The 57,671-nt window shown below is 59.0% G+C and carries 50 protein-coding genes and 6 tRNA genes (2 of these 56 running past the window's edge); 46 read left to right on the forward strand and 10 right to left on the reverse strand.

Features of this window, described 5'->3' with window-relative positions; all coding sequences use genetic code 11:
* From OU26_RS00785 to OU26_RS00850, 14 genes are all read left to right on the forward strand, one after another.
* A protein-coding gene (locus tag OU26_RS00785; RefSeq protein ID WP_026646007.1) for a transporter substrate-binding domain-containing protein crosses the window boundary here: on the forward strand, window positions 1-232 show its 3' end. Its footprint begins 647 nt before the window's first position; the window shows 232 of its 879 coding nt (coding positions 648-879); its start codon lies beyond the left edge, outside the window; it ends in the stop codon at window positions 230-232.
* Window positions 233-304: 72 nt separating this feature from the next.
* Window positions 305-3,277, forward strand: coding sequence for a leucine--tRNA ligase (gene leuS / locus OU26_RS00790; RefSeq protein ID WP_026646008.1), 2,973 nt, complete (start codon window positions 305-307; stop codon window positions 3,275-3,277).
* Between the two features lie 146 nt (window positions 3,278-3,423).
* Window positions 3,424-4,179: a ComEA family DNA-binding protein gene (locus OU26_RS09800; protein WP_193345879.1), complete on the forward strand. Its 756-nt coding sequence runs from the start codon at window positions 3,424-3,426 to the stop codon at window positions 4,177-4,179.
* Entirely contained in the window at window positions 4,176-5,885 is a 1,710-nt protein-coding gene (locus OU26_RS00800; protein ID WP_026646010.1) for a ComEC/Rec2 family competence protein, read from the forward strand. The genes OU26_RS09800 and OU26_RS00800 overlap by 4 nt, the downstream gene beginning before the upstream one ends.
* Before the next feature lie 41 nt (window positions 5,886-5,926).
* Window positions 5,927-6,907 (forward strand): DNA polymerase III subunit delta, encoded by a 981-nt coding sequence (gene holA, locus OU26_RS00805; protein WP_026646011.1) that lies wholly within the window; start codon window positions 5,927-5,929, stop codon window positions 6,905-6,907.
* The gene (tsaE, locus tag OU26_RS00810; RefSeq protein WP_011743225.1) at window positions 6,904-7,476 is read left to right on the forward strand and encodes a tRNA (adenosine(37)-N6)-threonylcarbamoyltransferase complex ATPase subunit type 1 TsaE; all 573 of its coding nucleotides are present in this window, start codon (window positions 6,904-6,906) and stop codon (window positions 7,474-7,476) included. Before holA ends, tsaE begins: the two co-directional genes overlap by 4 nt.
* Before the next feature lie 104 nt (window positions 7,477-7,580).
* Window positions 7,581-8,351, forward strand: a complete 771-nt coding sequence (gene tsaB, locus OU26_RS00815; protein ID WP_026646012.1) for a tRNA (adenosine(37)-N6)-threonylcarbamoyltransferase complex dimerization subunit type 1 TsaB — start codon at window positions 7,581-7,583, stop codon at window positions 8,349-8,351.
* Window positions 8,352-8,361: 10 nt separating this feature from the next.
* The gene (gene rimI, locus OU26_RS00820; protein ID WP_011743223.1) at window positions 8,362-8,904 is read left to right on the forward strand and encodes a ribosomal protein S18-alanine N-acetyltransferase; all 543 of its coding nucleotides are present in this window, start codon (window positions 8,362-8,364) and stop codon (window positions 8,902-8,904) included.
* Window positions 8,901-9,944: a tRNA (adenosine(37)-N6)-threonylcarbamoyltransferase complex transferase subunit TsaD gene (tsaD, locus tag OU26_RS00825; protein ID WP_003807022.1), complete on the forward strand. Its 1,044-nt coding sequence runs from the start codon at window positions 8,901-8,903 to the stop codon at window positions 9,942-9,944. Before rimI ends, tsaD begins: the two co-directional genes overlap by 4 nt.
* 97 nt (window positions 9,945-10,041) lie before the next feature.
* Window positions 10,042-10,117, forward strand: a tRNA-Asn gene (locus OU26_RS00830).
* A 164-nt stretch (window positions 10,118-10,281) separates the two neighbouring features.
* On the forward strand, window positions 10,282-11,232 hold the full coding sequence (gene bsh / locus OU26_RS00835) for a choloylglycine hydrolase (protein ID WP_026646013.1): 951 nt from the start codon (window positions 10,282-10,284) through the stop codon (window positions 11,230-11,232).
* A gap of 211 nt (window positions 11,233-11,443) precedes the next feature.
* Window positions 11,444-11,905 carry a MerR family transcriptional regulator gene (locus OU26_RS00840; RefSeq protein WP_081815611.1) on the forward strand — a complete coding sequence of 154 codons (462 nt, stop codon included), beginning with the start codon at window positions 11,444-11,446 and terminating at the stop codon, window positions 11,903-11,905.
* Window positions 11,906-11,918: 13 nt separating this feature from the next.
* The gene (locus tag OU26_RS00845) at window positions 11,919-12,968 is read left to right on the forward strand and encodes a zinc-dependent alcohol dehydrogenase family protein (RefSeq protein ID WP_021913461.1); all 1,050 of its coding nucleotides are present in this window, start codon (window positions 11,919-11,921) and stop codon (window positions 12,966-12,968) included.
* A gap of 74 nt (window positions 12,969-13,042) precedes the next feature.
* Window positions 13,043-13,801, forward strand: coding sequence for a carboxymuconolactone decarboxylase family protein (locus OU26_RS00850; RefSeq protein WP_026646015.1), 759 nt, complete (start codon window positions 13,043-13,045; stop codon window positions 13,799-13,801).
* 97 nt (window positions 13,802-13,898) lie between these two features.
* Here the strand turns inward: OU26_RS00850 and OU26_RS00855 are convergent, their stop codons facing one another.
* Window positions 13,899-15,020 carry a 5-methyltetrahydropteroyltriglutamate--homocysteine S-methyltransferase gene (locus OU26_RS00855; RefSeq protein ID WP_021913459.1) on the reverse strand — a complete coding sequence of 374 codons (1,122 nt, stop codon included), beginning with the start codon at window positions 15,018-15,020 and terminating at the stop codon, window positions 13,899-13,901.
* Between the two features lie 143 nt (window positions 15,021-15,163).
* On the opposite strand from OU26_RS00855, the gene OU26_RS00860 reads away from it, so the two are divergent.
* Window positions 15,164-16,189, forward strand: coding sequence for a cation diffusion facilitator family transporter (locus OU26_RS00860; RefSeq protein WP_026646016.1), 1,026 nt, complete (start codon window positions 15,164-15,166; stop codon window positions 16,187-16,189).
* A gap of 101 nt (window positions 16,190-16,290) precedes the next feature.
* On the opposite strand, the gene OU26_RS00865 is transcribed toward OU26_RS00860, so the two are convergent.
* Window positions 16,291-17,892: an ABC-F family ATP-binding cassette domain-containing protein gene (locus OU26_RS00865; protein WP_003809155.1), complete on the reverse strand. Its 1,602-nt coding sequence runs from the start codon at window positions 17,890-17,892 to the stop codon at window positions 16,291-16,293.
* A 161-nt stretch (window positions 17,893-18,053) separates the two neighbouring features.
* Here OU26_RS00865 and OU26_RS00870 point away from each other — a divergent pair, with 161 nt between their 5' ends.
* Both OU26_RS00870 and OU26_RS00875 read left to right on the forward strand, forming a co-directional pair.
* Complete coding sequence (locus OU26_RS00870; protein ID WP_026646017.1) at window positions 18,054-18,659, forward strand: isochorismatase family protein; 606 nt, start codon at window positions 18,054-18,056, stop codon at window positions 18,657-18,659.
* 382 nt (window positions 18,660-19,041) lie between these two features.
* Entirely contained in the window at window positions 19,042-20,592 is a 1,551-nt protein-coding gene (locus tag OU26_RS00875) for an ATP-binding cassette domain-containing protein (protein WP_237743775.1), read from the forward strand.
* A 147-nt stretch (window positions 20,593-20,739) separates the two neighbouring features.
* On the opposite strand, the gene OU26_RS00880 is transcribed toward OU26_RS00875, so the two are convergent.
* Complete coding sequence (locus OU26_RS00880) at window positions 20,740-21,192, reverse strand: hypothetical protein (RefSeq protein WP_033498786.1); 453 nt, start codon at window positions 21,190-21,192, stop codon at window positions 20,740-20,742.
* A gap of 354 nt (window positions 21,193-21,546) precedes the next feature.
* Between OU26_RS00880 and OU26_RS00885 the strand changes: the two genes are divergently transcribed.
* The 18 genes from OU26_RS00885 (at window position 21,547) to OU26_RS00965 (ending at window position 44,494) form a co-directional block, all read left to right on the forward strand.
* The gene (locus OU26_RS00885) at window positions 21,547-22,557 is read left to right on the forward strand and encodes a VanZ family protein (protein ID WP_026646020.1); all 1,011 of its coding nucleotides are present in this window, start codon (window positions 21,547-21,549) and stop codon (window positions 22,555-22,557) included.
* 115 nt (window positions 22,558-22,672) lie between these two features.
* Window positions 22,673-22,748 (forward strand) — tRNA-Gly (locus OU26_RS00890).
* Between the two features lie 241 nt (window positions 22,749-22,989).
* A complete protein-coding gene (locus tag OU26_RS10595; protein WP_272944582.1) occupies window positions 22,990-23,115 on the forward strand; it encodes a hypothetical protein in 126 nt (41 codons plus the stop codon).
* A 179-nt stretch (window positions 23,116-23,294) separates the two neighbouring features.
* Complete coding sequence (locus OU26_RS00895; RefSeq protein ID WP_026646021.1) at window positions 23,295-23,690, forward strand: GtrA family protein; 396 nt, start codon at window positions 23,295-23,297, stop codon at window positions 23,688-23,690.
* A gap of 137 nt (window positions 23,691-23,827) precedes the next feature.
* A complete protein-coding gene (locus OU26_RS00900) occupies window positions 23,828-25,324 on the forward strand; it encodes a DUF3375 domain-containing protein (RefSeq protein WP_051592888.1) in 1,497 nt (498 codons plus the stop codon).
* A 44-nt stretch (window positions 25,325-25,368) separates the two neighbouring features.
* Entirely contained in the window at window positions 25,369-26,157 is a 789-nt protein-coding gene (locus tag OU26_RS00905) for a DUF4194 domain-containing protein (protein ID WP_237743778.1), read from the forward strand.
* Complete coding sequence (locus tag OU26_RS00910; RefSeq protein ID WP_026646024.1) at window positions 26,154-29,612, forward strand: ATP-binding protein; 3,459 nt, start codon at window positions 26,154-26,156, stop codon at window positions 29,610-29,612. The genes OU26_RS00905 and OU26_RS00910 overlap by 4 nt, the downstream gene beginning before the upstream one ends.
* 2 nt (window positions 29,613-29,614) lie before the next feature.
* The gene (locus OU26_RS00915) at window positions 29,615-30,832 is read left to right on the forward strand and encodes a DUF3322 and DUF2220 domain-containing protein (protein WP_026646025.1); all 1,218 of its coding nucleotides are present in this window, start codon (window positions 29,615-29,617) and stop codon (window positions 30,830-30,832) included.
* A 76-nt stretch (window positions 30,833-30,908) separates the two neighbouring features.
* Window positions 30,909-33,896 carry an excinuclease ABC subunit UvrA gene (gene uvrA, locus OU26_RS00920; protein WP_026646026.1) on the forward strand — a complete coding sequence of 996 codons (2,988 nt, stop codon included), beginning with the start codon at window positions 30,909-30,911 and terminating at the stop codon, window positions 33,894-33,896.
* Window positions 33,893-36,253 carry an excinuclease ABC subunit UvrC gene (gene uvrC, locus OU26_RS00925; protein WP_033498787.1) on the forward strand — a complete coding sequence of 787 codons (2,361 nt, stop codon included), beginning with the start codon at window positions 33,893-33,895 and terminating at the stop codon, window positions 36,251-36,253. Before uvrA ends, uvrC begins: the two co-directional genes overlap by 4 nt.
* A 44-nt stretch (window positions 36,254-36,297) precedes the next feature.
* Complete coding sequence (locus tag OU26_RS00930; protein ID WP_026646027.1) at window positions 36,298-37,239, forward strand: shikimate dehydrogenase family protein; 942 nt, start codon at window positions 36,298-36,300, stop codon at window positions 37,237-37,239.
* The gene (rapZ, locus tag OU26_RS00935) at window positions 37,239-38,174 is read left to right on the forward strand and encodes an RNase adapter RapZ (RefSeq protein ID WP_026646028.1); all 936 of its coding nucleotides are present in this window, start codon (window positions 37,239-37,241) and stop codon (window positions 38,172-38,174) included. Before OU26_RS00930 ends, rapZ begins: the two co-directional genes overlap by 1 nt.
* A 151-nt stretch (window positions 38,175-38,325) precedes the next feature.
* Entirely contained in the window at window positions 38,326-39,276 is a 951-nt protein-coding gene (whiA, locus tag OU26_RS00940; RefSeq protein WP_026646029.1) for a DNA-binding protein WhiA, read from the forward strand.
* 133 nt (window positions 39,277-39,409) lie between these two features.
* Entirely contained in the window at window positions 39,410-40,615 is a 1,206-nt protein-coding gene (locus tag OU26_RS00945; RefSeq protein WP_026646030.1) for a phosphoglycerate kinase, read from the forward strand.
* Window positions 40,616-40,741: 126 nt separating this feature from the next.
* The gene (gene tpiA, locus OU26_RS00950) at window positions 40,742-41,536 is read left to right on the forward strand and encodes a triose-phosphate isomerase (protein ID WP_026646031.1); all 795 of its coding nucleotides are present in this window, start codon (window positions 40,742-40,744) and stop codon (window positions 41,534-41,536) included.
* 99 nt (window positions 41,537-41,635) lie between these two features.
* Window positions 41,636-41,884 carry a preprotein translocase subunit SecG gene (gene secG / locus OU26_RS00955; protein ID WP_003809205.1) on the forward strand — a complete coding sequence of 83 codons (249 nt, stop codon included), beginning with the start codon at window positions 41,636-41,638 and terminating at the stop codon, window positions 41,882-41,884.
* 86 nt (window positions 41,885-41,970) lie between these two features.
* Window positions 41,971-42,816, forward strand: a complete 846-nt coding sequence (locus OU26_RS00960) for an HAD hydrolase family protein (protein WP_026646032.1) — start codon at window positions 41,971-41,973, stop codon at window positions 42,814-42,816.
* Between the two features lie 142 nt (window positions 42,817-42,958).
* Window positions 42,959-44,494 (forward strand): aminotransferase class I/II-fold pyridoxal phosphate-dependent enzyme, encoded by a 1,536-nt coding sequence (locus tag OU26_RS00965; RefSeq protein ID WP_081815612.1) that lies wholly within the window; start codon window positions 42,959-42,961, stop codon window positions 44,492-44,494.
* Window positions 44,495-44,661: 167 nt separating this feature from the next.
* Here OU26_RS00965 and tal read toward each other — a convergent pair whose 3' ends face one another.
* Both tal and tkt read right to left on the reverse strand, forming a co-directional pair.
* Complete coding sequence (gene tal / locus OU26_RS00970; RefSeq protein WP_026646034.1) at window positions 44,662-45,765, reverse strand: transaldolase; 1,104 nt, start codon at window positions 45,763-45,765, stop codon at window positions 44,662-44,664.
* Between the two features lie 90 nt (window positions 45,766-45,855).
* Entirely contained in the window at window positions 45,856-47,964 is a 2,109-nt protein-coding gene (gene tkt, locus OU26_RS00975; protein ID WP_026646035.1) for a transketolase, read from the reverse strand.
* 392 nt (window positions 47,965-48,356) lie between these two features.
* On the opposite strand from tkt, the gene hrcA reads away from it, so the two are divergent.
* The gene (gene hrcA / locus OU26_RS00980; RefSeq protein ID WP_026646036.1) at window positions 48,357-49,502 is read left to right on the forward strand and encodes a heat-inducible transcriptional repressor HrcA; all 1,146 of its coding nucleotides are present in this window, start codon (window positions 48,357-48,359) and stop codon (window positions 49,500-49,502) included.
* Between the two features lie 52 nt (window positions 49,503-49,554).
* Window positions 49,555-50,706, forward strand: a complete 1,152-nt coding sequence (dnaJ, locus tag OU26_RS00985; RefSeq protein ID WP_026646037.1) for a molecular chaperone DnaJ — start codon at window positions 49,555-49,557, stop codon at window positions 50,704-50,706.
* Window positions 50,707-50,813: 107 nt separating this feature from the next.
* Here dnaJ and OU26_RS00990 read toward each other — a convergent pair whose 3' ends face one another.
* Complete coding sequence (locus OU26_RS00990; RefSeq protein WP_026646038.1) at window positions 50,814-51,605, reverse strand: fructosamine kinase family protein; 792 nt, start codon at window positions 51,603-51,605, stop codon at window positions 50,814-50,816.
* A 163-nt stretch (window positions 51,606-51,768) separates the two neighbouring features.
* On the opposite strand from OU26_RS00990, the gene OU26_RS00995 reads away from it, so the two are divergent.
* Window positions 51,769-52,653, forward strand: coding sequence for an undecaprenyl-diphosphate phosphatase (locus OU26_RS00995; RefSeq protein WP_026646039.1), 885 nt, complete (start codon window positions 51,769-51,771; stop codon window positions 52,651-52,653).
* Between the two features lie 84 nt (window positions 52,654-52,737).
* On the opposite strand, the gene OU26_RS01000 is transcribed toward OU26_RS00995, so the two are convergent.
* Window positions 52,738-53,565: a PAC2 family protein gene (locus OU26_RS01000; RefSeq protein ID WP_026646040.1), complete on the reverse strand. Its 828-nt coding sequence runs from the start codon at window positions 53,563-53,565 to the stop codon at window positions 52,738-52,740.
* Between the two features lie 151 nt (window positions 53,566-53,716).
* On the opposite strand from OU26_RS01000, the gene OU26_RS01005 reads away from it, so the two are divergent.
* From OU26_RS01005 to OU26_RS01035, 8 genes are all read left to right on the forward strand, one after another.
* Window positions 53,717-53,789: transfer RNA gene (locus OU26_RS01005), tRNA-Gly, on the forward strand.
* A gap of 29 nt (window positions 53,790-53,818) precedes the next feature.
* Window positions 53,819-53,889: transfer RNA gene (locus OU26_RS01010), tRNA-Cys, on the forward strand.
* Between the two features lie 41 nt (window positions 53,890-53,930).
* Window positions 53,931-54,002: transfer RNA gene (locus tag OU26_RS01015), tRNA-Val, on the forward strand.
* Window positions 54,003-54,032: 30 nt separating this feature from the next.
* Window positions 54,033-54,105: transfer RNA gene (locus OU26_RS01020), tRNA-Val, on the forward strand.
* 278 nt (window positions 54,106-54,383) lie between these two features.
* Entirely contained in the window at window positions 54,384-54,515 is a 132-nt protein-coding gene (locus OU26_RS10600) for a hypothetical protein (protein ID WP_272944583.1), read from the forward strand.
* A gap of 117 nt (window positions 54,516-54,632) precedes the next feature.
* Window positions 54,633-54,818 carry a hypothetical protein gene (locus OU26_RS10015; RefSeq protein ID WP_026646041.1) on the forward strand — a complete coding sequence of 62 codons (186 nt, stop codon included), beginning with the start codon at window positions 54,633-54,635 and terminating at the stop codon, window positions 54,816-54,818.
* Between the two features lie 87 nt (window positions 54,819-54,905).
* The gene (locus tag OU26_RS01030; protein WP_026646042.1) at window positions 54,906-55,343 is read left to right on the forward strand and encodes an FHA domain-containing protein; all 438 of its coding nucleotides are present in this window, start codon (window positions 54,906-54,908) and stop codon (window positions 55,341-55,343) included.
* 171 nt (window positions 55,344-55,514) lie between these two features.
* The gene (locus OU26_RS01035; RefSeq protein WP_026646043.1) at window positions 55,515-55,883 is read left to right on the forward strand and encodes a hypothetical protein; all 369 of its coding nucleotides are present in this window, start codon (window positions 55,515-55,517) and stop codon (window positions 55,881-55,883) included.
* A gap of 268 nt (window positions 55,884-56,151) precedes the next feature.
* Here OU26_RS01035 and OU26_RS01040 read toward each other — a convergent pair whose 3' ends face one another.
* From OU26_RS01040 to OU26_RS01050, 3 genes are all read right to left on the reverse strand, one after another.
* The gene (locus OU26_RS01040; protein WP_026646044.1) at window positions 56,152-56,865 is read right to left on the reverse strand and encodes an HAD hydrolase-like protein; all 714 of its coding nucleotides are present in this window, start codon (window positions 56,863-56,865) and stop codon (window positions 56,152-56,154) included.
* Window positions 56,866-56,982: 117 nt separating this feature from the next.
* Window positions 56,983-57,330 carry an RNA polymerase-binding protein RbpA gene (locus OU26_RS01045; protein WP_026646045.1) on the reverse strand — a complete coding sequence of 116 codons (348 nt, stop codon included), beginning with the start codon at window positions 57,328-57,330 and terminating at the stop codon, window positions 56,983-56,985.
* Between the two features lie 102 nt (window positions 57,331-57,432).
* Window positions 57,433-57,671, reverse strand: partial view of a DEAD/DEAH box helicase gene (locus tag OU26_RS01050; RefSeq protein ID WP_033498788.1) — the final stretch only. The gene runs 2,365 nt beyond the window's last position; the window shows 239 of its 2,604 coding nt (coding positions 2,366-2,604); the start codon falls outside the window, past its right edge — the gene reads right to left on this strand; it ends in the stop codon at window positions 57,433-57,435.

Consider the following 57,671-nt stretch of genomic DNA (forward strand, 5'->3'; position numbering starts at 1 on the left):
CGACGTCCCTGACGTCGAATGGTTCTACGGCATCGCCGTCAAATCGGGGCAAAGCGAACTGGTGGGGCAAATCGACGCCGCGCTGCGGGCGATGGTGAAGGACGGTTCATGGCAGCGGGCCGCCGATGACATGAACGGAACGATCGGGTACGTTCCCGACGCGAAGACGAATCCTCCTACGGCATCAGCCCAGGATTCCTCCTCCGATTCCTCCGCGTCGTCGGAAAAATAACGGGAACGCATGTGCCTGAATAGTGGTTGATTCGTTGCGAAGTGTCCAGTTGCGCGGCTAATTTCATGCATTATGAGTGACACCGAGAAAAGCGCGCAGGCGCAGTCGAACGAATCCGCCGAACCGGCGTTCCGCTACAATGCGAAGCTGGCGCAGGGCATCGAAGAGAAATGGCAGAAGATCTGGGATGATGAGGGCACCTTCTGGGCCGCCAACGTCAACGGTGATCTGAAGGACGGCAAAGGCCGCAATGCCGAAGGACGCCCGTCCTACTTCGCGATGGACATGTTCCCATACCCGTCCGGCAAGGGTCTGCACGTCGGCCATCCTCTGGGCTACCTGGCCACCGATGTGGTCAGCCGCTACCACCGCATGAAGGGCGAGAACGTGCTGCACGCCATGGGCTATGACGCGTTCGGTCTGCCGGCCGAACAGTACGCCGTCCAGACCGGGCAGCATCCTCGCATCACCACCGAGCAGAACATCGCCAACATGCGCCGCCAGCTGCACCGCATGGGTCTGAGCTTCGACAACCGTCGTTCCTTCGCCACCATCGATCCCGGCTACGTTCGTTGGACCCAGTGGATCTTCTCGCGCATCTATGACGCGTGGTATGACGAGGGCGCCACGAACCCGTCCGGTTCCAAGGGCTGCGCACGCCCGATCAGCACGCTGGTCGAGCAGTTCGAATCCGGCGAACGCGCCATCCCGGGCTTCGAGGGCAAGGCATGGTCCGATCTGACCGAAGCCGAGCAGGCCGACGTGCTCAACGACTTCCGTCTGGCCTACATCTCCAAGTCCCCGGTCAACTGGTGCCCGGGCCTGGGCACCGTGCTCGCCAACGAGGAGGTCACCGCCGAAGGCAAGTCCGAACGCGGCAACTTCCCGGTGTTCCAGCGCGAACTGCGCCAGTGGTCCATGCGCATCACCGCGTACGGCCACCGTCTGATCGAGGATCTCGACACCATCGACTGGCCTGAGAAGGTCAAGCTCATGCAGCGCAACTGGATCGGCGAATCCCACGGCGCTTCCGTGCATTTCGACGTCGAGACCCCGGATGGCGTCAAGGACATGGAGATCTACACCACCCGTCCCGACACGCTGTTCGGCACCACGTTCGCAGTCGTCTCCCCGGAACACCACCTGCTTGAGAACGTTCCGGAAGAATGGCCGGCGGAAACCCCCGAGGATTGGAAGGGCGGCTACGCCACCCCGGTCGAGGCCGTGAAGGCGTACCGTCTGGCCGCCGAAGCCAAGACCGCCAAGGACCGCGTGGACGAGGCGGGCGAGAAGACCGGCCTGTTCACCGGCCTGTACGCCATCAACCCGATCACCGGCGCTAAGCTGCCGCTGTTCACCGCCGACTACGTGCTCATGGACTACGGCACCGGCGCGATCATGGCAGTGCCGGGCGGCGATCAGCGCGATTACGATTTCGCCGTCAAGTTCGGCCTGCCGGTCATCTACACCGTCAAGCCGCTGCCGGAATCCGGCGACGACCTCGCCAACTATGAGGGCAAGGCGCCGTTCGTCTCCCATGACGGCATCGTCATCAACTCCTCCATCGACGCGACCAAGGCCAAGGGCGATTCCCTGAGCCTCGACGGCCTGCGCGTGGACGAGGCCATCGACAAGGTCAACGCCTGGCTCGAATCCGCCGGCGTCGGCAAGGGCACCGTCAGCTACCGTCTGCGCGACTGGCTGTTCAGCCGCCAGCGCTACTGGGGCGAGCCGTTCCCGATCGTCTACGGCGAGGACGGCACCCCGCACCTGCTGCCCGACGACCAGCTGCCGATCAACCTGCCGGACGTGCCCGACTACAGTCCGAAGACGTTCGATCCGGACGACGCCGAATCCAACCCGGAGGCGCCGCTGAGCCGCAACGAGGATTGGGTCAAGGTCGAGCTCGACCTGGGCGACGGCAAGAAGACCTACTACCGCGACACCAACACCATGCCGAACTGGGCCGGCTCCTGCTGGTACTACATGCGTTACCTCGACCCGACCGACACCAAGCACATGGTGGAGAAGGACGAGTTCGACTACTGGATGGGTCCGGACCACAACAAGACCGCCGGCAAGTCCGGCGGCGTGGACCTGTACATCGGCGGCGTCGAACACGCCGTGCTGCACCTGCTGTACTCCCGTTTCTGGCACAAGGTGCTGTTCGACCTCGGCTACGTCGACTCCATGGAACCGTTCCACAAGCTGTTCAACCAGGGCATGATCCAGGCATACGCCTACACCGACGACCGCGGCCAGTACGTGCCGGCCGCCGAAGTGGTGGAGGGGCCGGCCGACGCCAACGGCGAACCGACGTTCACTTGGAACGGCCAGCACGCCAACCGCGAGTTCGGCAAGATGGGCAAGAGCCTGAAGAACATCATCACGCCGGATGACATGTATGAGAACTACGGCGCGGACACCTTCCGCCTGTACGAGATGGGCATGGGCCCGCTGGCCGAGTCCCGTCCGTGGAACACACGCAACGTGGTCGGCTCCATGCGTTTCCTGCAGCGCCTGTGGCGTAACGTCATCGACGAGACCACCGGCGAGGTGCGCGTCACCGACGGCGAGCTTGACACGAAGACGCTGAAGCTGCTTAACAACACGATCGCCGACGTGACCGTCGAGATGGAGGCCATGCGTCCGAACACGGCCATCGCCAAGCTCATCGTGCTCAACAACCATCTGACCAGCCTCGACGCCGTGCCGCGCGCCGCCGTCGAACCGCTGATCCTGATGCTCTCTCCGATCGCCCCGCACATCTGCGAGGAACTGTGGAGCAAGCTCGGCCACACCGAATCCCTGGCGCACGCCGACTGGCCGAAGGCCGATGAACGTTACGTCGGTCAGGATTCCGTCACCGCGGTCGTGCAGATCAAGGGCAAGGTGCGCGCCAAGCTCGAGGTCTCCCCGGACATCGATCCGAAGGAGCTGGAGAAGATGGCGCTCGAAGCCGTCGCCGACCGACTGGGCGGCAAGGAGCCACGCAAGGTCATCGTCAAGGCTCCGAAGATCGTCTCCATCGTCCCGGCGGAGTGACGTTCCGCACGCCGAGCACCTCTTTAGGAAGACATGAGGCCTTCTGCCGTCCGGCGACACGCCGGACATGTGGATAACCCATGTTCTCCGACCACAGGGGTCGTTCCGGCTGGACAATGTGCCCATGCATCCTCCAACTTGGATGCATGGGCACATTTGTTTCTCGTTCCAAGCGTTTCATCCAAGCCTCCCGCGTAGCTGGCGGCGACATGGACGTGCCGCTCGCCACGATACGGTTACGCGGACTCAGCCTGCCTGGAAACGTGCCCCGGCGTGGCGCCCCTGTCGGACCGCGGACGGAGGAACCGGACGAACCGTCCTACTTTATGGAACAAGCTGTTTCCAAGCGGACGGCGCATGGAGCGAAGCCGACATTGGCGGAGCTTTCCGGAGTCAGACCGGCAGATGGCGCGGATGACATGGAACGGCCGAAACGGGACAGGCCACGATTGGCGTTCCGGCCGTTCCACGCGCTTGTCGCCATCCTCGCACTGTCGTGCGCGTTGTGCGCGAGCCTGACCATGCTGGTGCAGCAGGCCATGCATTACGGCGCGATGCAGCGAAGCCAAACCGCGCAATCGCAGGAGCAATCAAAGCAACAACAATCACAGCAGACTGGACAGGAGGCTCCTCAACAGGCTCCGCAGCAAACTCAGACGACACAGGAACCGCAGGAGCAGCCAGCCGAGCCGACACAACCTCAATCGAACCAAATCGACATCAACACGGCAGGTCTGGAAGAACTGCAGACGCTCAAAGGCGTCGGACCCGTCACCGCGCAACGTATCCTCGATTATCGGGCGCGAATCGGCCGATTCGATAGCATCGACCAACTGCTGGAGGTCAAGGGCATCGGCGCGAAGACCTTGGCGAAATTCCGCGAACAGGCGTGCGTGCGATGAACGGCGGCGATTATCTTGACAGGGAGCGTGGAAGCCGTGATTGGCGGTTGCTTCCGGCTGCGTTGTGCGGTTGGGCGGCAAGCCTTGCAGCCCATGCCGGTTTCGACTATTGCATGAACCATGATGGCATATTGGGATTGCTGCCGATTGTCATCATCGGCACGGTGCCGTTCGTCGCCGTCTCGGGACTGGCGTTCCTGCGATTATCCGAGCCTCTTCGACATTGGCTGTCCATCTGGCATGCGAGCGTCACAATGTGCGCGGTCGCGGCGGTCGCATGCGCGTCCTGCGCGCTGGTATACGATCTGCTGCAATGGCGCGATCCCGCCTCCAGAGCAGCGGCTGGAGGGGAAGTCGTCGCCGTCATGGTCATACGCGCCACATCGTCGGCCGTCAGCTCCGACCGACGTTCGAACGATTGCCGTCTCGACGCGCGCACCCTGTCTATCACCATTGACGGCATACAGCAGAACAGCTCGGCGCGCATACGCGTGTATGCGGATCAGCCCGAATGCGGAAAACTCAGACAAGGCGGCACGTATGAGATCTCGGGCACGATTTCCGAGGCGGAATACGGCGCCATGCCATTGTGGCTGACCGACGCCGTAATGGTCGAACGGGTCAGATCGCCAAGCATGCCGATGCGTGTCATCGATACGATGCAGCAGGCGTTCCTCACGCAGACCGCACAGTTATCCGACCAAGGAAAGATACTGGTTCCGGGACTGACCTTGGGCATCCTCGGGCAGGATTACGTCCCGGTCGAAGGAGCTGACGCCGGCATCGACTCCACCTACGCAACACAGGTCGAAGACGCGTTCCGCCGGTCGGGAATCGTGCATCTCATGGCGGTCAGCGGTGGCCATCTGGCCGTGGTCGCCGCATTGGTCCGCGGCGTCTGCTCATTTTTCCTTGCCCCACGCCGGGTTTCCGCGTTGCTGGTAGCCTCTGCGTACGTCATGTTGTCGGCGTGCGTATTCCCGTCGGATTCGGTGTCCCGTGCGCTGATGATGGGCCTGTCCGGCGCGGCATGCCAGTTTCTGGGCAGACGGGGACAAGCGATGGCGTCATTGAGCTGGATCACATTGGCCATGCTGATGGTATGCCCACAGATGTCGCAAAGCTTCGGATTCGCTTTGTCCTGCGCCGCGGTGCTCGGCATCGTGCTGTTCGCCGGAACGCTTAACGCATGGATGATGCCAGTCATGCCACGATTTATCGCCGAAGCCATGTCCATGACCATTTCGGCGCAGGTGTTCACCCTGCCGATCCAAGTGCTCATCGAACCGGAACTGCCGATATTCTCCGTGCCTGCCAACCTGGTGGTGGCCCCATTCGTGGGATTCTCCACGTTGGCCGGTCTGGCAAGCCTGACGATCTCATGGCTCATTCCCTGGCTGGGACTGCAATTAGCCCGCGTGGCATCCTGGGGCACTTCGGTCATGGAGCTGACCGCGCTTCATTTGGGATCCGGAGAGCGGGCGACGATTCCTTGGGCCGGAGGAATCAAAGGAGCGGTACTCGTCTGCGTCGTGGAAGCCATATGCGTCCTGTCAGCCATCGCCACGCGCCGGATCCTCACCGCAATGATCGTCCAGGAACCCGACCTGCCCGGAAAACGACTCATCGTCAATCCCGTGGAACGACTGCGCATGTGGGCCGAACGCACCAGGAAAACATTGCGCGATCTGCAATGGGAACAATAAGCCCATCCACTTTGTCCACCGATACGGCGAGATTGAACAGTATGCCAAAACCATCCGCAGCCACCACGCCCTTCCACCTCGTATGCGGAGGCGACTCGTACCTGAACGACCAGACGGTGCGCGACCTCAAACACGAGGCGCAACGCCGGTATCCCGACGCGGAAACCATCGAACTCGACGCGGCAAACGCCGACCATTACGCCTTCGACGAAGCGGTAAGCCCATCATTGCTTGCGGATCGCGCCATCGTCATCGTCACCAACCTGCAGAACGCGGACGAAAAACTGGGCGACGCCATGGTCTCTTACTGCAGACAGGCGTGCAAGGAGCCGGCGGACGCAAGCATCGTCATCTGCCAGCATGAGGGCGGTGTGAAGGGCAAACGTCTGGTGGAGCAGCTCACCAAGGCCGGAGCGTACAAGGACGCTGTCGCCGACCTGAAGAAGCCCGAGGCCAAACTCAACTTCGTCATGCAATGCTTCGAACGGCGCAAACGCCGCGTCGAGCCGATGGCCGCGCAGCAACTCGTGGCCGTGTTGGGGGATAGGACCGGCGAGCTTGCGGCCATGGTCGGCCAGTTATGCTTCGATTTCGACGACAATCCCATGACGCTCGACCGCGTCAACCAATATCTCACCTCCAATCCGCAGGTGGATGGCTTCCGTGTCGCCGACCTCGCGTTGTCGGGACGTACGGCGGACGCGATCATCGCCATGCGATCGTCCGTGGAACAGGGCACCGCTCCGATCGCGCTTATCGGCGCGCTGGCCATGAAGCTGCGGACGATGGCGAAGGCGTCGGCGGTGCGTGCGGGCACCATTTCCACGGCCGAGGCGAAAACGAACCCCTGGGTGTTGAAGAACGCGACCCGGCAACTATCCGGATGGACGTCAAGCGGCATGAGCGCATGCATCCAGATGCTCGCATGGGCCGACGAGCAAAGCAAAACCAATGGCTCGGACCCGGTCTATGCTTTGGAACGGTCCATCGAACTGATCAGCCGCAAAGGACGTGCCGCATGAGCAACACCATTACCATCACAGCCGCCACCGGCGAGGACATGCAGGCGTTGGGGGAGCGTTTGGCGAAGCTTGCCCGTGGAGGCGACGTGCTGTTGCTGTCCGGTCCGCTTGGCGCCGGCAAGACCACGTTCGCGCAAGGGTTCGGCGCGGGACTTGGCATCGGAGAGCCCATCGTCTCGCCGACCTTCACCATCGCACGCGAGCTTGAGGGACGGTTCGCGGACGGTTCGCCGGCGCATCTGGTGCACGTCGACGCCTACAGGCTCGGCGGCAACGCCTACGCGCCCGGACAGGACACGGTCGGACGGCTATTGGACGAATTGGAATCGCTCGGCTTGGACGAGGAATTGGAGGATCCGGGCGAGCATACCGTCATCCTGATGGAATGGGGCGAGCAGATGGCCGCCGCATTGGCTCCGGAACGGCTTGAAATCCACATCGACCGTCCGCTTGACGCGCCCGCCGTGACCGCGGACGGCGAGCTGACCAGCGCGGGCGCACGCACGGTGACGTTGGTGCCGGTGGGCGCTGCCTGGGATTCGTTCGATTTCACCGCGGGAAAACGCTGACCCTGTCTAAGACGCATCCGACGTGGCCGACCGCACCGCATGCCGTGGCTTCCAGCGCCGGTTGTACAGTGGTTGGCAGTTTGGCACAAGGAGTTTTCAAGCATATGCAGACACTGGTGATTGACACCTCATATGGTTCGACCGTAGGCGTGGTCGGACATGAACCCATCGTCGAAACGGATTCGCGCACCCATGTCGAGAAACTGCAGGTGAACATCGCGCAAGCCGTCGAACAGGCCGGACTGCAGGCGTCGGACATCACCCGCATCGTCGTCGGCGTCGGACCGGCGCCATTCACCGGCCTGCGCGCCGGCATCGTCGCGGCCAAGGCATTGGCCTTCGCCACAGGCGCGCAACTGGTCGGACAGGACGTGCTCGCGCCGCAATGCCTGGCACATACTCAAGCTACGGACGATCGCCGCCATCTGACGCTTGCCGTCAACGACGCGCGTCGCCGGCAACTGTATTTCGCGCTGTATGACGGCGGCACCGTTGCGGACGGCGTCGGACAATCGCCCATAACGTTGATCGACATGGACATCGACTATCCGGATTCCATCACGATGCGCGTCAATGACGTTCTTACGAAGCTCGCCGACACGGGCAAGTCGTACGTCGTCGACGTCATCGGCCATGGTGCGGTCAAATACGCGCAGTCGTGGAATGCGATTGCCTCCCTCGGCGAAGTCGACGACCATGCTCTGCTCGACGAAGGCGCGGAAGGATTGGCGCGATTCGCGGCCTTCACCACCAGCGAACAGGCGTTGGCAGAACCGACCCCCGTCGAACCGTTATATCTGCGTCGTCCGGACGTGTCAGTGCCCAACCCGCTCAAGCATGTGCTCAACCATGCCGGCGCCGAACGAACGGAGTGACGGCACGCCCATGATTGTCGACCATTCCCAGATTCCGGAAGACACCGCCGTCGGACAGATCGCCGCATTGGAAAAGGACCTGTTCGGCCGCGGCGCGTGGAGCGAACAGTCCGTACGGCAGGAATTCCACGCTCCGGCACGCACGTATCTGCTCGACATTGAAGGCGATGCCGTACAGACGGCGGATCCCGTCGTCCGAGGCTACGCAGGCTACTGGTACGACGGCGACGACGCGGAGATCATGACGATCGGCGTCGGCAGACCATACCAACGGCAGGGGATAGCGGCGGCGCTTCTCGAAACACTGATCGTCTCGGCGCGTCGGCAGGGCGCCAAACGTATGCTTCTGGAAGTCCGCGTCGACAACGTGCCGGCATTGGCGTTGTACGAAAGGTTCGGCTTCACGCGGATGGGATTGCGCAAACGCTACTACCAGCCAGAAGGCATCGACGCGTACACCATGAGCCTCGACTTGGAGCCGCGCGTCGTCGGCTTCAGCGCAACAGCGGATACAGAGCACACTTCAGCAACACACACAACGGAGCAGCAATGAGCGAACCAATCGTACTCGGCATCGAATCGACCTGTGACGAAACGGCGGCGGCCGTGGTGCAGGGACGCACCCTCATTTCCAACGTGGTCGCGTCCTCCATGGACGAGCACGCCCGCTACGGCGGCGTGATTCCCGAAATCGCCTCTCGCGCGCACGCCGAAGCGTTCGTGCCATGCGTCTCCAAAGCTCTGGCCGACGCGAACATGACGCTGTCCGACGTCGACGCGATCGCCGTATCCGCGGGACCCGGCCTCGCCGGCTGTCTCGCGGTCGGCGTGTCCGGCGCGAAATCGTTGGCATGGGCCGCGAACAAGCCGATCTACGGCATCAACCACGTTATCGGACATATCGCGGTGACGCAGCTGCAGTTCGGACCGTTCCCCAAGGACACGCTTGCGTTGATTGTGTCGGGCGGGCACACTTCGCTGCTGCATGTCGAAGACGTGGCGCGGCATATCGACGTGGTCGGCACCACGCTCGACGACGCTGCCGGCGAATGCTTCGACAAGGTGGCGCGTCTGCTTGGTTTCCCGTATCCCGGCGGCCCGCACATCGACCGTCACGCGCAGCTGGGCAACCCACATGCCATCAAAGTGCCTCAGGGCCTTACACAAGGCAAGGCGGGGCAGCAGCATCCGTACGATTTCAGTTTCTCCGGCGTGAAGACGGCCGTGGCGCGTTGGATCGAACAGCAGCAGGCGGAAGGCAATGAGATTCCCATCGACGACGTGTGCGCGTCGCTGGCCGATTCCGTCGCGACGGTGCTCGCCAAGAAGGCGATGCGCGGTTGCGAGCAGTATGGTTCGAAGACCCTGATCGTTGGCGGCGGCTTCTCCGCGAACTCCCAACTGCGCGCCAAACTGTTGGAGGTCGGAGCCAAGCATGGCGTCGAAGTGCGTATCCCGCAAATCAAACTGTGCACCGATAATGGCGCTATGGTGGCCATGCTGGGAGTGAACCTGGTGGAGAGCGGCGTGAAACCGTCCGAACCGGATTTCGCAATCGATTCCGCCATGCCGTTGACGAAGATCAGCATGTGACGGTAGTCCCGCCGCAGCAGGGGAGACACGCGCGGGATTTGCATTTTGCGTTTTACCGCGTATGATTCATGTTTTGTGCACGGCGTGCATGGAGTATTCCTGCGTAGCTCAGTTGGCAGAGCATCCGACTGTTAATCGGACGGTCACTGGTTCAAGCCCAGTCGCAGGAGCCATTCGAAAATCCACTTGGAAACAAGGGGATTTTTTCATTTTTAACGACTCTTGGCATTTTTGGCCACCCTTCATGTTTATCCGTCGGCGGAAGCCGTGGTTCGTCCAGCCGTCCATGCGTATGATGAACGCACCGGGTCAATCAAACAAAGGAAGGAAGTCCATAATGTGCACTGGCGTTCGTTTCTCCGACGAAGAGGGAAACATGTATTTCGGCCGCAACCTCGACTGGAGTTTCTCATACGGCGAAAGCATCCTGGCCACTCCACGCGGCTACCACTACGACAACGTGTTCGGCGCGAGCGGCAAAGCCAAGCCGAACGCGGTGATCGGCGTGGGCGTGGTCATGGCCGACCGTCCGATGTATTTCGACTGCGCCAACGAGCATGGTCTGGCCATCGCGGGATTGAATTTCCCCGGCTACGCGGAGTTCGTGCATGAGCCGGTCGGAGGCACCGACAACGTCGCGACCTTCGAATTCCCTCTGTGGGTGGCACGCAATTTCGATTCCGTCGACGAAGTCGAGGAGGCGTTGAAGAACGTGACCCTCGTCTCCCAGATCGTGCCCGGCCAGCAGGAGTCGCTGCTGCATTGGATCATCGGCGACAGCGAGCGCAGCATCGTCGTCGAACAGATGGCGGACGGCATGCATGTGCACCATGACGACGTAGACGTGCTGACCAACCAGCCGACGTTTGGCTTCCATATGGAGAATCTGCGCAACTACATGTGCGTCGGCAACGAGATGGCCGAGCCGGCCACGTGGGGCAAGGCGTCCCTGTCCGCTTGGGGCGCGGGTGTGAGCATGCATGGCATTCCGGGCGATGTGAGCTCCCCGTCGCGTTTCGTGCGTGTGGCTTATGCCAACACGCATTATCCGCAGCAGGAAGGCGAGGCGGCCAACGTGTCTCGCCTGTTCCACACCCTTGGTTCCGTGCAGATGGTTGACGGCATGGCGAAGATGGGCAACGGCCAGTTCGAACGCACGCTGTTCACCAGCGGATATTCGTCCAAGACCAACACGTACTACATGAACACGTATGATGATCCCGCCATCCGCTCCTACGCGATGGCCGATTTCGACATGGATTCCTCGGAGCTGATCACCGCCGCCTGAGCATGCGTGGGCTTTTTCGTCCGTCGGTTCCCATACAGACGGACGAAAAAGCCGCACGATTGCCGAAAAGGACATGAAAATGGAGTCGTGCGACAGATCCACTTTTCGGATACCGGCTCTTCCATTGCCCGCTCAATGCCGTTTGACGTCGGACCAATACGACACGCCGGAATATGGACTTCGAGCACTTTAAGTTTTTAGAGTGCGGGATATGAGCAATACGACGACCACCTGGCATTCGATCCGTGAGGCGTCCATGATTTCCGGACTGCCCGAATCGACGTTGCGTTATTACGAGCAGATCGGCATCATCGATCCGATCGCCCGCGATCCGAGTTCAGGCCACCGAGTCTATTCGGACAAGGACATCGAATCGCTGACCACCATCGCATGCCTGGCGGCGACGGGCATGCCGCTTGAATCGATGCGCGAATACCTGAAGAACCGTTTCGACGGTCCGGAAGGCGCCCGACGGCAGATCGAACTGCTCGACGCGCAATCGCTGCGTCTGGCCGCGAAAGCCGAGGCCCTGCGCATCCAGCAGGCGTACGTGTCGCTCAAATCGCTGTACTGGCGAGCCATTGCCGACGGTCATGAGGATGAGGCCAACCGCATCCTGGAGGAAAACAAGGACGTCATCGACAACGTCAAGAAACAGCAATCCCACAAATAAGAGGAGGAAATCCATGAAAGCGGCGATTTATAAGGGCATCAAGCAGATGGCCTGCGAGGAGCGTCCGAAGCCGGGCATCGTTGACGGCGGCGATGCGATTATCCGCGTGGTGCGCGCCTGCGTGTGCGGCTCCGATCTGTGGTTCTACCGCGATGGTGGCAAACCCGTCGACAGCCAGGCTGGCCATGAGGCCATCGGCGTCGTCGAAGCGGTCGGGGAGGATGTCACCATCGTCAAGCCGGGCGATTTTGTGATCGTTCCGTTCCCATACAGCTGCGGCAAATGCCCGGTGTGCAAGGCCGGTTTCGAATCCAGCTGCCCGCATGGCGGCTATTTCGGCGATGAGGACGGTATGGGATGTCAGGCCGAATACTTGCGTGTTCCGGAAGCCGAAGGCACTCTGGTCGTAGTTCCCGGCGATGCCAAGACCTTCTCCGATGAGATGCTCGCCTCGCTGCTGACGCTGTCCGATGTGATGGCGACCGGCTATCATGCCGCGGCCAGCGCCGAGGTGAAGCCGGGGGATACGGCCGTCGTGTTCGGCGATGGCGCGGTCGGCTTGTGCGCCGTGCTTTCCGCCAAGCTTATGGGTGCCACGCGCATCATCTCCATGAGCCGTCATACCGACCGTCAGGAGATCGCGAAGAAATTCGGTGCCACCGATTTCGTCGAGGAACGTGGCGACGAGGCTGTGGCCAAGGTGCTGGAGATGACCGATGGATACGGCGCGGACGCGGTGCTCGAATGCGTCGGATCGGCCTTGTCGAACGACACGGCCATGAAGGTGGCCCGTGCCGGGGCCATCGTGGGTCGGGTGGGCCTGCCCCACGACGTCGAAGCCGATATTCCCGGCCTCTTCTTCCGCAATGTCGGTCTACGCGGTGGCCCGGCCGCGGTGCGTACTTATGACATGCGGCGCCTGCTCAAGGAGGTGCTGGACGGCAACATCAATCCCGGTATCGTATACACTGGCGAGTACACACTGGATGATATCCAGGAAGCGTATGCCGCCATGGACGAACGCAGTACCGTCAAGTCGCTGCTGCGGGTCAGCGAAGTCTGATTTCGTGGTGCCCAACGATATTTGAAACGATGGCATTGGGCTCGAATTGAGCCGCGTGAGGGAAGGATATCGACATGTTCGAGGAACTGCATAGGAAGATGAACGCGTTCTGGAACAACGACAGGACGCTGTCGCAGACCGATCCGGAATATGTCAAGCTGTTTTCCGACTTCGCTTACGGGGAAGTGGTGAACGAGCCGGGCGCGAACCATCCCGATCTGGACGACAAGACCCGCTCCCTGGCGATCCTCGCGGCTCTGGTCGGCTGCCAGGGTCTCGACGCGTTCGAAATGATGCTGCCGGTCGCCTACGAGACAGGACTGACGTCCGTGGCCATCAAGGAGATGATCTACCAAGCCACCGCATACTGCGGATTCGGGAGAACCCTGCCGTTCCTGAAGAAGCTCAACGTTTTCCTTGGAGCCGCGAACGTGCATCTGCCGCTGGAGCCGCAGGGCACGACCACGTCGGAGACCCGCGCGCAGGCCGGAGAGGACAAGCAGGTCGAGATCTTCGGCGAGAACATGCGCGGATTCGCGCAATCCGGACCGGAGGAGACCCGGCACATCAACAAGTGGCTGGCCGACAACTGCTTCGGCGACTACTACACTCGCGGCGGACTCGACACCCGCGAGCGCGAAATGGTCACGTTGTGTTTCCTGGCCGCGCAGGGTGGTTGCGAACCGCAGCTTACGGCGCATGCCAAGGCGAATATGGTCGTCGGCAATGAGAAGGCGTTTCTAATCGCGGTGGTCTCGCAGTGCATGCCGTATATCGGCTATCCGCGTACGTTGAACGCGATTCGTTGCATCGATGAGGCTGTGAAGGGCTGACCTGCCCGTTAAAAACGCCGGCAAACAAACAAAGGGCTATCCGCCGAACAAGACGGATAGCCCTTCCTTATAGCTGATTGTGGATGGCGTGCTGTGTTTACTCGCCCCACACGTCCTTGGCGATGGATTGGACGAGTGCGATCTTGGCCCACTGCTGGTCTTCGGTGAGCTTGTTGCCTTCCTGGGTGGAGGCGAAGCCGCACTGGGTGGACAGGCACAGGCGGTCGAGCGGAATGTACTGGGCGGCTTCCTGGATGCGGGCCTTGATGGTGTCCGGATCCTCAAGGTCGGGCTTCTTGGAGGTGATCAGGCCGAGCACGACCTTCTTGTCGCCGGAGACTTCGGCGAGCGGCGCGAAATCGCCGGAACGGTCGTCGTCGAACTCGAGGTAGTAGGCGTCCACGTTCTCCTCGCCGAACAGTTTGGCCGCGACCGGCGCGTAGCCTCCGGAGGAAAGCCAGGTGGAGTGGAAGTTGCCGCGGCACACGTGGGTGTTGATGACCAGGTCGTCCGGCTGGTCGGCGATCACGGCGTTGATGACGTCGAGGTTCTCCTGCTGCAGGCGTAGCGCGTCCTCGTCGCTCCAGCCGAGACGTTCGCGTACGCTCGCATCGCACAGGCGGGTCCAGGTGCAGTCGTCGAACTGCACGTTGCGGCAGCCGGCGGCATACAGGTCGGCGATGACCTGGCGGTAGGCGGCGACGATGTCGGCGGTCAGCTCGTCGTCGTTCTTGTAGAACTCGTCATACGGGTAGGCGGCCGCGTTGCCGGTGAGCACGAATCGGGTCTGCGCGGGGGAGGGCATGGTCTGGCGGGCCACGGTGTTCTCGTCCTCGAACTGCTTGACGAACTTGAAATGTTCGACGAACGGATGGTTCTCGCCGGAGATCCTTCCGGTCACGGTGGCGGTGTCGGCCGGGGTCACCTCGTCGTGGAAGGCGACGCGGTGGGCTGCGGCGGCATGGTCCACGCCGTTGAAGCCCCACATGAAGTCGAAATGCCACCAGCCGCGGCGGAATTCGCCGTCGGTGATCACATGCAGGCCGGCGGCCTTCTGCTTGGCGACGAGTTCGGTGATGGCCTTGTCCTCGACCGCCTTGAGCGCTGCGGCATCGATTTTGCCGGCGGCGAAATCCTCACGCGCGGCCTTGAGCTCGGCCGGGCGGAGATAGGAGCCGACCACGTCGGCGCGGAACGGCGCGTTATGCGAGTATGCCATTGAATACCCCTTTTTTTGGAAAGCGACAAACACCTAGTGAAGGTTACACGCACGTCCCGAAACACGGGCGCACACGGCTTCTCGGCCAGTATTCGTGCTTGAATGGATGATGTTATCCGTTACACATTCGAGAATGGAAGGCAATGAGCGAATCGCGCGATTCCGCAGGCGACAGTACGACCACGAACAACATGGGGGAGGTGCGGGAAGCCGAACATCAGGGCGCAGCCGTCAAGGCGGCGTTGGGTGCGAACATCGGCGTCGCCATCGCGAAACTGTGCGCGGCGTTCTTCACCGGATCGTCCGCCATGCTGTCCGAATCGGTGCATTCCATTGCCGACTGCTCCAACGAAATCGTGCTGATGGCCGGAGGGCGCTTCTCCAAGCGCAAGACCGACGGTGACCATCCGTTCGGCCTGTACCGGGCGAAGTATCTCGCCTCATTCGTCGTGGCCACTCTGCTGTTCTTCGTCGGCGGCTTCTTCTCGACGTCCGAGGCCGTGAAGAAGCTGATCGCCCTTGCCGGCGATCCGGCTTTGCGGGACGTGAACCAGATGGAATTGCTTGTCGCCTTCGCCGTGGTGGTCATCAGCGCCTGCCTGGAAGGATACGGCCTGCATCAGAGCATCAAAGAGGCCAACGAGCGCATGGAGCGCACGAACACGCCTCGCATGGGCGCGTTCCGTTTCTGGCGGCACACCAAGTCCGCCGAACTCGCCTCGGTGATCATGGAGGACACGCTCGCATTGATTGGTCTGGCGTTCGCCGGTCTCGGCATCGGACTCGCGATCGCGCTGGACAATGAGATCTTCGATGCATTGGGCGGTCTTATGGTCGGTCTGGTGCTGATCGTCGGCTCACTGCTGTTGGCATTCAAGTCAGGTTCTCTGCTCATCGGCGAGGCCGTGGAGCCGGATACGCGACGGAAGATCATCGAGGCCGTCACCACCACGCCGGGTGTCGAACGTCTGCTGAACATGCAGACCGTGCACATGTCGGAGGATGACATCCTGCTATGCGTCAAAGTGCAGACCAGCAAACTGGACCGCGATTACGACGTTGAAACCGTCGACAAAATCGAAAAGGCGGTGCGTGGCGCGCTGCCGTGGTACAGTTTCGAAATCTACGTCGAACCAGATATTTACAGCGCCAAGCATGTGCATGCCTGACATGCGCATCGGCGAAGACAGCCGTTGATGATGACAATGGCCCCGGACGGAATGAATCCGTCCGGGGCCATTTCGCATATCGGTGGACGTTGATGGGCTGTCTACTCCTCGGCCACCAAATCCAGATAGGAGTCGTTCCACAGGTCCTCGTCGCCGTCGGGCATGAGCAGCACGCGTTCCGGATTCAACGCCTCGACCGCACCTTCATCGTGGGTGACCAGTACGATGGCACCCTCATATTTGGCGATGGCCTTCAGGATCTCGTCGCGGGATGCCGGATCCAGGTTGTTGGTCGGTTCATCAAGCAGTAGCACGTTCGCGCGGCTCGTCACCAGCGTGGCCAACGCCAGACGTGTTTTCTCGCCGCCGGACAGCACGCGTGCCGGTTTCAGCGCGTCATCGCCGGAGAACAGGAACGATCCAAGGATGGAACGTGCCTGTGTGTCGTCAAGTTCCGGTGCCACGTGGATCAGATTCTGCAGCACGGTGGCGTCAAGGTCCAATGTGTCGTGTTCCTGTGCGAAATAGCCGATTTTGCAGCCATGTCCATATTCCACGGATCCGGTGTCGGGATCCTCCAGATGGGCGAGCAGGCGCAGCGTGGTGGTTTTGCCGGCGCCGTTATAGCCCAGAATCACCACACGTGAACCTTTGTCGATCGCCAGGTTCACGCCTGCGAACACGATGTTCGAGCCATACGCTTTGGAGATGTCCTTTGCCATGATCGGCGTGCGGCCGCAGGGCGCCGGTTCCGGGAAGCGGATGTCAGCAACCTTCTCCTTCTTCTGCGCCTCGGACGTGTTCTCCAGCAGTTTCTCCGCGCGGCGCATCATGTTCTGCGCGGCCACGGCCTTGGTGGCCTTCGCGTGCAGACGGATGCCCTGCTGCATCAGACGTTCGGCCTTCTTCTCGGCGACCTCGCGTTCGCGGCGGCGACGTTCCTCGTCGACCACGCGCTGGTGCAGGTATGCCTTCCAGCCGAGAGAATACATGTCGATCTGGCCGAGCTGCGCATCCAAATGCCAGACCTTGTTCACCACTTCGTCAAGCAGTTCGGTGGAGTGGGAGATGACCAGGAAACCGCCCTCGTATTTTTTCAGATAGCCGCGCAGCCATTCGATGGAATCCGCGTCCAAATGGTTGGTCGGCTCGTCAAGGATCAGCGTGTCCGCGTCGGAGAACAGGATGCGGGCCAGTTCGATACGACGGCGTTGACCGCCGGAAAGCGTACCCAGCTGCTGGCCCATCACTTCCTGTGGCAGGCCGAGACTGGCCGCCATGGCGGTCGCTTCGGACTGTGCAGCATAGCCGCCGGCCTTTTCGAAATCCTGCATGGCCTTGTCGTAGCGGTTCATCGCCTTGGTCATGACATCCGGATCCGGATCGGTCATTTCCTTTTCGGCCTTGCGTATGCGTTTGATGATCGAAGCGATGTCGCGCGCGCTCATCATGCGGTCCAGTGCGGTCTGCTCCGGGTCTGCGGCATGCGTGTCCTGTGGCAGATAGCCGAGTTTGCCGGAGACACGTACCTTGCCGGCGGTCGGCAGCATATCGCCGGTGATCACACGGGTCAACGTGGTCTTGCCGGCGCCGTTGCGTCCGACCAGACCGATCTTGTCTCCCTTGGCAACGTGGAAGTTGGTGGGATGCAGCAACGTGCGCGCGCCGATCTGAATCTCAAGTCCCTGCGCCTCAATCGCCATGCCGTGATACCTCTAGTCTTTCGTGTTCCTTCAAACGCCAATCGAACATCATAGCGAACACCCGCAACCGTTACTATGCCGATGCAGTGGATGAAACGAATCATCCACTCGCGTGAACGGTCCGCTACAGTGGTGTCAGAACCATTCAGGAGGGAAGAAGCATGGCAAGGGCTTTGATTGTGGTGGATGTACAGCCGACGTTCTGCGAAGGAGGCGAACTGGGCGTGCAGGGAGGCAATGCGGTCGCCGAACGTATCGCGGATTATGTGAACGCGCGTCGGAGCGAATACGCATATATCGCGACCACGCAGGATTGGCATATCGAGCCGGGGACCCACTGGTCCGAGCATCCTGATTTCGTGGATACCTGGCCGGTGCACGGCAAGGCCGGGACCGCCAATGCCGAACTGCATCCCGCCATCGCCGCATTGAACATCGAACATCATTTCAAGAAGGGCCAGTATTCCCCCTCATATTCCGGCTTCGAAGGCTTTGAGGACAACACCGACCGCATTCCCACCCGTGAGGAAGTCTCCACCGCCATGGCCGCGGGCAGGACACTCGCCAACGGGTTGAAGACCGCGGGCATCACACGGGTCGATGTGGTCGGACTGGCCGAATCGCATTGCGTCAAGGAGACCGCTCTCGACGCGAAGAAGCTGGGTTTCGAAGTGCATGTCATCGAAAACCTGACCGAACCGGTCAGTGAGGAACTCGGTATCGCAGCCCGTCGGCAGATGAGTGAAGCCGGCATCATCCTTGACTGATCTCGACTGATCGGCCCCAATCAGCAGATACCAATCCGAATGGCGCCGACGGCCATGGCATTGTTCATAATGCTTGGGGTCGAATGACCATATGCTATGATGGAATATGTTGAGTGTATTTAAATCCTCCCATATGCCAAGAGGGTTTTCGGGAAAGAGAAACGGACATTGCGTATCTAACGGGCGGCGGATACCGTCGGCAGAACCGTGCGCGTTGAAGCGCACTGCCGCGTAGCTTGCTCGTATGCACATTTCACGGTTCCGTATCCGTTCGTTTTTTCACAATGAAGACCTCGCAGTGCGCCTGTATGAGAAAGAAGCCCCATACATGGCCCGGACAACAATGCTCACGCTTACTGGCATCTCTTACACATACCCGTCCATGTCTGAACCACTGTTCGAACACGTGTCCGCATCTTTCCAACAAGGATGGACCGCCGTGCTCGGCGACAACGGACTCGGCAAAACGACTCTACTGAACATCGCCATCGGAATGTTGCCCGCCGATACCGGCAGCATCAACCCGGACCCGCATGGACTCACTATCGCTACCTGCCCGCAAGACAACATGGTGAGGCCTAAGAACCTCGACGACTTCGCCACGGATTGGTCGCCCGGAACCATGCGTGTACGCAACGCGTTACACATCGGCGATGACTGGCCCTACCGTTATGAAACGCTTTCCGGAGGCGAAACGAAACGATTGCAGGTCGCTTGCGCAATCACAGCGCGTCCCGATGTGCTCGTGCTTGACGAACCCACCAACCACGTTGATGGTGAAACACGGAAAGCCATAGTCGAAGTCATGCGCCAATACCAGGGCATAGGCATCGTAATATCCCACGATGTCGCACTGGTTGACGCTACATGCGCACGATGCGTCATATTCGAACGACGGCACATCAGTGGGCGTAACATCACCGTCATCAGCGCATATGATGGCGGATATACGCAAGCGCATGAGCTGATGACGTCCAGACTGCGTGGAGACGAGGAGTCAATCCGTGCGGCACGGCAGGAAGTCACACGACTGCGGTCCGCACAAGCACAGCGACATCAAGCCATGCAAAGCGCATATGCTCGCAAACGCAACGGGTGGAAAATCGACCGCAAAGATCACAGCGCCCTCGATCACCACAAATGGATCGAAAAACAGACTGATACCGCTTCGGGCGCCGCATACCGACAAATGAACAAGCGTCTTGAACGAGCACAGCGCACACTAGATTCACTAACCGTAGCGGCCAAACGCTACGACGGCGACATCTGGATCGACATACGGCCAAGCAACAGAAAGGAGCTCCTGCATCTCACGGAAGGTATTATCATATTCGGCAGCGGCAGGATGACCAGCTCGAACGATGCCGCGAGAACGCCAACACAATCCATACTGCATGCCGACGGACATCAATGGAAGGTCGCGCATAATCCAGGGATGAGTGGTGAAAAACCACGGATGCCAGGCGTCGCCATACCAAAACTCAGCATCGGACAGCAAGACCATATCGGACTGACCGGTGCCAACGGACTCGGCAAAACAACCGTGATGAACGCATTGCTGGACAGCATGCCGGAAGACTTGCCGCATCTGATCGTCCAGCAGCAAACGGGAGAAGCCGCGCTTTCTCAAACCATGAGACGACTCGCCGCATTGCAGGGTAAGGAACGCTCGCAGGTGCTGGCCGCCTTCGCCCAGCTCAACGCCGATCCGGATAAGCTGCTTTCTAACGAAGCGCCGTCTCCGGGCGAACTGCGCAAGCTCATGTTGTGCTTGGGCATTCTTGACCGGCCTCAGTTGATTGTCATGGACGAGCCGACGAACTATCTTGACTTAGAGTCCAAGGTGGCTCTGGCAAGATGTCTTGCCGACTATCCGGGAGCATTGGTGGTGGCCAGTCATGATGAGTGGTTCCTTGACCAAGTAGTCAGATAAGCCAAGCGATGACTATGCCATCGAAAGCGGGTTTGCGTTCCGCGTGATCAGGACGCGTAGGCCCGCTTTTTATCAATGCTGTACTAAAGCCAATCGTCATCGTATGGTTTCGACATCATGGCATGGTGCACGGTATTCCGTTGAACTTTAATATCCCTCGTCGATGAAGATCCATCCGTGTTCCGCCCGCGCGGAACCGGGATTCCACGCGTACCAGCTTCCCCAGCCATCTTGGGACGAGTTCTGCGAGCCGGCACGGCAAGAGATGTCATTGGAGGGGTAAATCACATTGTCCATCCCGTATTCGTCAATGGCCGTGGAAATCGAAGAACTGCCACCGGAAGCCGTGACGTCGTGTTCGGCTGCAAGTAGCGTGGCTGAACGCTTTGCGTCATATCGGACGGCATCCACGCGGCACCCGTTCCAGGATTTCAGCCTGGCAAGATCCGCTTTTACCGCGCCATCGATCTGGGACTTGTTGGACTCGCCTGTCGCGTTGATGCTGATTTGAGCGTGGCTAACATCGGCTGGTCGGAACGGCAGATAGCCGAACCAGTATGCGCCGGCAACGCATACCAACGCGACGGTGATGGCTTTCATTTTTTTCTGCGGCCCGCATAGCACCTCCCTAACACGTTTTGCCGAAGCATACGGCGGATGCGTGATGAAACAGGACACATATCGAAGGATAACAGGGTACCCCCAACATCTGCTACGACGAAACACGTCAAGCGCCTCGAATCCTCTCATATGCCACGGCTCTCAGGAAAGGGAGTTCGAACACGTGTCCGCATCCTTTCCGATCAACCCAACGCACACGAACTCATGCCCAAGGATGAACAACAAGCGAATTCAGCCAAAAACGTAAACCCGACGGACGATGGCATAAACAAGACCAGCTTGACTACCGTCGAAAACAACAACGAAAAACACCACACACAAGGAAGACCGGCCATGTCATACGTCCTCTACTTCAGCAAGCCATTTACGCTCGCCATCGCACTCTGGCCCTTCCTCTCACTCCTGCTCACCCTACCGGTACTCGCTCTGCTCTATCACCGAGACAACCGTCTACGCTTCAGCTCAGCACTAACCGCTTACCTCATAGTGCTCTACCTCATCGCACTCGCATGCTTCACCCTGTATCCAATGCCCGAAAACGCGGCCGCTTACTGTGCCACCCATCACCTTAAACCGCAACTTAATCCACTCGAATTCATTCATGACATCCAAACCGACGGCCTCGCAGGCATCATGCAACTAGCCATGAACGTCGTATTCTTCATCCCCCTTGGCTTCTTTATGAAACGCACCTTCCGCTGGAAGCTCGCCATAGCGCTGCCAATCACATTCCTCACCTCACTACTCATCGAAACCACACAGCTTACTGGCATCTGGGGCATCTATCCGTGCGCATACCGTCTCTTCGACGTCGACGACCTCATCACTAACACCGTAGGCGGTGCGCTCGGCTTCGCCATAGGAAACGTCATCAACCGTCTACTGCCTCAGCGGCACATCGACAAGGATGCCATCACTACCAATCCTGGCTTCATACGCCGCTGCGTGGCGCTCGCAATTGATCTGCTCATCATTGGGGCGGCTTCAGTGTCGGTTTCAGCTTTCGTATATCTGGTCGGCGCGATGATTGATGTGAACCGTGCGAACGACATCAATTCGATTGTCTCCACCGTGTCCACCATGGTCATGTTTGTCCTCTTCGAAGGAATCATTCCGTGGAATCGTAACGGTCGCACACTGGGCGGCGGTTTCACCCGCATGACGATGGAGACGGAGGAGCGTTCCGGCATGCGCCGAGGCATATTCTATATGGCGCGCATAGTAGTGCTGTACTGCGCGGTTTATGGATTGGGAACCAGTTGCAGTTTCTACGTGCTGTTGCTCGACATGGCGCTTATCGTGTTCTGGTGCGCCGGGAAACGCATGCCGTACGATTGCATCTGACCCGTTAATAAATCGAATGCGCAACTCGACGTGCACGATGCGACACGCCGAAGCTTGCATGTTCGCCACCGCTCCTGTATATTTTCAACTCGTTGCCCACCACGGTGGAAAACATGCGGACATAGCTTAGTTGGTAAAGCGCAACCTTGCCAAGGTTGAGACCGCGGGTCCGAGTCCCGTTGTCCGCTCCATGAACAAAAAGGCTCCCAATCGGGAGCCTTTTTGTTGTTGCGCTGAATCGGTAGTCGATATGTCACACCTATCACGCCGATTGACAGCCTGGATATGACGGCGACCACATATGGGAAAACGTTTGACCACGATGCGGACGATTCCTTGAATCGAACGCGTTTATGAGTCAGACTTATGACTGTTCCACGGATGTTGGCAAAGTCGCCAGGGGGTGTGGGACGAACGGAGGTATATAAGGAAATGAACGACAATATTGACATTGACACCACTTTCGTGCCGGATGATTCCGCCAGCCATTCCTGGACGGAACGAGACAGCGAACTCGTCGAGGAGTACGCGGCTCAGCTCATGGCGATGAGCATCTGACCGGCGCCAGGTATAAGAAAAGGCGCATGACCCGTTTTCCGGATACAGACGGAACGGATCATGCGCCTTTCCTTATCCGTATAATCCACGACAGGCGAAACACCGGAATGCCACGGGGAAGACAACATATGGGACAGGATTCCCGACCGGAGCGCACAACGGATCAAAGAAGGAGACCCATGACGGCGAACACGAGGCGGAAAGGCGGCATCGTCAGACAGATGCTCAGCTACGGCGGCGTATCGGCGATGCAGACCTTTGTGGAATTCGGCGTATTCGCCATACTGCAGCTGATCGGTCTGCCGTTCCGTCTGGCGAACACCGCCGCGGTCTTCTGCTCCGGTACTTTCAACTACGTTATGAATCGCAATGTCACCTTCAAATCATCGTCGAACTATGCGCGTTCCATCGCCATGTTCGTGGCCATGTACTGCTGGAACCTCTTGTTCTCCAATCTGATGATGGCTTGGATTCCGGGACTGCTCGGATGGTCCACCATGGTGGTCAAAATCGTCACCATGGGCATGCAGGCCATCTGGGGGTTCCTGCTGTGCCGATACGTCATTTTCAAATAACCTCGAATTCCATATGGTCGTGGTTCTCCATGCCGTGAATCGCATCTCCATGGCCGCCGTTCCCCTTACAATAGGACACGCATCGAAAGTCTAGGTTGGGGAAGGATGGTCGTTCGTTGTCAGACGTGAGACGGGAGATGGAACGGCTCCGGCCCGTATACGAAACCGGCGTGCTGCGATTGCTGCTACGAGGCAATTCCATGTTGTACGTCGCGCTGCTGCGCTCGACGTTTGACCCACTCACCGGCGAACTGCCGCGCGAAATCGTGGAGGAACGCTTCGCGCGCAGTCTGGCAAGGCTCGCGGAAACCGGTGACTATACGCCCAAGGACGGGCAGACGAATGCGGAGGCCGCGCATGCGATCCTGTCCCAACTGACGAAGGAAGGCGAAGGCGACTATGCCTGGCTCGCCAATTCGCTTGACATCGCCTCGCACCGATACCTGTATCGTCTCACGGCGCGTGCCCACCGCGCCATCGAGGCGCTTGACCGGCTCGAGGACACCACTAAGGCGCTGTCCGGCGCGCAGGCCAACAGCATCATCATGGAAATCGAACATGCGCGCATGCAACTGACGGCCGACCCGCATGAACGCATCCGCCTGCTGGAACGCGACATCGAGGAGAAACAAAAGCAGATCGACGAGCTGAAGCACAGCGACACGTTGGACAAACTCACCTCGCAACAGGTGGGCGACATCATCGGCGTCATCCACAACACATTGCGAGGCGTTCCGATCGATCTGCGCGAACTCGCGCTCGAGGAACGTGACCATGGCGACAGCCTGCGCCGCAGCATGCAATCGGGAACCATCAGCGTGGAGCAGGCTCTCGGCACCTACCATGACGCATATCACCGATCGTTCCACGAATCCGACAGTGGTCGACGGTTCGAGGACGCGTTCCAAGTGATCGTCACCGATGAGGGCCGGCGTGAAATCGACGATGCAGTACGCGACATAGCGCAAAACCCGTATCTGGAAGGCGAGCCGGGCATCCTGCTTGCACAGGTGCGCGCCGAACTCAACCGCATATACGAAGGTATCGAGGACGTACGCAGACAGATCCGCATATCCGACGAGGCCGTGAGCCGGCTGGTACGCCAGCAGACTGACACGCATTACCGCACCATGCTGGACAAGCTCCACAGATTGTTCGTGCGGACCAACGACGATGCGAAGAACCATCCTGGTTCGGCGGAATTCCCGTATCATACGGACACCGGCATGGCGCAGTTCCAGGCGTTGCCGTCGCGTCCGGCGAAATCGATGGCGCGTGCCACAACCGCCGGCCTGCAGGATGCGCCCACAGCGGAAATCGACGCGCCCGACCTCAAAACCATGGTCGAGATGTGCGGACCAAGGCTGACGCATATGATTTCGCTCATCCGCCGTGATCCGGTGAGAACGTCGGACGGCATGTTCGTGGATATCGCAGCAAGCTTCAACAGGCTGCCACGCGCCGAACGGCGTGAAAGCGAGCTGATAGGATTCCTCAGCGCCATGCGGGCGCAGGACGGCTCGGCGAGCGCGGCATGGCATTGCGTATCGATTGACGGTGGAGAACGTGTATGGCGCACCAGACCGGTTCTCGCCAGCGAATCGACGCTTGACGGCATCATCGAGGAGGGATGAGCATGACGGATGATATCGACGACCAGGATGTCGGCGCCGAGACGATGGACGGCGGGGAAACCGGATATCCATCGGAGGAGCCCACAACACCGCAGACCATGCCGGCGCTATTCGACGGCGATACCGGCGACATGCCGCTCGAAGCGCGCAGGGCCGCGATCGCGCTCAAACGCGAACGGTACATCGACGGCAGCCTGTACGAGCGTGCGTGCGAATACCGTGAGGCCGTGGAGCGCTCGCTGAACAACGACATGCTCAGATTGGTCGACAACACGAAATACCGGATCATGTACGCGTCGCCCGTCACTGATTCGGAGACGAACATCCGCGCGCTGAAAACGCGTGTGAGCCTTACCCGGGAAGAGGCTGCCACGCTCGCGGCCCTGCGTATCAAGGTGCTGGAATATGAGAACCAGAAGGCCGAACCCGGCGACTGGCTCATCAGTTTCGACGACATCCGCGCGATGCTCGCCACAGGTGCGGGATTCCTCGCCGCCAGCAATGACGAGGAGGGTACGGCGAAGAAGATCGCCTCCGTCATCTCGCGTATGCGCACCTACGGGTATCTCGCGGACGCCGGCGAGACGAACATGTATGTGATCACTCCGCTGGTGCCGATGGTGCTCGACCGCGACCTTGCCGACGAATGGCTTGGCTCCGGGAAGATGGATGACGCTGGCGGCATGGACGATACCGGTACCGAAGGCTTGTCCGATTTTGACGATGAAAATGACATGGCCGATTCGAATGGGATTCCGGCATCCGATGTTGAACAGGATGCGTTCGATTTCGGCATGGCCGACGATTTCTTTGATGGAGAGGAAAACCGATGACAGAAGACGGCATGAAAATCGTTTCCGACCGGTGGATGCTGCGAAGCCGGCAGATTGTCAACTGGGGCTCCTACGGCGGCTATCACGTGTTCCGTCCCTCCATGGACGCGGATATGCCGGTGACCTTGCTCGCCGGCGCCAGCGAATCGGGGAAATCCACTCTCGTCGACGCCCAGATCTCTCTCCTATATCCCTCCGGCACGCCCTACAACAAGGCGTCGAACTCCGGACGCTCCGAACGCAACGACTACACGTATCTGCGCGGCATGATCGGCATAAGCGACGGCGACGACGGCGAGACCCCAATCTTCCTGCGCGGCAGGGACGCGGACGGCAAGCCGCAGAACATCTGGGGCGCGATCGTCGACACCTATGTGAACCGCAGCGACGGCGGCATACTGTCCTGCGGCAAGTTCCTGTACCTGACCGCCGGCGACGGGCCGGACGGGCTGCGCCGCCAGTTCGTCACGCACAACCAGCTCATCGACCCGCGGCTCATGGACCAGCATCGAGACACGCCATTCACCCGAGGTCTGATGGAGCAGACCTATCCGGGATGCACGACCCATGTCAACGCGGCCGCGTTCCACGCCTCCATCTGGCAGGACATGGGACTAAGCGCCGAAGCCTGCCGGCTCCTGCACAAGATACAATCCGCCGACGCTCCGTCGAAACTTGACGACATCTTCAAGCAAGGCGTCCTCGATGTGCCGGAATCCATCCGTCTCGCCCGTGAAACCGTCGATGACTACAACCGGTTCAGCGAGAACTTCCATAGCATGGAGGAAAAAGCTGCCCGGGTCGCCATCCTGCAGAACATCCAGACACGCTACGGCGAATACGCCAAACAACTCAGCGAACGACGCGAATACGAGCCCGTCAACCCTGATGACGAGCATGGGGAGACCACACTTGCCGCGTGGACACGCTCGCGCATGGCCAGCGAGGTGCGCTCCGGACTGCCCGCGGCACAAAGCAAGGCGAAGGAATCGCAGGAAGCCCTCAACCTTTCGCAGCAGCGCATTGACGATCTCAACGCGCAGATCGAAGCCGTCAAGGAGCGCATCAGCGGCATCGACGGCGGCAGTCTGCAGCAGCTTGGCAAAGATCTCAAACGCGCGCGTCAAGACGCCGACGAGGCCCGTCGCCAACGGCATGACATAGCCGAACGATTCGAACGAATCGAAGGCAAACTGCCCACCGACGAGCATGCGTGGGATCTAAAACGCGCCGCGCTGGCCGAATCGAACGACACATATGACGAACGGTTGGAGGAAGCGCAGGCCAAATACCGGCAGCTGGTGGGGGAGCTGCATGACAGGCAGCGCGAACGCGACGTGCTTCAACGGGATTACCGACGCAAGCTTGACCACAGGACGCGTATCAGCGACGAGATGGACGATGCGCGCGCGCTGATCGCGCAGGCGACCGGATTGGATGAGACGCAGCTGCCGTATGTGGCGGAATTGATGGATGTGGACGAGCGTGACGAACGGTGGCGTCTGGCGATGAACGTCACGTACGCGCCGATCGCGCAGACCATACTCGTAGACAAACGGTACGAGCAGGGATTCGCAGCGAAGGTCAGCACCATTGATCCGACACGTATGACGCGTCGCACGTGGCGTTTCGTCGACACGGATGCACGGTACGATTCCGCTAGCAACGAGGGATGGATGTCGTCGAAGCTGCGATACAAGGAGGATTCGCCGTTCGTCGGATGGTTGAAGCAGCAGACGTCCTCGGATCGTTTCGATGCGCGTTGCGTGGACGCCATCGATGACATGGATCGCGACGAGCGCCAGGTGCAGGTCGATGGGCAGATCAAATCCGGCGATCGTGGATTCCATGGCGTCAAAGGCATGCACCAGGTCATCGGTTTCATGAACGAACGCTACCTGGCCGAGTTGAAGAGCCAGCTCGACGAGGCCGGACAAGCCGCGGAGGACGCCGACCGTCGCAGCCGGCAGATGTCCAACGCGATCGCCCTATTGCAGGACGAGCATGAACTTGCCCGTGTCATAGCCGACATGCCGTGGAGCAAAATCGACGTGGACGGGCTTGAAACGAAAGCGGAGCAGATCCGTCGGCAGATCGAACGGATCGAAAGCGATCCCGAGCTGGGGCAATTGCAGGATGAGCTGCAACGTCTTCGCCGGCAGTCGGACGTCGAAGGCAAGAACAGGTTCCAGGCCGAGGCCGACCTGGAAAGCGCCCAGCGTGCCGTCCATGCCGAGCAGGCTTGGCTCGACGCGTACGGTGACTCGGATTTCGACGATTCCACGTTGTCCGACATGGTATCGAATCTTCTGGCCGACGCGTACGAGAACTGCTTCGGCACGTACGTGCATGCGCAGGATCGTCCGCTACTCATCGCCGGTGGTGCCGACAGTGAGGGATCGATGCCATTCGACAAACGTATGATGCGCAACATCGGACGCGTCATACGTAAGCGAATCCAGGAAACCGACGAGCGGGCCAACACGCTACGCACCGACACGGAAAGTGCCATGAGTGAATATCTCAGGCGTCATACCGCCGAAGACGACACCGTCACGGCAAGCGTGGAGGACTACCGGTATTACCTCGACGAGCTCAACATGCTCAACATGCTCGTCACCCGCGCCGCAACCGACGAGGAGTATGTCAACAGCGTCGAAAAACTGTACATGAGCTTCCAGCAGCTCAACCGTGCGCTCAACACCGACGAGGAAAACGTCAGGGAGCAGCTCGGCCGTATCAACGGCATGCTCAAGGACCAACAGTTCGGCCCGCGTGGAGGCAGGCTCTCGCTTGGCGTGAAGTTCGGAGACGTCGACCGGCAGTTCAGAAGATCATTGGGCGACATCATGTCGAAACTGGATGATTGGACACGCAACGGGCGTGACAATCCCATGGAGACCCGCAAGGCGTTCAAGGGCTGCGAGCCGTTCATCGGCAGACTGCAGGATGAGCTCAACAGCATCCATGACACGAACGGCATCAAGGAGTATGGCGCCCGCAACCTCGATCCCCGTGTGCGCAGCTCGTTCTACGCGACCGTGCATCATGATGACGCGCCCGACGAACATATCAGCTCAACCGGCGGCAAATCAGGCGGTGCGTTGCAGGAACTCACCTCGTTTGTCTACGGCGCGGCCCTGATTTATCTGCTTGGCGGCGATCTGACAGGCAAGCCCACCTACACCACGCTGTTCCTGGACGAAGCCCTTATCAAAGCCGATGGACGCTACACCAAGCGCGCCCTCACCGTGCTGCCGCGACTCGGCTTCCAAATCATCGTATCCGCCCCGGAAAGCAAAACCGCGGAGATCCTCAGCATCGCCAACAAGGCGTACGTGGCGTACAAGGATCCGTCCACAGGCAACTCGTACCTGCAGGAGCTCGACCGCGAAAACGCACAGGGCGAGTCGCAGGAGCCAACCGACAAAACCACACCATTGACGGAGGAGTAGCGATGGCAAAGGCCAGGAACGCCAAGGACGGCATGAGCATCCGTCGGGAGCTCGACGAATACGTCGACGCTCACCTCAACCGGCACATGTACGACACCGAAGTTTCCTGGCCCCTGCGCAAGACCATCCGTCTGCCCAAACAAGCCGAACTGGAGGACAACTACGCGCGCGTTCGCGCCCAGGACGACGTCATCCGCGACTGGGCGAACCGGCATCAATGCGAAACCAGCGAAAAGACCAAAATCGTTTCCAGCGGAATCGTCCGACAGAAAAGCCAGCTTGTCGACTCGGTGATCATACCCGACCTCGACACGGCTCTCCGTATAGCGACAAGAACCACGCGCGAACGCTATCTACGTGAGCGCCAACGCATGCGAGAACTCGCAGACGAATTCGGCATCAGCCAAGACAGCGCGTTGAATGTCGCCAAAACACTCAAGGATCATGATGACGTCGATTTCCGTCTCGTCATCCAAGCCGCACACTATTTCACCCGACACGACTGCCACACCATGACCCCACGCATGGTGCCGATTCCCGGGTTCAGCGCCAAATGGCTCGGCACTCCCAATTCTCAGCGCCGCAAAGCGATATGCATGCTCACCGGACGGGACAACCTCGACTTCCAGGAACGCCCCGGCGAACTCCGACTACGATTCATGGACGCCGAGCACCACGGCCAACCCGACCTCATCATCACCCAACCATGGATCCACAACAGACCAACCGACATCGCACACGCCATCATCATCGAAAACAAAGACACCTACCAGGCCATGCCCACCGCCGCACACGCCATCTGCATCTTCGGCAGCGGATACGCCACCCTGAAACGCATGACAACCCTCCTGCCATGGGTCACAGACATTCCCGACATCATCTACTGGGGAGACATGGACGCCGACGGACTCGACATCCTCTCCAAACTCCGCCAAACCGGCATCCCATGCGCATCCCTGCTGATGGACCCTGCCGCCTACCGGGCCTATGAACGATACGGCACCATGCTCGACACGAAAAACAAGCCACTCACCACGCGAGAGTCCAAACCCACGCCCCAGCTCACCTCCGAGGAACGCGGACTCTACGAAATGCTCTGCACCGGAACCAATGCGACATACCTGCGAATAGAACAGGAACGCATACCCATTGCGGACGCCGCGGCCATTCTGCATGACCAATACCAATGGCCCATCGCCATGCCCGATGACACCATATAGAACACCTGTTCGAAACCAACACGAAAATACGCTATCCTATACACCTAGAACAGGCACAACAAAAGCGGAGGGGAAAGTGGCCGCCAAACGAAACAACACCACACATAACGAAGTCGTGGTCGAACGAGTCCTCACCAGCGACGCGTTTCTGACACGCGAAATCAAAAAAGCGCCGATGCGGATGAAGGACGGTTCGCTCATAGCGGATCTGAAACACCTGCCCAACGACCTCAAAATCGTCATCCAGGGCGCTCGCGAGCATAACCTCAAGAACGTCGACTTGGAGTTTCCGCGCAACCGCATGGTGGTGTTCACCGGCCTGTCCGGCTCAGGCAAATCCTCGTTGGCGTTCGACACGCTGTTCGCGGAGGGGCAGCGTCGCTATGTCGAATCGCTGTCGGCGTACGCACGCCAGTTCCTGGGACAGATGGACAAGCCCGACGTCGATTTCATCGAGGGTCTGAGCCCCGCCGTGTCAATCGACCAGAAAACCACGAACCGCAATCCCCGTTCGACTGTCGGCACGATTACGGAGATTTACGATTACCTGCGACTGCTGTTCGCACGTACCGGCATTCCGCACTGTCCGGAATGCGGCGCTTTGGTGAGCGCGCAGACGCCGCAGCAGATGGTGGATGCGCTACTGAAGTATCCGGAGCGCACGCGCTTCCAGATTCTCGCGCCTGTCGTGCGCGGCCGCAAAGGCGAGTTCGAGGATCTGCTCGAACTGCTGCGCGGCGATGGCTACGCGCGCGCTCTGATCGACGGCGAGATGCGGCAGCTGTTGGATGACATCAAGCTCACCAAGCAGAAGAAGCACACCATCGAAGTGGTGGTGGACCGTCTGGTGGTCAAGGACGGCATCCGCCAGCGTCTGACCGATTCGGTGGAGACGGCGCTGAAGCTCGCCAAGGGCGTGATCGTCGCCGACTTCGTCGATTTGGACGAGAAGGATCCGAATCGACGCAAACCGTTCTCCGAGAAACGCGCCTGTCCGAACGGACACCAGTTGGAGCTTGACGAGATCGAGCCCCGGACCTTCTCGTTCAACGCGCCGTATGGAGCCTGCCCGGAATGCACGGGCATCGGCTACAAACTGGAGATCGACCCTGAATTGGTGATTCCAGATCCGGACAAGACGCTGAACGAGAACGCCATCGAGCCGTGGGGCATGACCAAGGGCGCTGGCGAATACTACCGGCATGTGCTTGAAGGTCTCGGTGAGGAGATGGGATTCGATCTGGACACGCCTTGGAAGGATCTTCCCAAGGATGCGCGCGATGCCATCATGTACGGACGCGATTTCAAGGTGCAGGTCTCATATCGCAACCGGTGGGGACGTATCCGCGAATATTCGACGGGATTCGAAGGCGTGGTCCGCACGCTGATGCGTCGACATGATGAGACCGATTCCGACCAGATGAAGCAGTATTACGAATCGTATATGCGCGAAGTGCCATGCCAGGCATGCCATGGCCGGAGGCTCCGCCCCGAAGTGCTCGCCGTCACCGTGGGAGGGGAATCCATCGCGGACGTGTGCGACATGTCGGCCGAACGTAGTCTCGCATGGATCAACGGTCTTGAACTTGAGGGCTCCGCCGCGCAGATCGCCGGCGAGGTGGTCAAGGAGATTCGTGCCCGGCTTGGATTCCTCAATGACGTCGGTCTGAATTATCTGACATTGTCCCGTGCGGCGAAGACCCTGTCCGGCGGCGAGGCGCAGCGTATCCGTCTGGCGACCCAGATCGGTTCCGGCCTGGTGGGCGTCATGTATGTGTTGGATGAGCCGTCCATCGGCCTGCATCAACGCGACAACGAGCGGCTGATCACCACGCTGCATCATCTGCGCGACCTCGGTAACACGCTGATCGTCGTCGAACACGACGAGGACACCATCAAAAGCGCTGACTGGGTCATCGACATCGGCCCGGGAGCGGGCGAACACGGCGGCGAGGTCGTCTATTCTGGCCCCGCGAAAAAGATCATCGATGCCCCTCGTTCCATCACGGGAGACTACATTGCCGGCCGTAGAAGCATCGAAGTGCCCAAGAAGCGGCGCAAGACGCATAAGACCAAGCAGTTGCGTGTGGTGGGTGCCCGCGAGAACAACCTGAAGAACCTCAACGTCAACTTCCCGCTGGGCGTCTTCACCTGCGTGACAGGCGTGTCCGGCTCCGGCAAATCCACACTGGTCAACCAGATTCTCTATCCAGTGCTTGCCGACAAGCTCAATGGCGCGCGCATCGTGCCCGGAAAGCATACGCGCGTGGAGGGAATCGACCAGTGCGACAAAGTGATTCACGTCGACCAGAATCCGATCGGCCGCACGCCACGTTCCAATCCCGCTACCTACACCGGCGTGTGGGACAAAATCCGCACGCTGTTCGCCAAAACGCCCGAAGCGCAGGTGAGAGGCTACGGTCCCGGACGCTTCTCGTTCAACGTCAAAGGCGGCCGCTGCGAAGCCTGCCATGGGGACGGCACGCTGAAGATCGAAATGAACTTCCTGCCGGACGTGTACGTGGATTGCGAGGAATGCCACGGCCAGCGTTATAACCGCGAGACCCTCGAGGTGAAATACAACGGCAAATCCGTGGCCGACGTACTGAACATGCCTATCGAGGAGGCTGCGCGGTTCTTCAAAGCGTATCCGTCCATTTCGCGATATCTCGACACTTTGGTGCAGGTTGGTCTTGGCTATATCCGTCTAGGACAGCCGGCTCCGACGCTGTCCGGAGGCGAATCGCAGCGCGTCAAGCTCGCCACGGAACTGCAACGCCGTTCCACCGGCAAAACCGTATACATCCTCGACGAGCCGACCACCGGTTTGCATTTCGAGGATGTGCGCAAGCTGCTGCTCGTGCTGCAGGGTCTGGTGGACAAGGGCAACACGGTCATCGTCATCGAACACAACCTCGATGTGGTCAAATCCGCGGATTGGATCATTGACCTGGGTCCCGAAGGCGGTGACGGCGGCGGCACCATCGTCACCGAAGGCACGCCGGAGCAGGTCGCGCAGTGCGAGCAATCCTGGACGGGCAAGTTCCTCAAGAGCGTGCTATGAGCGATTTTGAACGGCACAGCCCAGAGGTATGGCGGAAAACGGCGGACTCGCTGCGCGAGACTGCCGGACAGGCCGCCGACGTTCTCTCGGACTCGGAAGGTAGGGGAGTGAACAGGAACGGCGCGCCTTTGCTGGGTGACACCCGCGATCTGTTCCGTCCGAAGACCTCCGACATTCCGGCCCAGCCGGGCGTGTACAAGTGGCGCGACGGGGAGGGACGCGTCATCTACGTCGGCAAGGCCAAGAACCTGCGCAACCGGTTGACGAATTACTTCCAGCCGCTCTACCAGCTGCATCCGCGCACCCAGACCATGGTGCTGACCGCACGCAGTCTCGAATGGACGGTCGTCGGCACGGAACTGGAATCACTCACCTTGGAGTACACATGGATCAAGGAATTCGATCCGCGGTTCAACGTGGTGTTCCGCGATGACAAGACCTATCCGTATCTAGCCATCTCCTCCGGCGAGCGCGTGCCGCGCATATGGGTGACGCGCAGCCGCAAACGTCGAGACACCCGGTATTTCGGACCTTATGCGAAAGTATGGGATCTTCGGCATAGTCTCGATCGTCTGCTTAAGACCTTTCCCGTGCGCACCTGCTCGCAGAACGTGTTCCATAAGGCGGAGATTACGCATCGGCCTTGTCTGCTGGCATCGATAGGGAAGTGTTCGGCGCCGTGCGTGGGGCGCATCGGTGCCAAGGAGCATCGCAGGATGTGTGAGCAGTTGGTGGGCGTGCTGACCGGACGGATCGGCAAGTCGTACATCGCGCAACTGACCCGTGAGATGAAGCTGGCAAGCGACGAATTGGAATTCGAGAAGGCCGCTCGCCTGCGCGACCAGATCCAAATGCTGCAGACCGTGGTCGAGCAGAACGCCGTCGTGTTCGATTCGGATGTCGACGCCGACGTGTTCGGCATCGCCTCCGATGAGCTCGAGGCAAGCGTGCACGCGTTCTTCGTGCGCGCCGGTTCCATACGCGGAGAACGCAATTGGAGCGTCGAACGAGTCGAGGACATCAGTGATGAGGAACTGATTTCAGACCTCATCACGCAGGTGTATTCGGAGACCGCAGGGGAGAACGTTTCCGCGTCCTCGGCCACCATCGTCACTGAGCAGCGCAACGCGATCGGTTCTACGCAGACCGTGACGGCCGTGGGTGCGGCCGCACGCGCGCAAGCCACGAAAGAGCGCAATGAACGGCAGGAGCAGACGGGACGCGCGGATCTTCTGGCTCCGATCGCTCCTGTGCCGCGCGAGGTGATCGTCCCGATCGAACCTGCCCGGCGTGAGGATCTTGAACAATGGCTGAGCGGATTGCGCGGAGCGGCCGTCACCATCCGTGTGGTCAGCAGGGGAGACAAGAAACAGCTCATGGACCGCGCGAACGACAACGCCAAGCAGGCGTTGCAGCGCAGCAAGATGAGCCGTATCAGCGATATGGGCGCCCGTTCGGACGCGATGAACGATGTGGCGCAGGCCCTTGGCCTCGAACAGGCGCCGTTGCGCATCGAATGCTACGACATCTCCAATACCGTCGGCGGTGCATATCAGGTGGCGTCCATGGTGGTGTTCGAGGATGCCATCGCGAAAAAATCGGAATACCGGCGCTTTGCTATCCGCGGCGCGGATGGGCAGGGCGCGTTGGACGATTTAAGCGCGCTGTACGAGACGTTGGCCCGTCGTTTCCGTCACGGTAACATTGCGGGCGATTCCGGGGAAAGCATGGACAACGAAAAACGCGTATCCAGACAGAACGGATTGTCGGATGAGACGGACGCATCCGCAACGACGCCCGTGCAGCAGAACACGGACCGTCACCATTTCGCCTACAAACCGAATCTCGTCGTCGTCGACGGTGGCAAGCCGCAGGTCATGGCCGCGGCCAAGGCGCTTGCCGATTGTGGCGTGGATGATGTGGCGGTCTGCGGATTGGCGAAGCGTCTGGAGGAGGTGTGGGTGCCGGACGACGATTATCCGATCATCCTCAAGCGTCAGTCCGAAGGCATGTATCTGCTGCAGCGTGTACGTGACGAGTCGCACCGTTTCGCCATCACCTATCATCGTCAGACAAGACGCAAGGGCATGCTGCGTTCCGCTCTGGACGATATTCCAGGCATCGGCGAGGCTTATCAGAAGCGGTTGCTCAACCACTTCGGTTCCGTGCGCGCCATGCGTGAGGCAAGCGTTGAGGATTTCGAACAGGTCAAAGGCATCGGACATGCCAAAGCGGAAGCCATATATCAGGCGTTGCATACTTCCGACGAGAGCGTCGCCGAAATCGGGAATGCCGGTGACGAATCAGGCACAAGTCCGAAAGATGAAATGAAAACAGAGGCAAAACACACGAAATGACATTCACGTTGCTAGCATGATGATGGAAACATCAAGGAGGGAACATGACGAATGTCGGTCATCGGTGCGCGGTTCTCGGCAAGCCCATCGCACACTCGCTTTCCCCTGTGCTGCATAACGCCGCCTACCGGGCGCTAGGACTGGATGGATGGTTCTACGACAAGCATGAGGTAGGGGAGTCCGAGCTTGAGGGTTTCCTGAAATCGCTTGACGACAGCTGGACGGGCCTGAGCCTGACCATGCCGTTGAAGAAGACCATCCAGCCATACGGCGTGCCATGCAACACTTGGGCAAAAGAACTCGAAGTGGCTAACACCGCCGTCTTTGACTGGACCGGCACATGCCACAACGGCGATACCGCCATCCCCGCCATCAAGCTCTACAACACGGATGTCAAAGGCATCGAACTCGCTTTCCGGCATTCATATATGAACCGAGGAATGCGACCGGAGTCCGAGCGCGCGGGTGAGGCGGTAATCGTCGGCAACGGAAACACCGCCACCTCAGCATTGGCCGCATGCACCGAAATGCCGTCAATCGAACATGTCACCGTTGTGGCACGGCATCCCGACAAAAACGCCGCTCTCAAACCTTTGGCCGGCAAATACATGGGAGAGGGATCCATAGACATCGTTGGCATGGATCAAGCGATCCGGAAGCTGGATCATGCCGACATCGTCATCAACACCATTCCGGGACTCGCCGCTGACCCAATCGCCGAAGCATTCACGTCGACGGATGCCCTCGCGCACGGGACACTGCTTGACGTGGTATACGATCCCCGTCCCACCAAACTCATGCTGGCCTGGAGGTCGCACGGCGGCACGGCCATCGGCGGTGAGGAGATGCTGCTGTACCAGGCCATGGTTCAGGTCTGGCTGATGACCGGCATGTGGGACGACGACCCGCCAAGCCATCCAATCGATCAACAAAAAGTCGACGCGCTGGAACATGCCATGCGCGCCGCGCTTGAGGAGGCTCTGTGATGAGTGAACGGAACGATACCATCCATCAGACAGGCAAACACGTGAGTCCGACTCCGCCCGCCAAGGATTTCGAGGTGCTGCTCATCACCGGCATGAGTGGCGCCGGACGTTCCCATGCCGCCAACAGCATCGAGGACATGGGCTGGTATGTGGTGGACAATATGCCCCCGAAGCTGTTGGTTCCGCTGGTTGACATGATGACCAGTTCCGGATCGAACATCCATAAGCTCGCCGCGGTCATCGATGTGCGGTCCCGTGACTACTTCGACGATCTGTCCGCCGTGCTGAGCCATTTGGACGATCTTGGAGTGAAGACCCGTATCCTCTTCCTCGACGCAAGCAACGAAGTGCTCATCAAACGCTACGAGTCCGTGCGCCGGCCGCATCCCCTTCAGCAGGGCAATCGCCTTATCGACGGCATTCTCGAGGAACGTGATCTGCTGAAGAACCTCAAAGAGCATGCGGACATCGTCATCGACACCTCGACGCTGAGCATCCACCAGCTGTCCACGAAACTGTATGAAGGTCTGCTCGGCTCCGGTCCGACCACGGTTTCCGTGCATATCTTCAGCTTCGGTTTCAAGTATGGCATTCCAATCGACGCGGATTTTGTGGCAGACGTCCGGTTCCTGCCCAATCCGTTCTGGGTGCCCAAGCTTCGCTCATTGACGGGCAAGGACAAGCCCGTAAGCGATTACGTGCTGTCCAGCGAAGGGGCCGAGGAATTCCTGGACGCGTATGAAAAAGCCATCGCCGTCGCCATCGAAGGATACGCGCAGGAGGACAAGCATTACGTGACCATCGCCATCGGATGCACCGGAGGCCAGCATCGTTCCGTGGCCATGAGCGAGGCGCTAGCCAAGCGTCTGCGCGCCAGAGGTCTCACCGTCTCCGTTTCGGCACGCGAACTGGACAAGCGCGCGACGGAACAATGACCGCATTATGAGAAAACAAGGTCCGAATATACGGAAAACATCTCATCTTTGTCCAAGATATTCGGTATCACAGTAAGCCGGTAGCAGTGCGAGTCGACCTTGCGACTCGCCTGAAATTATAGGGAAGAACAGGAAAGTAGGAGGTTGGCTCTTGGCTCTTCTGGATGACGTCAAAAGCGAACTGGCCGCGATTGACAATGAGTTGCCTATCGCGAAGAAATCGCAGGCGACCGCGATGATTCGGTTCGGCAACGGCTTGCACTCAGTGGACCGCCACATTCTCGTACAGGCGCAGTTCGACTCCCAAGACGCGGCCTTATGGCTGCAGGACACCATCAGGAACCTTTATGGCCACGAGGCCACGCTCACTCCGGTCTCCAGGCAGACCACCGCAGGTATAGTGCAGCGTTTCGTGGTTCGCGTGCCAAAAGGCAGCGCCGCGCTAGTGCTGCAGACCGGCTTGTACAGCAGATACGCCAAGACCATGGTGCTGGGTCTGCCAAGCGATATCATCAACGGTAAAATCGCCCAGATCAAAGCGGCGTGGCGTGGCGCGTTCCTCGCCGCCGGGCATTTGTCGGATCCAGGCAAAGCCAGCTATCTTGAAATCGTATGCCCGAATCATGAGGCCGCTCTGGCTCTGGTATCCACCGCGCGGCGCCTGGGCATCACCGCCAAACCGCGCAAACTGCGCAGTTCCGAACGCGTGACCTTGCGCGATCCCGATGCGATAGAACGCATGCTCATCCTTATGGGCGCACCGCATTCCGCCCGCGAATGGACCGGCAAGCGTTCCGATGGCGAGGCTCGTGGAAAGGCGAACCGTCTGGCCAATTTCGATGACGCCAACATGCGGCGTAGCGCCAAGGCCGCGGCGGAGGCCTGCGACAAGGTACGTCAGGCGTTCGAAATCCTCGGTGATGACATCCCAGACAATCTCAAATCCGCCGGTCAGCTTCGACTCGATCACGCAGATGCGTCCCTTGAGCAATTGGGACGTCTGGCAGAACCGCCGATCACCAAGGACGCGGTCGCCGGACGCATCCGCCGACTGCTCCAATTGGCGGAGAAAACGGAGAAGGCACGGCGTCAGTCCGCCTGATTCGAGAGCCCGTGAATACGAAACGCCATGCGTGTTTTCCAACGCATGGTGTTTTTTGTTCGTTTGGGCTTGTATTATGCATAAGTGGCAATATGGCCATTCCACGCTTATAAGCGGCTAGGAAAGGATATACATGAAGACACTCAAGGATCTTGGAGATCTCAAGGGCAAGCGCGTTCTGGTTCGCGCCGATTTCAACGTTCCGCTGGACGGCACCACGATCACCGATGATGGTCGTATCAAGGCTGCTCTGCCGACCATCAAGGCTCTGCGCGAACAGGGTGCGAAGGTCATTCTGATGGCTCATCTCGGCCGTCCGAAGGGCAAGGTCGTTCCGGAACTGTCCCTGGCTCCGGTCGCCGCCCGTCTCGGCGAGCTGCTCGGCATCACCGTTCCGCTGGCCGCAGATACCTACGGTGAGGACGCGCAGGCCAAGGTCGCCGCGATGAGCGACGGTGATGTCGTGCTGCTGCAGAACGTCCGTTTCAATCCGGAAGAGACCAGCAAGGATCCGGAGGAGCGTGCCGCATACGCCAAGAAGATCGCCGCCCTCGGCGAAGTCTTCGTGTCCGACGGCTTCGGTGTCGTGCACCGCGCACAGGGTTCCAACTATGATGTCGCAGCCGATCTGCCGGCCGCTGCCGGCCTGCTGGTCGAGAAGGAAGTCAAGGCGCTGTCCCGCGCCACGGTGAACCCCGACCGTCCGCTGACCGTCGTGCTCGGCGGTTCCAAGGTTTCCGACAAGCTCGGTGTGATCGACAACCTGCTGGACAAGGCCAACCGTCTGGTCATCGGCGGCGGCATGGCGTACACCTTCCTCAAGGCCAAGGGCTACGAGGTCGGCACCTCCCTGCTGGAAGAGGATCAGATCGAAACCGTCAAGGGCTACATGGAGCGCGCCGAGAAGAACGGCGTTGAGCTCGTGCTGCCGACCGATGTCGTCATCAACCCCGTCTTCCCGAAGTCCGATGAGGACATCGCTCCGGAAGTCGTGGCCGCCGATGCCATCCCGGCCGACAAGATGGGTCTGGACATCGGTCCGGAATCCCGCAAGCTGTTCCATGACAAGATCGTCGATTCCAAGACCGTCGTGTGGAACGGCCCGATGGGCGTGTTCGAGGTTCCGACCTTCGCCGAAGGCACCAAGGCTGTGGCTCAGGCTCTGGTCGATGCCACTGCGGCCGGCGCGTTCACCATCGTCGGCGGCGGCGACTCCGCTTCCGCGGTGCGCAACCTCGGCTTCCCGGAGGATGGCTTCTCCCACATCTCCACCGGTGGCGGTGCCTCCCTCGAGTTCCTTGAGGGCAAGGAACTGCCTGGTCTGAAGGTGCTTGCCTGATTTTCGGATCATGAAAGAGGTGCTTCCTCATCGTCAAATGGGGAAGCACCTTTTTGCATGCTTCGCATACAATGACACTGGACGAGGTTTTCGTCCAGCTGAATATGGATGGGAGTGACGATTATCATGACGTCAAAGCGAATCCCCTTGGTGGCCGGCAATTGGAAGATGAATTTCGACCATCTCGAGGCGACGTATTTCATCCAGCAATTCGCATGGAAACTTCGTGCCATCCACTTCGACCACAAGCGTTGTGAGATTGCGCTGATGCCGTCGTTCACCTCGCTGCGTAGCGTGCAGGTGGCCATAGAATCGGACAACCTGAAAATCCGTTATGGCGCGCAGGCCGTGTCGGTCACATCGCAGGGAGCATTCACCGGCGATGTCTCCGCGGACATGATCGCGCATCTCGGATGCTCATATGTGATTGTCGGCCACTCGGAACGACGCAAATACCATCCCGAGGACGATGCGAACATCGTCGACCAAGTGCGTGCGGTGCTTGCGGCCGGCATGCAGCCGATTCTATGCGTCGGCGAAAGCTACGAGGAACGGCGCAAGGGAATCGAGCTTGACTTCGCCGTTGGCCAGGTACGTGACGTGACTTGCGACCTGTCCGATGAGGAAGCGGCGAAGCTGATCGTGGCGTATGAGCCGGTATGGGCTATCGGCACCGGCATGGTGGCCACACCGCAGTCGGCGCAGGACGCGGCCAAGGCCATCCGAAACGACCTGTCGGCCACGTTCGGTACGGAGGTCGGCGAGACGGTACGAATCCTGTACGGCGGTTCGGTATCGTCGAAGAACGCCGTGGAATTGATCAGGGAACCGGATGTGGATGGCTTCCTCATCGGCGGCGCCGCGCTGAAGGTCGATGAACTGACCCGGATCTGCAAGCTGACCATGGAAGCGACGTCCTGAAAAACTTTGGAAAACCTTGGTATGACGCTCGCTTTTTTCAATACCATGCGCTATTGTTAATAGGAGTGTTTACGAACTGGAGGTTCACCCGTGTCCGCTATGGCTACCGTCAAGCTTGTGCTGCAGATTCTTCTCGTCATTCTCAGCCTCTTGCTCACCCTGCTCATTCTTATGCATAAGGGCAAGGGTGGCGGCCTGTCCGATATGTTCGGCGGAGGTCTCACCCAGAATGCAGGCTCCTCCGGTGTCGCTGAAAAGAACCTGAACCGTTGGACCGTCATCATCGCCCTACTGTGGGTGGCCATCATCATCGCCCTTGGCCTGATGACGAAGTTCAACCTCATCTGAACAGCGTAGCGAATTTGGCCCATGACCGGTTTCCCGCGGTCATGGGCCAAATTCGTTTTCGGACACGACATTTCCAAAGGATTGGTATGAACTCGACAAACAACAGGCATGACGTGGCAATGGTCGTCGCCGACCTGGACGGTACGTTACTGCATGACGGAGAGACTTTCGAGGATCGTTTCCTGACGAAACGTTCCATCGACAGCATCAACCGCATGCATGATGCCGGCATCAAATTCGTGGTGGAAACGGCCCGGCCGGTCAGTACAGGCTATTCGTTCGTTCAGGAGCTTCCCGTCGATGCCGTGGCCTATCTCAACGGAGCGTTGTTGGATTTCAATCCGTCGGCTTCCGATTACGATATGCTCACGTCGCCGGAGCTTCCGGACGATGGACACCTGCGGAAAATCGGGTTCTCATCAAAACGCGCTTGCGAGGTCTGCAAGTATCTGCTGGACAAGTTGCCCGACATGGAAGTGGGCATCGTTATGGACGATGTCAGATATACGAATTTCGATGTCACGAAATATTGGAAGACACAGACCTGGCGCTACACCGATTTCAACGATGTGCCGGAGGGCACCGCAGACAAGCTGATCCTGTTCCCGAACAAGGAGCAATGGGATCAGGTGGGGAAGATCATTCCCGACGATTTCGACGTGCACATCTCCGAGGGATCACTGTGGATGCTGATGAATCCCCAAGCCAACAAGGAGCGGGCACTAGGTATTTTCGCCGATCATATGTCCACTTCATTGAATGAGACGGTTTCATTCGGCGACGATCTGGTGGATATCGCCATGCTGCGCGAATCCGGCAGGGGAGTGGCCGTTGCGAACGCCAATCCCGACGTGCTGAAGATTGCCGATGACATATGTCCCGCGAACAACGATGACGGTGTGGCTCAATGGATCGAGAGCAATCTTCTTTGATGCACGTCCGCACCATAATTGAACTTGCCGATTGACAACATAACCTATACTCGTTCATGAATTGAACTTGCCGCGTTTCATGGTGGGTTTGCATGCTATTCTTTAAACTGGTGTTTGACGAAATTGAACCGGAAGGACAGGCATGACGGAATCATTCTCAACCCGATTGAACAATGCCATGGCATTGCGCGAACTCAAGCAGATTGATTTCGTACGTGCCGCGGAAAAGTTCAATATCAAGCTCGGCAAAAGCCATATGAGCCAATACGTCAGCGGAAAGAACGTTCCCCGTGCGGATATCGCGCATTTCCTTGCCGCATATCTGCATGTCAATGAGGACTGGCTGATGGGTGCGGATGTTCCCATGGAGGAGCACGCCGCCAATCTGCCGGAACCTTCCGACGAGCCCTTACAACACGATGACGCAACAACCGAGCAATCGACAGAAGGAAAAAAGACCATGCGCACCTTTACCAAATCCCACAAGCTTGACAATGTTCTCTATGATGTTCGTGGACCGGTCGCCGACGAAGCCGCACGCATGGAGGCCGCCGGAACCCATATCCTGAAGCTCAACATCGGCAATCCGGCGCCGTTCGGATTCCGCACGCCGGACGAGGTCGTCTACGACATGTCGCAGCAGTTGCCCGACACCGAAGGCTACTCGCCGTCGAAGGGTCTGTTCTCCGCACGCAAGGCCATCATGCAATACGCGCAGCTGAAGAACATCCCCAATGTATCCATCGATGACATTTACACTGGCAACGGCGTCAGTGAACTCATCAATCTGTCCTTGTCCGCGTTGTTGGACAATGGCGACGAGGTGCTCGTCCCGTCCCCGGACTATCCGCTGTGGACAGCATGCGTGAACCTGGCCGGGGGCACCGCCGTGCATTACATCTGCGATGAGGATTCCGAATGGTATCCGGACATCGACGACATGCGTTCCAAGATCACCGACAAGACCAAGGCGATCGTCATCATCAATCCGAACAATCCGACCGGAGCCCTGTATCCGAAGGAAGTGCTCCAGCAAATCGTCGACCTTGCACGCGAGCATCAGCTCATGATCTTCTCCGATGAGATCTACGACCGCTTGGTCATGGACGGTCTGGAGCACGTCTCCATCGCGTCCCTCGCACCCGACCTGTTCTGCGTGACGTTCTCCGGATTGTCGAAATCCCACATGATCGCCGGCTGGCGCGTCGGTTGGATGGTGCTGAGCGGCAACAAACGCCTCGCCAAGGATTACATCGAGGGCCTGAACATGCTGGCCAACATGCGCATGTGCTCGAATGTGCCAGCGCAATCGGTCGTGCAGACCGCTTTGGGCGGCCATCAGAGCGTCAAGGATTACCTGGTTCCGGGCGGACGCATCTACGACCAGCGCGAGCTGGTATACAACATGCTCAATGACATTCCGGGAATCACCGCGGTCAAACCGAAGGCCGCGTTCTACATCTTCCCGAAGATCGATGTGAAGAAGTTCAATATTCATTCCGATGAGCAGTTCGCGTTGGATCTGCTGCATGACAAGCACATCCTCATCAGCCATGGCGGCGCGTTCAACTGGCATGAGCCCGACCATTTCCGCGTGGTGTATCTGCCTCGCATCAGCATGCTGAAGGAGACGATCGGAGAGATCGGCGATTTCTTCAGCACATACTGGCAGGCTTGATTTTCGGCTTGTCCCGATTCTTCGTTGAAGGCCGCGATGTTATTATGTCGCGGCCTTTTTCTTTTCCTGCGGAATTTCTCATAGATATAAAAGAGGGTTCCCATTCCATATCGAATGGGAACCCTCTGGTTTTCTACCCGTTTAACGGAGCTGTATCAGCGAATGATTCAGCCGTTGACGCGGTCGATGCCAGCCTGGACGTCGGCGAGGACGGTGTCCCAGGACTTGATGAAGGCAGCAACGCCGTCAGCTTCCAGCTTGTCGGTGACATCCTTGATGTTGATGCCGAGCTCGGCCAGCTTGTTCATGATGGCGTGGGACTCTTCGTAGGTGCCCTTGATGGACGGAGCGCCGTTGCCGTGATCGGCGAGAGCGTTCAGGGTCTTCTCCGGCATGGTGTTGACGACGAACGGAGCAACCAGCTCGTCGACGTACTTGCAGTCAGAGTAGGCGGCGTTCTTGGTGCCGGTGGAGGCCCACAGCGGACGCTGCTTCTTGGCGCCCTTGGCCTCGAGCTCGGCCCAGCGCGGATCGTTGGCGAACTTGTTCTCGAACAGTTCGTAAGCGAGGCGAGCGTTGGCGACTGCGGCCTTGCCTTCGAGAGCCTTGGCCTCATCGGAGCCGTTGGCTTCCAGCAGCTTGTCCACGGCGGTATCCACGCGGGAGACGAAGAAGGAAGCGACGGAGCCGATGCGCTTCAGGTCGTGACCGTTGGCAGCAGCCTGGGCGATGCCCTCGATGTAGGCGTCGATGACCTGCTCGTAGCGCTCCAGGGAGAAGATCAGGGTGACGTTCACGGAGATGCCCTTGGCCAGGGTGGCGGTGATTGCCGGCAGGCCTTCGAGGGTTGCCGGGATCTTGATCATGGCGTTCGGACGGTTCACCTTTGCCCAGAGTTCCTCGGCCTGCTTCTCGGTGGCCTCGGTCTCGTGAGCCAGACGCGGATCCACTTCGATGGAAACGCGGCCATCAACGAAGTCGGACTTCTCAGCGACCTCGCGGAAGATATCGGTGGCGTTGCGGACGTCGGTGGTGGTGAGCTCGCGCACTGCGGTCTCAACGTCGACCTTGCCCAGTTCCTTCAGCTGCGGATCGTACGGGCCGACCTCGTGCAGAGCCTTCTGGAAGATGGACGGGTTGGTGGTCACGCCGACAACGTTCTTGTTGGCGATGAGATCCTGCAGAGAGCCGGACTCGATGCGGGAGCGGGACAGATCGTCCAGCCAGATCGAGACACCGGAATCAGAGGTGCGCTGAGTTGCTTCAGTCATTATTTTTTCTCCTTGATACCTTTTTGAATCAAATCTTTGTTTATCAGTGAGAGGGGAGAGGCGCACATGTCCGCGCCTCTCCCCGTGACATCACTTGGCGGCTTCGGCTTCGGCGATGGAGGCCTTGGCGGCTTCCACGACGTGCTCGGCGGTGATGCCCAGATCGATCATGTTCTGAGCGCCATCACCCTGCAGGCCGAACTGCTCGATGGACACCGGCTTGCCGTAGGAGCCGAGGTACTTGTACCACGGCATGGCAACACCGGCCTCGACGGAGACGCGGGCCTTGACGGCGGCCGGAAGCACGGCCTCCTTGTACTCGGCGTCCTGCTCCTCGAACCATTCGAGGCACGGCATGGACACGACACGAGCCTTGACGCCTTCGCCGGCCAGGGTCTTGGCGGCAGCCACGGCCCACTGAACCTCGGAGCCGGTGGCCATGATGATGACGTCCGGAGTACCTTCGGTGTCGACGAGCACGTAAGCGCCCTTGCGCACGCCGTCCTTGGCCTTCTCGGCGGTCTCGGCGAGAACCGGGACGCCCTGACGGGTCAGAACCATAGCGGTCGGCAGGGTGTTCTCCTTCTCGAAGAAGTAACGGTAGGCTTCAGCGGTCTCGTAAGCATCGGCCGGACGAGCGACCTCAAGCTGCGGGATGGCGCGGAAGGATGCCAGGTGCTCCACCGGCTGGTGGGTCGGACCATCCTCGCCGACGGCGACGGAGTCGTGGGACCACACATACAGGTTCGGGATCTGCATGAGGGCAGCCAGACGCACGGCGGAACGCTCGTAATCGGAGAACATGAAGAAGGTGCCGCCGTACGGACGGGTGTGGGAGCCCAGCAGGATGCCGTTGGTGATGGTGCCCATGGTGAACTCGCGCACGCCGAAGTGGAGCTGACGACCGTACTTGCTGCAGTTCGGCCACTGCTTGGTGGCGCACTCAGCCGGGGCGAAGGTCTCAGCGCCCTTGAGGTCGGTCTTGTTGGAGCCGCCGAGGTCGGCGGAGCCGCCCCAGAGTTCCGGCATGACGGCTGCGATGGCGTTCAGGGTGGAGCCGGAAGCGCCACGGGTGGCGACGTTCTTGCCGACTTCGAAAGTGGCCTCGAGGTCGTCGATGGCCTTGTCGAAGCCTTCCGGAAGCTCGCCGGCCTTGATGCGGTCGTACAGGGCAGCCTTGTCCGGGTTGGCCTTGCGCCATGCGTCGTACTTCTCGTCCCATTCCTTGTGGGCTTCGAGACCGCGCTCGGCGACCTTGCGGGCGTGAGCCAGGGCCTCTTCGTCAACGTGGAAGGACTCCTCCGGATCGTAGCCGAGGAGCTTCTTGAGGCCGGCGACGGCCTCGGCGCCCAGCTTGGAGCCGTGGGAGGACGGGTCGTTGGTCTTGCCCGGGGTCGGCCATGCGATCAGGGTGTCGACCTTGATGAGCTTCGGCTGGTTCGGGGCGGCGGCGCGGGCCTTGGCGATGGTGTCGGCCAGGCCTTCGACGTCCTCCTTGTAGGAGCCGTCGGGCTGGATGAAGCTGAACTCGTCGGTGTACCAGCCGTATGCCTGGAAGCGCTTGAGCACGTCCTCGGCCAGCACCAGGTTGGTGTCGCCTTCAATCTGGATGCGGTTGGCATCGAAGATCACGGTCAGGTTACCGAGCTGCTGGTTGGCGGCGAGGGAGGCGGCCTCACCGGAGATGCCTTCCTCGATATCGCCTTCACCGCAGATGACCCAGATGTTGTGGTCGAACGGGGACTCGCCTTCCGGAGCTTCCGGATCGAGCAGGCCACGCTGGAAACGCTGGCCATAGGCGAAGCCGATGGCGGAGGCGAAGCCCTGGCCCAGCGGACCGGTGGTCATTTCGATGCCCGGGGTCAGGCCGTATTCCGGATGACCCGGGGTACGGGTGTCAGCGCCGCCACGGAAGTTCTTCAGATCGTCCAGGGTCAGGCCGTAGCCGGAGAAGTACAGCTGGACGTACTGGGTGAGGGAGGCGTGACCGCCAGAAAGGATGAAGCGATCGCGACCTTCCCAATTGGGATCATTCGGATCGTGCTTGATGAAATGCTGATACAGGGTATAGGCGATAGGCGCCAGGGAGACGGGGGAACCCGGGTGGCCGTGTCCCGCACGCTCAACCGCGTCGGCCGACAGGACCTTGGCCATCTTGATGGCGCGTTCGTCCAGCTCGGTCTCCTTGAATTCGGTCATGGATTACTTTCCTTCCAATTGGTCGGGCCGCGTATCCGGCTTGTGCCGAGCGCATGACGCCCTCACATTGCGATTCCCATAGTAGCGACGTGAGGTGACGTTGCGGTGGAATTTTGGCGTGTTTTGGTAGTTTGTGTTCTGTTAACGCTCACAATGAACATTCGAATTCACATGGGATGTCTGGTCTGTGTCATATCGCTCAACATCAAGCGCCGCAAGGCATGACATCAGACGGAAACACTACTCCGAAAGCGAACCGATTAGCACTCTGCGGCCCGGAGTGCTAGTACTGGGTAAGAAATATTCCGCTTTCAGGCGCGTCTTCAAGATTCACATGGAAGGAGAGGACACGCCGACGGATATTTCGGATGTTCATTTATAAGGAGGTGCGCATGACACAGTCAAGACGCATGCTGGTGCTGCGTGCCGTGGTGGAGGACTACATACGCTCCCAGGAACCGGTGGGATCCACCACATTGACCCGGGACCATGAGCTTGGCGTCAGCTCCGCCACCATACGTAACGACATGGCGGCATTGGAGGACGAAGGTTACCTTATTCAACCCCACACATCCGCCGGCAGAATTCCGACCGAAAAAGGCTATCGCTATTTCGTCGACCGTTTGGCGACGGTCGTTCCGCTGTCCGAAGCGCAGCGCCGCGGCATCAACAGCTTCCTGTCGGGTTCCGTCAATTTGCAGGACACATTGCAAAGGGCCGCCCGGCTGCTGGCGCAGATTACAGGCCAAGTCGCCGTAGTGGCCGCCCCATCGCTGTCGAAGTCGACGTTGCGGCACATCGAAATCGTCCCCGTGTCCATCAATACGTTGCTTGCCGTGGTGATCACCGATACCGGCCGTGTTGCGCAGCATATCCTCAACATCGCGGAATTACCGGATTCTGCGACCCTCACGCATCTGACCAACGAAATCAACAACCAATGCGCAGGCGCTTCTTTGACACGTACCGCCGATTACGTGCGTCAAATGGGAGCACGCAAGGAGTATCGTCCGATCAACACGCTTGTGGAGGCTCTCGCGCGGGCTTTCGATGGCATGGCCGATGATGAGAGAGCCGGAGAGCTATATATGGCCGGCACTTCACGGCTCGCCCATCAACGCACCGTGGCCGATCTGGCACCACTGTTCGACGCGTTGGAAGAACAGGTCGTGCTCATGAAACTCATGAGCTCGCTCAGCGAGACCACCCAATCCGACGGAGTCGGAGTGGCGATCGGGTCCGAAACGCATACCCCCGGACTGTTGCACGCCTCCGTAGTGACCAGCGGCTATGGTCATACATCCGCGACGAATACTGATGAAGCGGAGAACGGGTCGCACGCATCCGGACAGACATTCGAGAGCGGGACCGATCAGGATTCGGACAAGAGCACGCTGCAAACGGGGGAGCCGGTCGCCTTCGTCGGATCGATTGGTCCGACGCATATGGATTACGCGGCTACCATGGCCGCCGTGCGCGCGGTCGCCAGATATCTGACGGCCTTCCTTGCGCATGACGAAGGCCAATCGTCCGACTGACCCCGCCTTATGGCACAATGACACGCAGAACCAACAGGGAGAAAGAACAACCGTGACGGACTATTACGAAGTGCTGGGCGTCGACCGCTCCGCAAGCGAGGACGAGATCAAAAAGGCGTATCGAAAGATGAGCCGCAAATATCACCCCGATATCGCCGGTCCGGAATTTGAAGACAAATTCAAGGAAGTCAACAACGCATACGAGGTGCTGTCTGATCCCAAGAAACGCCAGATGTTCGATGCGGGCATCGACCCGAATGATCCGAATGCCGGTGCCGCTGGCGGCGGATTCAACGGCGGGTTCGCCGACATGGGGGACATCTTCAATATGTTCACCGGCGGCGCGTTCGGCGGCGCCACGGGCGGTGGTCCGACCCCTCGCACGCAACCGGGACGAGATGCGCTGGCCACGGCCACTATCGATCTGAAAACCGCCGTGTTCGGAGACACGACGCACGTCAAGATCAACACTTTCGGATTGTGTCAGGACTGTGCCGGCACCGGATGCCAGAAGGGTACCCAGCCGACTCAATGCCCCGACTGCCATGGACAGGGATACGCGCAGCGCGTGGTGCGTACCATGCTCGGCCAGATGATGACTACCGCGCCTTGCGAACGCTGCGAGGGACACGGAACCATCATTGAGAAGCCATGCCCGTCCTGTATGGGCCATGGTCGCATCCGCGTCACCCGCAATGTCGGCGTGGCCGTGCCGGCCGGTGTGGCCAACAACACCAGGCTACGTCTCGCCAATCAGGGCGAAGTCGGCGAAAACGGCGGCGTGGCGGGTGATCTGTACGTCGATATCCGTATCAAACCGGATGACACGTTCACCCGCGATAGCGACGATTTGCATTGCTGGATCAGAATACCAATGAGCTGGGCCGTTCTGGGCCATGAGATCGAGATCGACACTTTCGATGGAAAGCAGACACTGGATGTGCCCGCCGGCAGTCAACCAGACGATACTGTGACATTAAAGGATCTCGGTGTCACCCATCTTGATAACAAGAACGAGCGTGGCGATTTGGTGGCGCATATCATGGTGGAGATTCCGAAGAAGCTGTCGGACGACGAACGTGACCTGATTGAGCGGTTCGGCGAGTTGCATGATGCAGATGCCCAGCATGTATCCGTGAACTCCCGTCCGGCCTCCGGATCGAAGAAGGGATTCTTCTCCAAGCTGAAGGACGCATTGCGCTGATTTGATATCGCAGCGGTATGACATCGCTTCGATGGAAGAAGGCCTGTGTCCCGAGGAGATTCGCCTTGGAACACAGGCCTTCTTCCATAGTCACGGAAATTTACCCGCTATTTGAGCAGCGACCTGCACATGGCGCGGTATTGGCTCACATAGCCGCCGCCGAAGAACACGCAGTGGCCTGCGATGGGGTAGAGCTGCCACAATGTGATACGATCCCGCCATCCGGCCTTGAGCGGATGGACGGATTGATAGCCTTCGAGAATGTCCGTCAGGTAAGACATACCGAACAGGTCAAGCATGGCAAGATCCTCCTCACGGTGTCCGCCGTGCGCGGCCGGATCAATAAGGACGGCTTCGACATTGCCGGAATCCGCGGTCCACATGACATTGCCGCTCCAAAGGTCGCCATGCACTCGTGCCGGCTTGTCATTGGCGGCCTTGCCAAGGATGTCGGGCAATGCGTCGATGACGGCTTCCGTCAGTTCCATATCGTAATCGGTCAACTCTCGACGTTTCATGCCCAGGCGAACCATCGGACGGAGTCTGCCATCGGCCAAATAGGTGGCGACATCGTCCCAGTCGCCGGTATCCATCGGAACCGGATCCTGCAGCGGGCCGAAATAGCAGGTGCCTTCGTATCCGTCCGGAGCGGATCCGAAATGGTCGGCGCCGGCGTCATGCATGTGGGCAAGAGCCGCACCGAAATCACGGGCTGCCTGGATGGTCGGTCCGCAGGCGTTCACGCGTTCGATGTCGAGGTAGTCCTTGCCCCAGTCGTACACATCGACTACGCGCGGGCCGCCTTGGGAATGCGCCGAGCCAAGCCATTGAAGGCCTCGGCCTTCGCATTCGAAGAACCCTTCCGGACTGAACGCCCTGCTTTTACGGTATTTGCCCATGATGACGAAACTTCCTTCCATACCGGGACACAACAGATCTGGCTCCATTGTGTGTATGGTTTGGGACAACCCCGCCGGACGTTTTCAAAAACTAGACCCCACTCGCTACTCTTGGTCACGGAAAAGCAGACGAAACCTATTTCCTACGATTAAAAGAGGGTTCATGAATTTCTTCCAAGCGATTTTCCTTGGCCTGGTCCAAGCGCTGACCGAATACCTGCCAGTGTCCTCCAGCGCGCATATCCGCATCATCGGCGATCTGATGTTGGGCTCCGATCCGGGCGCCGCATTCACCGCCATCATCCAGATCGGCACCGAGCTTGCCGTGATCCTGTATTTCCGTCATGACATCATTCGTATTCTTGGCGCATGGTTCGGCTCCCTGTTCGGCAAGGATGGCAAGGACTTCAAAAGCCGTATGGGCGCCCATAACCGTGACACGCAGATGGGTTGGTTCATCATCATCGGCACACTGCCTATTCTGATTGCCGGCCTGCTGTTCAAGGATGCCATCGAAAGCACGTTGCGTAATCTGTGGATCACCGTCACCGTATTGATTGTCTTCGGTATTCTGCTGTGGGTGGTCGACGCCCGGGCCAAGCAGGTCAAGACCATGGAGGAGATGACCTGGAAGGACGCACTGATCTTCGGCATCGGCCAGATGCTGGCGTTGATTCCTGGCGTCTCTCGTTCCGGCGGCACCATCACCTTCGGTCGCGCAATGGGTTATACCCGTGAGGCCGCGGTGCGTGTGAGCTTCCTGATGGCTATTCCTGCCGTGTTCGGAGCGGGTATCCTTGAAGCCGTCTCCGCCGTCAAGGATGTGGCGGCTGGCGATGCGGGCATGTTCCCCGGTTGGGGCGCCACCATTGCGGCGACCATTGTGGCGTTCGTGGTCGGCTATGTGGTGATTATCGGCTTCCTGAAGTTCGTGTCCACATTCTCCTATAAGGCGTTCGCCATCTACCGTATCGCGTTGGCCGTCGTCGTGGCGTTGCTGCTGATCTGCGACGTGCTGTCTCCAATGGAGGCCACCGCAGCCGCGTGACGTAGATCCGGCAACCATATCTAGAAAATCCCGGTCGTATGAATCGACCGGGATTTCTTGTATTCGGATAAATTCGTAGTCCGGTCAGACACCGTCGCGTAGGAAGGATTCCGCCTCACGGATTAGCTCCTCGCATGCCGGCATGCCATTCGACGCGATTCGTTTCGCCTGCGCGTCCAGATCGTAATCACGCTCCAGACGTGCAAGATAGTCACCAGTATGCGTGCTCGCCACCAACTCGTCAGCCTGCGCACGCCATTGCGCGGCTTTTCTAATCAGATCGCCCTCGGCAAGAGGGTAGCCGATCGTCACGGACAGGGCACGCAGAAGCTCCAGCGTGCCCTGCATGCATTCGGCATTGGCGCTGTAGTGCGGCACGGACACCCACATGGACATCGTGGAAAGACCGGCTTCGGAGGCAAAGGCGTCAAGGATGTTAGGAATGCCGACCGGCCCATTGTATTCCCTGTCGGATTCGCATTCGCAACCGCTTTTGGAGATGTCCAGCGGCAGTGGCCTTGTGTGCGGGCATTCGTCGAACATGGCTCCAAGCGTGATGACATCGTTGACGCCATAATCCTCGGCGATGTGCAGCGTTTGCGTGCAGTATTCCTTCCAACGGTAATTGGGTTCCGGCGCGATCTGGGCAAGCAGATGCAGCACGGGGGAGACCGCGATGTCATAGAACGTGGTCCTAGGCCAGATAATGCGTTTGCGTCCCTGCACGGAGCAGATCATGGGACGTGCCACCTGATAATCGTAGAAATCCTCGTTGTCGATGTGACGTACTTCCTGTGATTCGTACCGTGACACCAGGTGCCTGATGACGTTCGTCGCAGCCTGGTTCGCATCGTTCCATCCTTCGAACGCGGCGACCAGCAAGGTCTTCGGCGTTGCATTCTCCTCACACATGTTTTCAATGTATACCGGAAACGGGTGGTGCGCCACACGCTTCAGCCATTGGTGAATGACATCATGAGCAAGCGCGACACGCGGACTTGCAAAATGCGTGGATGCGGTTATAGTAAATACTCGTGCTCAGGCAGTGAAAAGCCTAAGACATGCGGACATAGCTTAGTTGGTAAAGCGCAACCTTGCCAAGGTTGAGACCGCGGGTTCGAGTCCCGTTGTCCGCTCTAGGTTCCGATTGATTATCGACCTTCATGGTGGGTTAGCCAAGCGGTTAGGCAGCGGCCTGCAAAGCCGTATAGACGAGTTCGACTCTCGTACCCACCTCTCTTCATGCGGGATTTCGATTCCGCATGATATGACAACCCGGGCGGTTGGCGCAGAGGTAGCGCACTTCCCTGACACGGAAGGGGTCACAAGTTCGAATCTTGTATCGCCCACTGGAGCGTTGCTCCATATAAATCAATATCGGGTGATTGGCGCAGCGGCTAGCGCACTTCCTTCACACGGAAGGGGTCATAGGTTCGATTCCTATATCACCCACAGTTGTTTCATCCCGGTTCTGCCGGGTTTTTGTTTATTTGCCGTTCTTTACTTTTCCTCTGCGTAATAACGTCGTCCGCAACGATGTTCTCGACGGCTTTCCATCTTTGATTCCCATGATTTGGCAATCGCAATACAAGAAAACACGATGAAAATGCAAAGAAACAGATAAGTGGGACACGACTTTTAATAAGTGCATTTATAAAATGCTTATCGTAAACAGAAAAACAAACAAGACGCAGGGGCGTCACAGCATAACAATAAGAAAAGGGAACTCCATGAATAAAAACAAGCTCTTCTCCGCAATCGTCCGTGGATTCGAAATGCGCGGCATCAGCGCCCTATCCTCGGTAGCCGGATCCGCTTCGGTCAACGACGCATTGCAGGAAATCATCGAGACGCGCCGCTGAGATACTAAGGATTCCAGAAAAATCCTTCTTGAAAATCGCCCGGAACGTTCCCCAGATACGACATTCCGGGCGATTTCCTTGTATATCGCCTCCCCAGGTGGACTACAATGGCATAACGTGAATAACGAAGCATTGAATCTGAACCAGCTAGTCAGGGACATGGGTCCCAACGAATTGAGGGCATACGCCAAACTGGGGCAGAAGCAGCATGACGAGGCGAACCGCGAGCTCGAGAGACGATGGCGCAGCTATGACGACATGCTGCCGAAAGACGACTTCGTATCCTTCATAGACAAGAAGTGACGGCACATACCGTTCACCGTGTATGATCCGTGACCATGCCGGTCTCAATACCGGCCATTTGCAAAGGCAAAGAGTAGAATGGCGACTATGACTGATCCGATTCCAAGCGCAGGCGAAACGACCATCATCGGTCTTCCTGCAATCACTGTACCGGTTACCTCCACCGGAGACCGTCCTCTGACCAAAGAGGATCTCGACACCATCATGCGCCTTGACGATGGTACGGCGCTGCTTATTTCCACCAGGGGAGCGGTATCCGGTTCGCGTTATCTCCTCGACGAAGACGAGATCACCGTGGGTCGTGACCCAAGTTCCGACATCCTGCTGGACGACTCCACCGTCTCCCGTACGCATGCGGTGTTCCGCCGTGTCAACGGCAATTATTCCGTCATCGACGCGGGTAGCCTGAATGGCACATATGTGAACCGGCAGCGCGTGAACAGCCAGGAGCTGAAGAACGGCGACGAGATCATTCTGGGCAAGTTCCGGCTTGTCTACTTCACCAATAAGGCCATCGTCGCTTGACGACTGCGCCCACATGCGCGTCACAGCTACGACGATGACGTGTCATCGATTTTAAAATCGCTCGTGTCTCGGCAAGAATGCGACACGGGCGATTTATCATATTCGGCATGGAATGGCGATTGATACGATATTATCCGGGAATGGTCGGATAATACGCAGGGGGAGTGACACATGCTTGATATTCTGCCAGCGTTGCTGTGGATAATAGCAGCCGTCATCGCAGTGAACATATGTTCGATTACCGCAATCCGAGGAAGATTTTTCTCAAAAGATCATCGCGACGTATATCCGGTACGCTGGTCGATCGTCGCCTTGCATTTCACGTCATTGATTTTCGGCGCGTTGCCATATCCGATATACGAGATGTTCAAAAACGGTTTCTCCGGTAGATTCCAGCGTTTCTATGAACATGTAGGTTGGCCGTCAGCAGTGCTGATGATTGCGCTGATCGCAGCCGAACTGGTGTTCATGTATCTGCAGGCGCGCAATGGAATGCATGGCGAGATGGAACGCAAACTCAGCCAGGCGGCGGGAGAATAAACCATCGAGAATCAACCCACCAGGCAACGATTCATACCTTCCGGCAGGTGCCTGCATGTGGGAAGAGGAGTATTGGGCGATGTTCCCGATATTCCTATTCTGACATAACGTACATTATCGGCGTTTTAGGAATGGCGGAATTCCAAGGAAAATAAAACCCTGATCATACGTTTCTGACATAACAGCCTTCTTGTATGATCAGGGCTTCACCATGCCGGACGCATTATCCTTAATACGGATTTCATCAGAATGCGTCCATAAAAAACACCTAAGCGAAATATTCCTCGACAGCTTGTGCGAGTCCATCCACGGAATCCAGAACGCGATACGCTCCATGAGCCTTGAGCTCGCCTGGCTCCGCGTAACCCCAGCCACAGCCTAGGCAATCAAGACCGCATGCCTTGGCGCCATCCGCGTCGGTCCATCGATCGCCGACCATCAGAGCCTTGTCTCCGGCATTCTCATCGAAACCGATGTGCTGGAATGCCCAACGAATCACCTGGTCCTTGTCAAGACGCGAATTGTCCTTGCTGGCACCGTAGATGCCATCGACCATGGTGTCCAGATGGAAATGCTCGCAAATCGGAATGCACTGATACTGGGGCTTGCAGCTGGCGATCGCCAGATAATACCCGTCGGCGCGAAGTTTTGCGAGCTGTTCGGGAATGCCGGTATAAATCGTATTGTTCAGGCGACCCGGCACTTTCGCCCCGGGATTGTTCGGATCGTCGAACACGGCCTCATCGGCATAATATTTGCGGTAGATCCGCACGCCCTCGTCAAGTCTGTCATCCGGAATGCCGTTGCGCTGCAATGATTCGCTGATGGCCGGGCCGATGAAGCGATGCAGTTCGTCATCATCCGGAACCGGGTATCCCATTTCCATGAACGTCTTGACGACACACCCGATGATGCCTGGATCGGATTTCGTGAGCGTGCCATCAAGGTCAAGCAGAACGACTTTCTTCGGATGTTCGGACATGGGTTCGACCTTCTCCCTGATTTGTTCTTGTCGGAGCAGTATTGATAACGATTATGCCCGGTCGCAATGACCGGGCATTCGTTCAGGTGTTGTTCAGACGCAAGACACAGAAAAGACTCACTCGTAATCCGGAAACCATCCATCACGATGCATCTGGAGACGCTTCTCCAACAATGCTTTCAGCTCGTCTTCGGTACGACGCTCCATGAGCATGTCCCAATGGGTGCGCGTCGGTTTGGTGATCTCATCGGCTTCGCTGTCATCGTCGCCTTCACGGTGGGCGACGGCGCCACAGCGGCACTCCCACTCGTCAGGGAACTCAGCGCCCTCGGCGAATGGCAGAATCGTACGATGTCCCTTCGGGCATATGTATGCGACGTCGGTTCGCGCCGCGAAATCCACGTTGTCATCAGATTCCAGCGACTTTGCGCCAATGCTCATGCCTCGTAGGCTGCGCTCTGCCATATTGCCTTTGCCTCCTTGGATTATCTGCTCACTCTAAGCTACAGAACAGTTCGGACGTGTCGTTTATTCCCTAATTTTCCCGCTACGAAAGCATCCATGCGATCAGTCGACGCCGGAATAAGCGACAATGCCGCGATTGATGCTTTCGTAGGCCTGTTTGGCGATTGGGGCAAGCGTTTCGGCCCGTTTGCCCAGATACGGACCCGCTACGGCGATCTGCTGCAACACGTCGGCGAGGCGTTTGCAGCTACGCACGAAATCGCCGCCGGTCAGATCGGTTCCGTACAGCACTCGAGACAGGTTCTCCCCCTGCGCCCATTCGTAGACGACGTCGGTGATTC

It is taken from the genome of Bifidobacterium ruminantium DSM 6489, from assembly GCF_000770925.1.
In the GTDB taxonomy this organism is placed as follows: Bacteria; Actinomycetota; Actinomycetes; order Actinomycetales; family Bifidobacteriaceae; genus Bifidobacterium; species Bifidobacterium ruminantium.

Bases quoted from the DNA above. Each gene is read 5' to 3' on its own strand.
- leuS (WP_026646008.1), top strand. From the start codon at position 305: ATGAGTGACACCGAGAAAAGCGCGCAGGCGCAGTCGAACGAATCCGCC.
- OU26_RS09800 (WP_193345879.1), top strand. From the start codon at position 3,424: ATGGGCACATTTGTTTCTCGTTCCAAGCGTTTCATCCAAGCCTCCCGC.
- OU26_RS00800 (WP_026646010.1), top strand. From the start codon at position 4,176: ATGAACGGCGGCGATTATCTTGACAGGGAGCGTGGAAGCCGTGATTGG.
- holA (WP_026646011.1), top strand. From the start codon at position 5,927: ATGCCAAAACCATCCGCAGCCACCACGCCCTTCCACCTCGTATGCGGA.
- tsaE (WP_011743225.1), top strand. From the start codon at position 6,904: ATGAGCAACACCATTACCATCACAGCCGCCACCGGCGAGGACATGCAG.
- tsaB (WP_026646012.1), top strand. From the start codon at position 7,581: ATGCAGACACTGGTGATTGACACCTCATATGGTTCGACCGTAGGCGTG.
- rimI (WP_011743223.1), top strand. From the start codon at position 8,362: ATGATTGTCGACCATTCCCAGATTCCGGAAGACACCGCCGTCGGACAG.
- tsaD (WP_003807022.1), top strand. From the start codon at position 8,901: ATGAGCGAACCAATCGTACTCGGCATCGAATCGACCTGTGACGAAACG.
- bsh (WP_026646013.1), top strand. From the start codon at position 10,282: ATGTGCACTGGCGTTCGTTTCTCCGACGAAGAGGGAAACATGTATTTC.
- OU26_RS00840 (WP_081815611.1), top strand. From the start codon at position 11,444: ATGAGCAATACGACGACCACCTGGCATTCGATCCGTGAGGCGTCCATG.
- OU26_RS00845 (WP_021913461.1), top strand. From the start codon at position 11,919: ATGAAAGCGGCGATTTATAAGGGCATCAAGCAGATGGCCTGCGAGGAG.
- OU26_RS00850 (WP_026646015.1), top strand. From the start codon at position 13,043: ATGTTCGAGGAACTGCATAGGAAGATGAACGCGTTCTGGAACAACGAC.
- OU26_RS00855 (WP_021913459.1), bottom strand. From the start codon at position 15,020: ATGGCATACTCGCATAACGCGCCGTTCCGCGCCGACGTGGTCGGCTCC.
- OU26_RS00860 (WP_026646016.1), top strand. From the start codon at position 15,164: ATGAGCGAATCGCGCGATTCCGCAGGCGACAGTACGACCACGAACAAC.
- OU26_RS00865 (WP_003809155.1), bottom strand. From the start codon at position 17,892: ATGGCGATTGAGGCGCAGGGACTTGAGATTCAGATCGGCGCGCGCACG.
- OU26_RS00870 (WP_026646017.1), top strand. From the start codon at position 18,054: ATGGCAAGGGCTTTGATTGTGGTGGATGTACAGCCGACGTTCTGCGAA.
- OU26_RS00875 (WP_237743775.1), top strand. From the start codon at position 19,042: ATGTCTGAACCACTGTTCGAACACGTGTCCGCATCTTTCCAACAAGGA.
- OU26_RS00880 (WP_033498786.1), bottom strand. From the start codon at position 21,192: ATGAAAGCCATCACCGTCGCGTTGGTATGCGTTGCCGGCGCATACTGG.
- OU26_RS00885 (WP_026646020.1), top strand. From the start codon at position 21,547: ATGTCATACGTCCTCTACTTCAGCAAGCCATTTACGCTCGCCATCGCA.
- OU26_RS10595 (WP_272944582.1), top strand. From the start codon at position 22,990: ATGAACGACAATATTGACATTGACACCACTTTCGTGCCGGATGATTCC.
- OU26_RS00895 (WP_026646021.1), top strand. From the start codon at position 23,295: ATGACGGCGAACACGAGGCGGAAAGGCGGCATCGTCAGACAGATGCTC.
- OU26_RS00900 (WP_051592888.1), top strand. From the start codon at position 23,828: ATGGAACGGCTCCGGCCCGTATACGAAACCGGCGTGCTGCGATTGCTG.
- OU26_RS00905 (WP_237743778.1), top strand. From the start codon at position 25,369: ATGGACGGCGGGGAAACCGGATATCCATCGGAGGAGCCCACAACACCG.
- OU26_RS00910 (WP_026646024.1), top strand. From the start codon at position 26,154: ATGACAGAAGACGGCATGAAAATCGTTTCCGACCGGTGGATGCTGCGA.
- OU26_RS00915 (WP_026646025.1), top strand. From the start codon at position 29,615: ATGGCAAAGGCCAGGAACGCCAAGGACGGCATGAGCATCCGTCGGGAG.
- uvrC (WP_033498787.1), top strand. From the start codon at position 33,893: ATGAGCGATTTTGAACGGCACAGCCCAGAGGTATGGCGGAAAACGGCG.
- OU26_RS00930 (WP_026646027.1), top strand. From the start codon at position 36,298: ATGACGAATGTCGGTCATCGGTGCGCGGTTCTCGGCAAGCCCATCGCA.
- rapZ (WP_026646028.1), top strand. From the start codon at position 37,239: ATGAGTGAACGGAACGATACCATCCATCAGACAGGCAAACACGTGAGT.
- OU26_RS00945 (WP_026646030.1), top strand. From the start codon at position 39,410: ATGAAGACACTCAAGGATCTTGGAGATCTCAAGGGCAAGCGCGTTCTG.
- tpiA (WP_026646031.1), top strand. From the start codon at position 40,742: ATGACGTCAAAGCGAATCCCCTTGGTGGCCGGCAATTGGAAGATGAAT.
- secG (WP_003809205.1), top strand. From the start codon at position 41,636: ATGGCTACCGTCAAGCTTGTGCTGCAGATTCTTCTCGTCATTCTCAGC.
- OU26_RS00960 (WP_026646032.1), top strand. From the start codon at position 41,971: ATGAACTCGACAAACAACAGGCATGACGTGGCAATGGTCGTCGCCGAC.
- OU26_RS00965 (WP_081815612.1), top strand. From the start codon at position 42,959: ATGACGGAATCATTCTCAACCCGATTGAACAATGCCATGGCATTGCGC.
- tal (WP_026646034.1), bottom strand. From the start codon at position 45,765: ATGACTGAAGCAACTCAGCGCACCTCTGATTCCGGTGTCTCGATCTGG.
- tkt (WP_026646035.1), bottom strand. From the start codon at position 47,964: ATGACCGAATTCAAGGAGACCGAGCTGGACGAACGCGCCATCAAGATG.
- hrcA (WP_026646036.1), top strand. From the start codon at position 48,357: ATGACACAGTCAAGACGCATGCTGGTGCTGCGTGCCGTGGTGGAGGAC.
- OU26_RS00990 (WP_026646038.1), bottom strand. From the start codon at position 51,605: ATGGGCAAATACCGTAAAAGCAGGGCGTTCAGTCCGGAAGGGTTCTTC.
- OU26_RS00995 (WP_026646039.1), top strand. From the start codon at position 51,769: ATGAATTTCTTCCAAGCGATTTTCCTTGGCCTGGTCCAAGCGCTGACC.
- OU26_RS01000 (WP_026646040.1), bottom strand. From the start codon at position 53,565: ATGTGTGAGGAGAATGCAACGCCGAAGACCTTGCTGGTCGCCGCGTTC.
- OU26_RS10600 (WP_272944583.1), top strand. From the start codon at position 54,384: ATGAATAAAAACAAGCTCTTCTCCGCAATCGTCCGTGGATTCGAAATG.
- OU26_RS01030 (WP_026646042.1), top strand. From the start codon at position 54,906: ATGACTGATCCGATTCCAAGCGCAGGCGAAACGACCATCATCGGTCTT.
- OU26_RS01035 (WP_026646043.1), top strand. From the start codon at position 55,515: ATGCTTGATATTCTGCCAGCGTTGCTGTGGATAATAGCAGCCGTCATC.
- OU26_RS01040 (WP_026646044.1), bottom strand. From the start codon at position 56,865: ATGTCCGAACATCCGAAGAAAGTCGTTCTGCTTGACCTTGATGGCACG.
- OU26_RS01045 (WP_026646045.1), bottom strand. From the start codon at position 57,330: ATGGCAGAGCGCAGCCTACGAGGCATGAGCATTGGCGCAAAGTCGCTG.